52 protein-coding genes and 2 pseudogenes (2 of these 54 cut by a window edge) are annotated in these 56,048 nt (G+C 65.9%); 17 read left to right on the plus strand and 37 right to left on the minus strand.

Features of this window, described 5'->3' with window-relative positions:
* From A9976_RS13340 to A9976_RS13455, 24 genes are all read right to left on the minus strand, one after another.
* A protein-coding gene (locus A9976_RS13340; protein ID WP_047217097.1) for a PIN domain-containing protein crosses the window boundary here: on the minus strand, window positions 1–226 show its 5' portion. Its footprint begins 212 nt before the window's first position; the window shows 226 of its 438 coding nt (coding positions 1–226); its start codon is at window positions 224–226; its stop codon lies beyond the left edge, outside the window.
* A complete protein-coding gene (locus tag A9976_RS13345) occupies window positions 223–471 on the minus strand; it encodes a DUF6364 family protein (RefSeq protein WP_183019404.1) in 249 nt (82 codons plus the stop codon). The genes A9976_RS13340 and A9976_RS13345 overlap by 4 nt, the downstream gene beginning before the upstream one ends.
* Before the next feature lie 134 nt (window positions 472–605).
* On the minus strand, window positions 606–1,922 hold the full coding sequence (gene hisD, locus A9976_RS13350; RefSeq protein WP_183019405.1) for a histidinol dehydrogenase: 1,317 nt from the start codon (window positions 1,920–1,922) through the stop codon (window positions 606–608).
* Between the two features lie 13 nt (window positions 1,923–1,935).
* Window positions 1,936–2,580, minus strand: a complete 645-nt coding sequence (gene hisG, locus A9976_RS13355; RefSeq protein WP_017405470.1) for an ATP phosphoribosyltransferase — start codon at window positions 2,578–2,580, stop codon at window positions 1,936–1,938.
* Window positions 2,577–3,845 (minus strand): UDP-N-acetylglucosamine 1-carboxyvinyltransferase, encoded by a 1,269-nt coding sequence (gene murA / locus A9976_RS13360; protein WP_183019406.1) that lies wholly within the window; start codon window positions 3,843–3,845, stop codon window positions 2,577–2,579. The genes hisG and murA overlap by 4 nt, the downstream gene beginning before the upstream one ends.
* Before the next feature lie 104 nt (window positions 3,846–3,949).
* Window positions 3,950–4,198 carry a BolA family protein gene (locus tag A9976_RS13365; protein ID WP_183019407.1) on the minus strand — a complete coding sequence of 83 codons (249 nt, stop codon included), beginning with the start codon at window positions 4,196–4,198 and terminating at the stop codon, window positions 3,950–3,952.
* A 127-nt stretch (window positions 4,199–4,325) separates the two neighbouring features.
* Entirely contained in the window at window positions 4,326–5,081 is a 756-nt protein-coding gene (locus A9976_RS13370) for an ABC transporter permease (protein WP_012207327.1), read from the minus strand.
* The gene (locus A9976_RS13375; RefSeq protein WP_183019408.1) at window positions 5,078–6,007 is read right to left on the minus strand and encodes an ABC transporter ATP-binding protein; all 930 of its coding nucleotides are present in this window, start codon (window positions 6,005–6,007) and stop codon (window positions 5,078–5,080) included. The genes A9976_RS13370 and A9976_RS13375 overlap by 4 nt, the downstream gene beginning before the upstream one ends.
* Before the next feature lie 76 nt (window positions 6,008–6,083).
* Window positions 6,084–6,371: a lipid asymmetry maintenance protein MlaB gene (locus A9976_RS13380; RefSeq protein ID WP_183019409.1), complete on the minus strand. Its 288-nt coding sequence runs from the start codon at window positions 6,369–6,371 to the stop codon at window positions 6,084–6,086.
* Between the two features lie 21 nt (window positions 6,372–6,392).
* Window positions 6,393–7,034 (minus strand): phospholipid-binding protein MlaC, encoded by a 642-nt coding sequence (locus tag A9976_RS13385; RefSeq protein ID WP_065345575.1) that lies wholly within the window; start codon window positions 7,032–7,034, stop codon window positions 6,393–6,395.
* 116 nt (window positions 7,035–7,150) lie between these two features.
* Window positions 7,151–7,954, minus strand: coding sequence for a VacJ family lipoprotein (locus A9976_RS13390; RefSeq protein ID WP_183019410.1), 804 nt, complete (start codon window positions 7,952–7,954; stop codon window positions 7,151–7,153).
* Window positions 7,951–8,436 carry an outer membrane lipid asymmetry maintenance protein MlaD gene (mlaD, locus tag A9976_RS13395; RefSeq protein WP_183019411.1) on the minus strand — a complete coding sequence of 162 codons (486 nt, stop codon included), beginning with the start codon at window positions 8,434–8,436 and terminating at the stop codon, window positions 7,951–7,953. The genes A9976_RS13390 and mlaD overlap by 4 nt, the downstream gene beginning before the upstream one ends.
* Before the next feature lie 44 nt (window positions 8,437–8,480).
* Window positions 8,481–9,263 (minus strand): lipid asymmetry maintenance ABC transporter permease subunit MlaE, encoded by a 783-nt coding sequence (gene mlaE, locus A9976_RS13400; RefSeq protein WP_183019412.1) that lies wholly within the window; start codon window positions 9,261–9,263, stop codon window positions 8,481–8,483.
* Window positions 9,260–10,099, minus strand: a complete 840-nt coding sequence (locus A9976_RS13405) for an ABC transporter ATP-binding protein (protein ID WP_183019413.1) — start codon at window positions 10,097–10,099, stop codon at window positions 9,260–9,262. The genes mlaE and A9976_RS13405 overlap by 4 nt, the downstream gene beginning before the upstream one ends.
* A gap of 217 nt (window positions 10,100–10,316) precedes the next feature.
* The gene (locus A9976_RS13410; RefSeq protein WP_269670913.1) at window positions 10,317–11,105 is read right to left on the minus strand and encodes an amino acid ABC transporter ATP-binding protein; all 789 of its coding nucleotides are present in this window, start codon (window positions 11,103–11,105) and stop codon (window positions 10,317–10,319) included.
* On the minus strand, window positions 11,086–11,739 hold the full coding sequence (locus A9976_RS13415; RefSeq protein ID WP_012207336.1) for an amino acid ABC transporter permease: 654 nt from the start codon (window positions 11,737–11,739) through the stop codon (window positions 11,086–11,088). The genes A9976_RS13410 and A9976_RS13415 overlap by 20 nt, the downstream gene beginning before the upstream one ends.
* Window positions 11,740–11,870: 131 nt before the next feature.
* Complete coding sequence (locus A9976_RS13420; RefSeq protein WP_183019414.1) at window positions 11,871–12,677, minus strand: amino acid ABC transporter substrate-binding protein; 807 nt, start codon at window positions 12,675–12,677, stop codon at window positions 11,871–11,873.
* Window positions 12,678–12,885: 208 nt separating this feature from the next.
* Window positions 12,886–14,259, minus strand: a complete 1,374-nt coding sequence (gene pelG / locus A9976_RS13425) for an exopolysaccharide Pel transporter PelG (protein ID WP_183019415.1) — start codon at window positions 14,257–14,259, stop codon at window positions 12,886–12,888.
* Entirely contained in the window at window positions 14,259–15,815 is a 1,557-nt protein-coding gene (gene pelF, locus A9976_RS13430; RefSeq protein WP_183019416.1) for a GT4 family glycosyltransferase PelF, read from the minus strand. Before pelF ends, pelG begins: the two co-directional genes overlap by 1 nt.
* Window positions 15,812–16,834, minus strand: a complete 1,023-nt coding sequence (locus A9976_RS13435) for a hypothetical protein (RefSeq protein WP_183019417.1) — start codon at window positions 16,832–16,834, stop codon at window positions 15,812–15,814. Before A9976_RS13435 ends, pelF begins: the two co-directional genes overlap by 4 nt.
* A complete protein-coding gene (locus A9976_RS13440; RefSeq protein WP_183019418.1) occupies window positions 16,827–18,206 on the minus strand; it encodes a PelD GGDEF domain-containing protein in 1,380 nt (459 codons plus the stop codon). Before A9976_RS13440 ends, A9976_RS13435 begins: the two co-directional genes overlap by 8 nt.
* Before the next feature lie 22 nt (window positions 18,207–18,228).
* Complete coding sequence (locus A9976_RS13445) at window positions 18,229–18,780, minus strand: penicillin-binding protein activator LpoB (protein ID WP_183019419.1); 552 nt, start codon at window positions 18,778–18,780, stop codon at window positions 18,229–18,231.
* Window positions 18,781–18,805: 25 nt separating this feature from the next.
* A complete protein-coding gene (locus A9976_RS13450; protein WP_183019420.1) occupies window positions 18,806–22,645 on the minus strand; it encodes a tetratricopeptide repeat protein in 3,840 nt (1,279 codons plus the stop codon).
* Window positions 22,611–25,439 carry a bifunctional glycoside hydrolase 114/ polysaccharide deacetylase family protein gene (locus A9976_RS13455; RefSeq protein WP_183019421.1) on the minus strand — a complete coding sequence of 943 codons (2,829 nt, stop codon included), beginning with the start codon at window positions 25,437–25,439 and terminating at the stop codon, window positions 22,611–22,613. Before A9976_RS13455 ends, A9976_RS13450 begins: the two co-directional genes overlap by 35 nt.
* Before the next feature lie 235 nt (window positions 25,440–25,674).
* On the opposite strand from A9976_RS13455, the gene galE reads away from it, so the two are divergent.
* The 10 genes from galE to tatC all read left to right on the plus strand — a co-directional run bounded on the left by galE (window position 25,675) and on the right by tatC (window position 32,371).
* The gene (gene galE, locus A9976_RS13460) at window positions 25,675–26,685 is read left to right on the plus strand and encodes a UDP-glucose 4-epimerase GalE (RefSeq protein ID WP_183019422.1); all 1,011 of its coding nucleotides are present in this window, start codon (window positions 25,675–25,677) and stop codon (window positions 26,683–26,685) included.
* A gap of 76 nt (window positions 26,686–26,761) precedes the next feature.
* A complete protein-coding gene (gene hisF, locus A9976_RS13465) occupies window positions 26,762–27,562 on the plus strand; it encodes an imidazole glycerol phosphate synthase subunit HisF (RefSeq protein ID WP_183019423.1) in 801 nt (266 codons plus the stop codon).
* Between the two features lie 244 nt (window positions 27,563–27,806).
* Complete coding sequence (gene hisI / locus A9976_RS13470) at window positions 27,807–28,205, plus strand: phosphoribosyl-AMP cyclohydrolase (RefSeq protein WP_183019424.1); 399 nt, start codon at window positions 27,807–27,809, stop codon at window positions 28,203–28,205.
* A gap of 7 nt (window positions 28,206–28,212) precedes the next feature.
* Window positions 28,213–28,626 (plus strand): phosphoribosyl-ATP diphosphatase, encoded by a 414-nt coding sequence (locus tag A9976_RS13475; RefSeq protein WP_012207348.1) that lies wholly within the window; start codon window positions 28,213–28,215, stop codon window positions 28,624–28,626.
* On the plus strand, window positions 28,623–29,015 hold the full coding sequence (locus A9976_RS13480) for a hypothetical protein (protein ID WP_183019425.1): 393 nt from the start codon (window positions 28,623–28,625) through the stop codon (window positions 29,013–29,015). Before A9976_RS13475 ends, A9976_RS13480 begins: the two co-directional genes overlap by 4 nt.
* A gap of 20 nt (window positions 29,016–29,035) precedes the next feature.
* Window positions 29,036–30,067 (plus strand): patatin-like phospholipase family protein, encoded by a 1,032-nt coding sequence (locus A9976_RS13485; protein WP_183019426.1) that lies wholly within the window; start codon window positions 29,036–29,038, stop codon window positions 30,065–30,067.
* A gap of 41 nt (window positions 30,068–30,108) precedes the next feature.
* Complete coding sequence (locus A9976_RS13490; protein ID WP_183019427.1) at window positions 30,109–30,471, plus strand: histidine triad nucleotide-binding protein; 363 nt, start codon at window positions 30,109–30,111, stop codon at window positions 30,469–30,471.
* A 166-nt stretch (window positions 30,472–30,637) separates the two neighbouring features.
* Window positions 30,638–30,877 (plus strand): Sec-independent protein translocase subunit TatA, encoded by a 240-nt coding sequence (gene tatA, locus A9976_RS13495; protein WP_183019428.1) that lies wholly within the window; start codon window positions 30,638–30,640, stop codon window positions 30,875–30,877.
* A gap of 21 nt (window positions 30,878–30,898) precedes the next feature.
* On the plus strand, window positions 30,899–31,396 hold the full coding sequence (tatB, locus tag A9976_RS13500; protein WP_012207353.1) for a Sec-independent protein translocase protein TatB: 498 nt from the start codon (window positions 30,899–30,901) through the stop codon (window positions 31,394–31,396).
* A 150-nt stretch (window positions 31,397–31,546) separates the two neighbouring features.
* Window positions 31,547–32,371, plus strand: a complete 825-nt coding sequence (gene tatC / locus A9976_RS13505; RefSeq protein WP_099750837.1) for a twin-arginine translocase subunit TatC — start codon at window positions 31,547–31,549, stop codon at window positions 32,369–32,371.
* Between the two features lie 218 nt (window positions 32,372–32,589).
* Here tatC and A9976_RS13510 read toward each other — a convergent pair whose 3' ends face one another.
* The 4 genes from A9976_RS13510 to A9976_RS13525 all read right to left on the minus strand — a co-directional run bounded on the left by A9976_RS13510 (window position 32,590) and on the right by A9976_RS13525 (window position 40,778).
* Window positions 32,590–34,065 (minus strand): glutamate synthase subunit beta, encoded by a 1,476-nt coding sequence (locus tag A9976_RS13510; protein ID WP_183019429.1) that lies wholly within the window; start codon window positions 34,063–34,065, stop codon window positions 32,590–32,592.
* Window positions 34,066–34,218: 153 nt separating this feature from the next.
* Window positions 34,219–38,949 carry a glutamate synthase-related protein gene (locus tag A9976_RS13515; protein ID WP_183019430.1) on the minus strand — a complete coding sequence of 1,577 codons (4,731 nt, stop codon included), beginning with the start codon at window positions 38,947–38,949 and terminating at the stop codon, window positions 34,219–34,221.
* Window positions 38,950–39,137: 188 nt separating this feature from the next.
* The gene (locus A9976_RS13520; protein WP_183019431.1) at window positions 39,138–39,848 is read right to left on the minus strand and encodes a transposase; all 711 of its coding nucleotides are present in this window, start codon (window positions 39,846–39,848) and stop codon (window positions 39,138–39,140) included.
* Between the two features lie 90 nt (window positions 39,849–39,938).
* On the minus strand, window positions 39,939–40,778 hold the full coding sequence (locus A9976_RS13525; protein WP_183019432.1) for an IclR family transcriptional regulator C-terminal domain-containing protein: 840 nt from the start codon (window positions 40,776–40,778) through the stop codon (window positions 39,939–39,941).
* An 86-nt stretch (window positions 40,779–40,864) separates the two neighbouring features.
* Here A9976_RS13525 and A9976_RS13530 point away from each other — a divergent pair, with 86 nt between their 5' ends.
* The 5 genes from A9976_RS13530 to A9976_RS13550 all read left to right on the plus strand — a co-directional run bounded on the left by A9976_RS13530 (window position 40,865) and on the right by A9976_RS13550 (window position 45,456).
* Window positions 40,865–41,566, plus strand: coding sequence for a 3-oxoacid CoA-transferase subunit A (locus A9976_RS13530; protein WP_012207359.1), 702 nt, complete (start codon window positions 40,865–40,867; stop codon window positions 41,564–41,566).
* 26 nt (window positions 41,567–41,592) lie between these two features.
* On the plus strand, window positions 41,593–42,252 hold the full coding sequence (locus A9976_RS13535) for a 3-oxoacid CoA-transferase subunit B (protein ID WP_183019692.1): 660 nt from the start codon (window positions 41,593–41,595) through the stop codon (window positions 42,250–42,252).
* A 73-nt stretch (window positions 42,253–42,325) separates the two neighbouring features.
* On the plus strand, window positions 42,326–43,537 hold the full coding sequence (gene pcaF, locus A9976_RS13540; RefSeq protein WP_126310915.1) for a 3-oxoadipyl-CoA thiolase: 1,212 nt from the start codon (window positions 42,326–42,328) through the stop codon (window positions 43,535–43,537).
* 7 nt (window positions 43,538–43,544) lie between these two features.
* Complete coding sequence (locus tag A9976_RS13545) at window positions 43,545–44,285, plus strand: SDR family NAD(P)-dependent oxidoreductase (protein ID WP_016450985.1); 741 nt, start codon at window positions 43,545–43,547, stop codon at window positions 44,283–44,285.
* A 163-nt stretch (window positions 44,286–44,448) separates the two neighbouring features.
* Window positions 44,449–45,456, plus strand: a complete 1,008-nt coding sequence (locus tag A9976_RS13550) for a tripartite tricarboxylate transporter substrate binding protein (protein WP_012207363.1) — start codon at window positions 44,449–44,451, stop codon at window positions 45,454–45,456.
* Between the two features lie 434 nt (window positions 45,457–45,890).
* Here the strand turns inward: A9976_RS13550 and A9976_RS13555 are convergent, their stop codons facing one another.
* The 9 genes and pseudogenes from A9976_RS13555 to A9976_RS13595 all read right to left on the minus strand — a co-directional run bounded on the left by A9976_RS13555 (window position 45,891) and on the right by A9976_RS13595 (window position 53,795).
* Entirely contained in the window at window positions 45,891–46,133 is a 243-nt protein-coding gene (locus A9976_RS13555) for a DUF2274 domain-containing protein (RefSeq protein ID WP_086955850.1), read from the minus strand.
* A complete protein-coding gene (locus tag A9976_RS13560) occupies window positions 46,130–47,398 on the minus strand; it encodes a TrbI/VirB10 family protein (protein ID WP_183019433.1) in 1,269 nt (422 codons plus the stop codon). The genes A9976_RS13555 and A9976_RS13560 overlap by 4 nt, the downstream gene beginning before the upstream one ends.
* 2 nt (window positions 47,399–47,400) lie before the next feature.
* The gene (gene trbG, locus A9976_RS13565; protein WP_183019434.1) at window positions 47,401–48,414 is read right to left on the minus strand and encodes a P-type conjugative transfer protein TrbG; all 1,014 of its coding nucleotides are present in this window, start codon (window positions 48,412–48,414) and stop codon (window positions 47,401–47,403) included.
* Entirely contained in the window at window positions 48,411–49,115 is a 705-nt protein-coding gene (trbF, locus tag A9976_RS13570) for a conjugal transfer protein TrbF (RefSeq protein WP_183019435.1), read from the minus strand. Before trbF ends, trbG begins: the two co-directional genes overlap by 4 nt.
* Window positions 49,116–49,133: 18 nt before the next feature.
* Window positions 49,134–50,510 (minus strand): P-type conjugative transfer protein TrbL, encoded by a 1,377-nt coding sequence (gene trbL, locus A9976_RS13575; protein WP_183019436.1) that lies wholly within the window; start codon window positions 50,508–50,510, stop codon window positions 49,134–49,136.
* The gene (locus A9976_RS13580) at window positions 50,507–50,845 is read right to left on the minus strand and encodes a hypothetical protein (RefSeq protein WP_183019437.1); all 339 of its coding nucleotides are present in this window, start codon (window positions 50,843–50,845) and stop codon (window positions 50,507–50,509) included. Before A9976_RS13580 ends, trbL begins: the two co-directional genes overlap by 4 nt.
* Window positions 50,846–50,857: 12 nt before the next feature.
* A pseudogene (gene trbJ, locus A9976_RS13585) lies at window positions 50,858–51,532 on the minus strand (P-type conjugative transfer protein TrbJ); the annotation flags it as partial.
* Between the two features lie 4 nt (window positions 51,533–51,536).
* A pseudogene (locus A9976_RS13590) lies at window positions 51,537–52,886 on the minus strand (ParB/RepB/Spo0J family partition protein); the annotation flags it as partial.
* Between the two features lie 81 nt (window positions 52,887–52,967).
* Window positions 52,968–53,795, minus strand: a complete 828-nt coding sequence (locus A9976_RS13595; RefSeq protein WP_183019693.1) for a DUF932 domain-containing protein — start codon at window positions 53,793–53,795, stop codon at window positions 52,968–52,970.
* 548 nt (window positions 53,796–54,343) lie between these two features.
* Here A9976_RS13595 and A9976_RS13600 point away from each other — a divergent pair.
* Window positions 54,344–55,588: an ABC-three component system protein gene (locus A9976_RS13600; RefSeq protein WP_183019438.1), complete on the plus strand. Its 1,245-nt coding sequence runs from the start codon at window positions 54,344–54,346 to the stop codon at window positions 55,586–55,588.
* On the plus strand, window positions 55,566–56,048 hold the 5' portion of the coding sequence (locus A9976_RS13605) for an ABC-three component system middle component 1 (RefSeq protein ID WP_183019439.1). Its footprint extends 183 nt past the window's final position; only the first 483 of its 666 coding nucleotides appear in the window; the start codon lies at window positions 55,566–55,568; the stop codon falls past the right edge of the window. Before A9976_RS13600 ends, A9976_RS13605 begins: the two co-directional genes overlap by 23 nt.

Below are 56,048 nucleotides of genomic sequence, written 5' to 3' on the forward strand. Positions count from 1 at the left end.
TCCAGGTCTGGTAGCGGCGGATGGCGGCGCGCGCATCGCCCTGCGGCAGAGGCTGGGCGGCCGTGGTGACCTGTTCATAGAACTCGCACAGAGACTGGCTGCCGGTGCGCCCGCTGCGCGTGCGCCACAGCAGGTCCAGCCACTGCAGCACGGCTGCATGCAAGGCGCCCTGCCCCGTGTCTTCGGCAGCAACCAGCACGGAGGTATCGACGAAGACGGTGTTCATGCCTGGCCCTCGCGACGCAGTGCGGCACTGCGCTGGGCGGGCTGCTCGGATGACGGCTGGCCGCCGTCCCAGCCGCGCTCGTCGGTGCGCCAGGCCAGGTAGGCGCGCTCGTAGGCGTCCTCGCGGCGCTGCATCTCGGCCATGAAGTCGCCCACCATGCGCGAGACGCTGGTGCCGCGCCTGGCAGCCTCGATGCGGGCCCATTCAAGCACGCTGTCTTCAACGGTGATGGTGAGGTTCTTCACAGGATGCAAGTCTACACGAAATTCGTGTCCCACTGATTTCGTGTCAATTCTTGACGCGCTTGCTCTAGCGTTCAGGCAGCAAAAAGCGCCGCCCCTTTCGGTGACGGCGCCTTCATCCCACAGGAAGCGAGCGTCTACTTCAGACGCATTTCGGCAGCGCGCGCATGGCCTTGCAGGCCTTCGCCATGCGCCAGCACCGAGGCGATGCGGCCCAGGCTCTGCGCGCCCTGCTCGCTGACCTCGATGAGGCTGGATCGCTTCTGGAAGTCATAGACCCCCAGCGGCGAGGAAAAGCGCGCCGTGCCGCTGGTGGGCAGCACGTGGTTGGGGCCGGCGCAGTAGTCGCCCAGGCTTTCGCTGGTGTAGGCCCCCAGGAAGATGGCGCCTGCATGGCGCAGCAGCGGCTCCCACTGGTGGGGGTTGCTGCTGGAGACTTCCAGGTGCTCGGGCGCGATGCGGTTGCTGATGGCGCAGGCCTCCTGCATGTCGCGCGTGAGGATGAGGGCACCCCGGTCGCTCAGGCTCTTGGCGATGATGGCGCGCCGCGGCATCTCGGGCAGCAGGCGGTCGATCTCGCGCTGGACGGCGGCGATGTAGTCGGCATCGGGGCACAGCAGGATGCTTTGCGCCAGCTCGTCATGCTCGGCCTGGCTGAACAGGTCCATGGCCACCCAGTCGGGCGGCGTGCTGCCGTCGGCCAGCACCAGGATTTCGCTGGGGCCGGCAATCATGTCGATGCCCACGGTGCCGAACACCCGCTTCTTGGCGCTGGCCACATAGGCATTGCCGGGGCCGGTGATCTTGTCCACCTTGGGGATGGTTGCCGTGCCGTAGGCCAGGGCCGCCACGGCCTGGGCGCCGCCGATGGTGAAACCGCGCGTGACGCCGGCCACATAGGCGGCGGCCAGCACCAGGGCGTTCTTCTCGCCGCGCGGCGTGGGCACGACCATGATGATTTCCTGCACGCCAGCCACGTGGGCGGGAATGGCATTCATCAGCACGCTGGACGGATAGGCCGCCTTGCCGCCGGGCACATAGATGCCAACGCGGTCCAGCGGCGTGACCTTCTGGCCCAGCAGGGTGCCATCGGCGTCGCGGTAGCTCCAGCTCTCGCCGCTGGCGCGCTTTTGTGCCTCGTGGTAGGTGCGCACGCGCTGGGCGGCGGCCGTCAGCGCATCGCGCTGCTCGTCGCCCAGGCTGTCGAAGGCGGCCTTGAGCTCGGCCTGCGTCAGCTCCAGCGCTGTCATGCCGTCCACCTGCAATCCGTCGAAGCGCGCCGTGTACTCCAGCACGGCCGCATCGCCGCGCTTTTGCACATCGGCCAGGATGTCGGCCACGCGCTGCTCGATGGCCGCGTCCGTGTCTGCCGACCAATGCAGGCGCTGCGCAAAATCGTGTTCGAAGTTGGCGTCAAGCGTGGACAGGCGGGCGGGAGCGGCTTGGTATTCCATGGTGGAGAGGACTTCAGTCTTGGGGAATGGCCGATGCGAAGGCATCGATGATCTTGCGCAGAGGGGCCTGCTTGAGCTTGAGCGAGGCCTGGTTGACCACCAGGCGCGAGCTGATCTCCATGATGGGCTCGACCTCGACCAGGTCATTGGCCCTGAGCGTGTTGCCGGTGGACACCAGGTCGACGATGGCGTCGGCCATGCCGGTCAGCGGGGCCAGCTCCATGGAGCCGTAGAGCTTGACCATGTCCACGTGCACGCCCTTGGTGGCGAAGAAGTTGCGCGCGATCTCGGGGTACTTGGTGGCGATGCGCAGGCGGGCGCCCTGCTTGACGGCCAGCGCATAGTCGAAGCCGTTGCGCACGGCCACGCTGACGCGGCAGCGCGCGATCTTCAGGTCCAGGGGCTGGTACAGGCCCTGGGCGCCATGCTCGATCAGCGAGTCCAGGCCGGCCACGCCGAGATCGGCACCGCCGTACTGCACGTAGACCGGAACGTCGGAGGCGCGCACCAGCACCACGCGCACGTGGCTCTGGTTGGTCTCGAAGATCAGCTTGCGCGACTTTTCAATGTCTTCGGTGACCGAGATGCCGGCAGCGGCCAGCAGCGGCACGGTTTCGTCGTAGATGCGGCCCTTGGACAGGGCAATCGTGATGGTCATTGGGAAACTCTTTCGATGTCGGCACCCAGGCCGCGCAGCTTGTCTTCCATGCGATCGTAGCCGCGGTCCAGATGATAGATGCGATCGACCAGGGTCTCGCCCTTGGCCACGAGGCCGGCGATGACCAGGCTGGCCGAGGCGCGCAGGTCGGTGGCCATGACGGCCGCGCCCGACAGCGACTGGCTGCCGGTGATGGTGGCAACGCGCCCGTCGGTGGTGATCTGCGCGCCCAGGCGCAGCATTTCGTCCACGTGCATGAAGCGATTCTCGAAGATGGTCTCGGTGACCATGCTGCAGCCTTCGGCCACCAGGTTCAGCGCCATGAACTGCGCCTGCATGTCGGTGGGAAAGCCCGGGTATTCGGTGGTGCGGAAACTCTGGGCCTTGAGCTTGCCGGCCGCGCGCACGCGGATGCCGCCGTCCTCGGCGGACACCTCGGCGCCCGCATCCTTGAGCTTGTCGATGACGGCGCCCAGATGGTCGGCGCGGCCATTGCGCAGCAGCGCATTGCCGCCCGTGGCGGCCACGGCGCACAGAAAGGTGCCGGCCTCGATGCGGTCGGCCACCACCTGGTGCTCGCAGCCGCTCAGGCGTTCCACGCCCTGGATGACGATGCGCCCGGTGCCATGGCCTTCGATTCTTGCGCCCATCTTGATGAGCATTTCGGCCAGGTCGCCGATCTCGGGCTCCATGGCGGCGTTTTCCAGCAGGGTCTCGCCTTCGGCCAGCACGGCGGCCATCAGGAAGTTCTCGGTGCCCGTGACGGTCACCATGTCGGTGGTGATGCGGGCACCCTGCAGGCGCTTGAGGCTCCCGGGCAGGCGCGCGTTCATGTAGCCGTTCTCGACAACGATCTCGGCGCCCATGGCCTGCAGGCCCTTGATGTGCTGGTCCACGGGGCGCGAGCCGATGGCGCAGCCGCCGGGCAGCGATACGCGGGCCTGGCCGAATCGCGCCAGCAGCGGACCCAGGGCCAGGACCGAGGCGCGCATGGTCTTGACCAGTTCGTAGGGTGCCTCGGGGTTGGACAAAGAGCCGGCGTTGATGCGCACGGTGCCGCTGTCATCGTGCTCGGCGCCGACGCCCATGTTGCGGATGAGCTTGAGCATGGTGGCCACGTCCTGCAGGCGCGGCACGTTGCGCAGGGTGACGGGCTCGGATGACAGCAGCGCGGCGCACAGCTCGGGCAAGGCGGCATTCTTGGCGCCGGAGACCGTCACCTCGCCATGCAGCGCTCGGCCACCGCGAATCAGGAGTTTGTCCATGGCTGACAGACTTGAATCTGGAAATCGGGAAAAAGGAGATGCCGCACGGGCCGTATCGACCAGTTGCAGCAGAAAGTCTGAAGCGTCGTGACCGGGCTGTGCACTCAGGCCTGGCCGGCCTGGACAGCCCACTCGGCGGGCGTATAGGTCTTCATGGACAGGGCATGGACCTCGTCGGTATGCATGCGCTGGCCCAGCGTGGCGTAGACCAGTCGCTGGCGCTGCAGCAGGCGCTGGCCTTCGAACTGTGCCGAGACGATGGTGGCAAACCAGTGCCGTCCGTCGCCTTCCAGCGCAATGTGTTCGCAAGGCAGGCCGGTGGCGATCAGTTCCTTGAGTTGGTCTGCAGTCATGGGGGAAGCTTTCCTGCCATGCATCGTGGCATGGCCTTGGTTGGCGGCGGCGCCGGGCGCCGGCCGCCTGTTCATGGGTGGATTCAACAATGCGGGCACAACGCCCGCCGCAGCCTGTGGAAAAACCTCAGCCGCGGATCTTGTAGCCGATGCGCAGCAGGTGCACGGCCAGGGCGCTCACCGCCAGCCAGGCCGAGCCGACGATGGCCAGGCTGACCCAGGGCGACACGTCGCTCTGGCCGAAGAAGCCGTAGCGGAAGCCATCAATCATGTAGAAAAACGGGTTCAGATGGCTGACTTTTTGCCAAAAAGGCGGCAGCGACTGGATGGAATAGAACACGCCCGACAGGAAGGTCATGGGCATGATCAGGAAGTTCTGGAAGGCCGCCATCTGGTCGAACTTGTCCGCCCACAGGCCGGCGATCACGCCCAGCGTGCCCAGCAGCGCAGCACCCAGCAGGCCGAAGACCAGAATCCACAGCGGTGCCGTGAATTCGGGAATGGCGAAGTACAGCGTGACGATGAACACGCCCACGCCCACCAGCAGCCCGCGCAGCACCGACGCTCCCACGTAGGCGCCGAACCACGCCCAGTGCGACAGCGGCGTGAGCAGCACGAAGACCATGGAGCCCATGATCTTGCTCTGCACCAGGCTGGAGGAGCTGTTGGCAAAGGCGTTCTGCAGCACGCTCATCATCACCAGGCCCGGGATCAGGAAGGCGGTGTAGCTGATGCGGTCGTAGACCAGCACCCGGCCTTCGAGCACATGGCCGAAGATCAGCAGATAGAGCACGGCCGTAAGCACGGGTGCGGCCACGGTCTGGAAGCTGACCTTCCAGAAACGCAGCACTTCCTTCTTGAGCAGGGTCTGCCAGCCGTTCATGCCGAAGCTCCCTGCGAAGTCTGGCCCTGCTCGTTCATCACGTGGATGAAGACATCCTCCAGATCGGCACGGCGGATTTCCACGTCCTCGGGGACGACGGAGCCCTCGCGCAGTGCGGCGAGCAGGCGTTCCACATCGCTGGCGTCGTTGGCGGGTATCTGCACGATGCGGCCGGTCACCCGTGCCCGCGCGGCCAGGGCCGGCGGCAAGGCGGCATCGGTCTTGAACTGCAGCACATTGGACGAGGCAGAACGGAGCAACTCCGACATGGTCGAGAGCTTGACGATGTTGCCCTGCTTGAGCATGGCCACGCGGCTGCACAGCGCCTCGGCCTCTTCCAGGTAATGGGTGGTGAGCAGCACGGTATGGCCTTCGCGGTTCAGGCGCGCGATGAAATGCCACAGCGTCTGGCGCAGCTCCACGTCCACGCCGGCCGTGGGCTCGTCCAGCACGATGATGGGCGGCTTGTGCACCAGGGCCTGGGCCACCAGCACGCGGCGCTTCATGCCGCCGGACAGCTGGCGCATGTTGGAGTTGGCCTTGTCGGTCAGCCCCAGGCTGTGCAGCAGCTCGTCGATCCAGTCGTCATTGTTCCTGACACCGAAATAGCCGGACTGAAAGCGCAGCGCCTCGCGCACGTTGAAGAAGGGATCGAAGACCAGCTCCTGGGGCACGATGCCCAGCTTGCGCCGGGCGGCCGAATAGTCGGCATGCACGTCGCTGCCCTGGACCAGCACGCGGCCGCTGGTGGCGCGCGACAGGCCGGCCAGGATGCTGATCATCGTGGTCTTGCCAGCGCCATTGGGACCGAGCAGGCCGAAGAACTCGCCCTCCTCGATGTCCAGACTCACGTGGTTGAGCGCCTGGAAGGCCCCCTTGGGGGTCTGGTAGGTCTTTGAGATGGATTGGAATGAGACGGCAGACATGCGAGGCGCGATTCTAGGCCCTTGCAGCCAAACCTGCCTTGCAGGGCTCTTTGCAGCGGCGCGCTGCGCAGGCTGCTCAGGAGGGGGAGGATGCGGCAGTGTCGCTGAGCAGCCCGTCGACGCCGTACAGCGCCGCCATGGACTGCAGGCCCTGCGGCAGGCCCACGACCACCAATTGCTTGTCGGCCGCCTTCGCGGTGCGGCGGCAGGCCAGCAGCACGGCCAGGGCAGCCGAGTCGAAGACCTCGACACCGCTGGCATCGACGCGCACCTGGGCGCCATCGAAGGCCTGCACCTGGGGCTGCAGCTGCACAAGGCAGCTGCGCGCCTGGCGGTAGGTCAGTTCACGGGGGAGCTGCAGCATGGCGTGTGCGTCAATGGGCCATCAGCCCTTGGAGGGCGGCGTGGCAGGCATCTTGCTTCGCGTGGCAAGGGTCTCGATCAGGCCGTCGATGCCACGGGCATTGATTTCCTGGCTGAACTGGTTGCGGTAGGTTTCCACCAGCCACACGCCCAGCACGTTCAGGTTGTAGATCTTCCAGCCGTCGCCGGACTTTTCAAGACGGTAGTCCAGCTGCACGGGCTCGCCGCGGCCCAGCACCTCGGTGCGCACCAGTACATCGATGTCGCCGGGCGCAGCGCGCACCGGCTTGACATTGATGGTCTGGTTGCTGACCTGGGTCAGCGCGCCCGAGTAGGTGCGGATCAGCAGGGCCTTGAACTCGGTCTCCAGCTTCTCGCGCTGTGCAGGCGTGGCCTGGCGCCAGGCCGGGCCCACCGAAGCCGAGGTCATGCGGCGGAAATTCACATAGGGCATGACCTTGTCATTGACCAGCGCATTGACCTTGGAGACATCGCCCTCGCGCAGCGAGGGGTCCTTCTTGATGGTTTCCAGCACGTCGGTGGAGACACGCTTGATCAGCGCATCAGGGGTTTCGTCGGCCGCGTGGACGGGCAGCGCAGCGCCCCAGGTTCCCATGGCCAGCACGGCTGCCGCGGCAGCGCTCCAGGCACGTCGATTGATCATCACTCTTCCTTTCCCAGCAGGGCCTCGATGCCCCGGACCGGGTTGATATTGCACATTTTTCCGGCCGCGCCGTGTCAGGCGCGGACCGTTTTTCATCTCGGGATGTTACGAACTGCCTACTTTGCGCCGTCTTCGGGCGGCAGTTTGCCGGCATCGTCGTCGTAGTCCTCGATGCGGCCGTCATCGCCGGACTTGCCACGCCGCAGGTTCAGGTAGACGTCACGCGTCAGGCTGTAGCGGTCGAGGGCGACGGAGTCCAGCGTGTCCGAGGCATTGAGCAGGCGCGCACGCGTATCCACCAGTCGCAGCACATACAGGCTGTTGCGCACCGGGATGTCGTTGATCGCCGTCAGGGGGTTGCCCCAGGCATCCACAGGCAGCGCCGCCGTGTCACGCACCGTGGACGGGCCGAGCAGCGGCAGCACCAGGTACGGACCCGTGGGTACGCCCCAGCGGCCCAGCGTCTGGCCGAAGTCCTGCTTGTGACGTTCGATGCCTGCTTCGCTGGCGATGTCGAGCAGCCCGCCCAGACCGAAGACCGTGTTCACCGAAAAGCGCACCATGGAGTTGTAGGCTCCCTCGGCCTGGCCCTGCAGCGCGTTGTTCACGAACGACCAGGCATCGCTCAGGTTGGAGAAGAAGTTGCTCACCCCATCGCGCGCCAGGCGCGGCGTGACATCGCGGTAGGCCGTGGCCACCGGCTTCAGGACGGCGCGGTCCAGCCCGTCATTGAACGAGTACATGCTGCGGTTGAACGGCTCGAACGGATCCTGCGGGTTGCGTGCCTCGCCCGGAGCGGTGGCACAGCCGGCGAGCAGCGAAGCGGCGGCCAGCGTGCCGAACATGGCTGCGCGCTGCCAGGAGGCTGCCTGGGCTGCAGGGCGACCCGCAGTCGCCTGTTCATGGTGGTTGGTAGTCATTCTTTGCCTCCTGCACCGGAGCTGCCACCCTGCTCGGCCTTGCCGTAGAGGAACTGTCCGATCAGATTTTCCAGCACAACGGCCGACTGGGTCGCGACGACGCGGTCGCCATCCTTGAGATTGTGGTCATCTGCACCGGCTTCGATGCCGATGTACTGGTCGCCGAGCAGGCCGCTGGTCAGAATCTTCAGGGAGCTGTCCTTGGGAAAGGCGTAGCGGTTTTCCAGGGCCATGGTCACGCTGGCCTGAAAGACCTGATCGTCGAACGTGATGGATTCCACGCGGCCGACGACGACGCCCGCACTGCGCACGGCTGCCTTGGGCTTGAGTCCGCCGATGTTGTCGAAGCGCGCGGTCAGCGTATAGGTCTTCTGGAAGTTCAGGCTCAGCAGGTTGGCCGACTGCAGCGCCAGGAACACCAGCGCCGCGGCGCCGATCAGCACGAACAGTCCGACCCAGACATCACTCTTGGATTGCTGCATGGTTTGTTTTTCCTTGATTTGCGAGAGGTGGCACCGGTGCCGGGTCAAAGGCTGAACATCGTGGCCGTGAGCAGGAAGTCCAGCCCCAGCACGGCCAGCGAGGCCATCACCACCGTGCGCGTGGTCGCGCGGGACACGCCTTCGGGCGTGGGCTTGGCTGCATAGCCCTGCAGCAGCGCGATGAAGGTCACCGCCACGCCGAACACCAGGCTCTTGAGAACGCCGTTGCCCAGGTCATACCACCAGTCCACGCCGTTTTGCATCTGGCCCCAGAAGGCGCCGCCATCGACGCCGATCATGACCACGCCCACCAGCCAGCCGCCGATCACGCCGACGGCGCTGAAAACGGCCGCCAGCAGCGGCATGGCGATAAGGCCCGCCACGAAGCGCGGCGCCAGGATGCGGCGCACCGGGTCCACGGCCATCATCTCCATGGCCGACAACTGCTCGCCGGCCTTCATCAGGCCGATCTCGGCCGTCAGCGCCGTGCCGGCACGGCCGGCAAACAGCAGCGCCGTGACGACGGGGCCGAGCTCGCGCACCAGCGACAGCGCCACCAGCAGGCCCAGCGCCTCGGCCGAGCCATAGCGCTGCAGCGTGTAGTAGCCCTGCAGGCCCAGCACGAAACCGACGAACAGGCCGGACACGCCAATGATGGCCAGCGAATAGTTGCCCAGGAAATGGACCTGATCGCCGATCAGCCGCGGGCGGCCCAGCGCAGGCCCCATGAGGGCAAGCAGGCGGCCGAACAGGCGCGTGCCCATGCCCAGCTGCGTCAGCTGTTGGCGTACCGCCGCGCCAATGCGTGCAGGATGCAGCCGGTTCATGCGCGCCTCCTGCCGTCGGCCTTGCCGGAGCTTGCGGGGTTGCCGAAATCTTCCTCGGCGCTCACGCCGGGGTAGTGGAAAGGCACGGGGCCGGTGGCCCGTGCGTGGATGAACTGCTGCACCAGCGGGTCGGGATTGGCCCGCACCTCGTCAGGCGAGCCCTGGGCGGCGACGCCGCCGTTGCCCAGGATGACCACATGGTCGGCCACGTGGAAGGTCTCCTCCACGTCATGGGACACCAGGATGGAGGTCAGCCCCATGGCATCGTTGAGCTCGCGGATCAGCTGGGCGGCCGTGCCCAGGGAGATGGGGTCCAGCCCGGCGAAGGGCTCGTCGTACATGATCAGTTCCGGGTCCAGCGCAATGGCCCGCGCCAGCGCCACGCGGCGCGCCATGCCGCCCGAGATCTCGCTGGGCATGAGATCGCGCGCGCCGCGCAGGCCCACGGCATGCAGCTTCATGAGCACGATGTCGCGGACCAGTTCGTCAGGAAGATCGGTGTGTTCGCGCAGCGGGAAGGCCACGTTGTCGAACACGCTCATGTCGGTGAACAGCGCACCGAACTGGAACAGCATGCCCATGCGCCGGCGCGCGGCGTACAGGCCTGCTGCGTCCATGGTGGTGACGTCCTTGCCATCGAACAGCACCTGCCCCTGCTGGGCATGCTGCTGGCCGCCGATCAGGCGCAGCACCGTGGTCTTGCCTCCGCCCGATGCCCCCATCAGGGCCGTGACCTTGCCGCGCGGCACCTGCAGCGACAGGTCGCGCAGGATCACGCGCTCGCCATAGCCGAAGGTGACGTTGCGCAGCTCCACGAAAGAGGCAGTTGGGATCATGCTGTGATGCGGTCGATAAATGTTCGCAGGCAAGCCCGCTATTGTGCAGACAGGCGCCGCAGCCTGCTCATCCCGTCCGAGATAAACATACATCCGTGTATGTTTCTCAAAAAGTCATGGCAAGAAATGCCATAAAAAAAAGAGCATGCTTCGCTTGCTGCACAAGCGTCGCACGCTCTCTGGACCTGGGGAAAATCCGGACTGGATAGATGTTTTTTTACAACATGTTATGCAGAAATGCCTGGGTCCGGGCGTGCTGCGGCGCTGCAAAGAACGCTTCCGCCGGGCCTTGCTCGACGATCTCGCCCTTGTCCATGAAGATCACGCGATTGGCCACTTCGCGGGCAAAGCCCATCTCGTGGGTCACGACCAGCATGGTCATGTGCTCCTGGGCCAGCTCGCGCATGGTGCGCAGCACTTCGCCGGTCAGCTCCGGGTCCAGCGCGGAGGTGGGCTCGTCGAACAGCAGGATATCGGGCTCCATGGCCAGAGCCCGGGCGATGGCCACGCGCTGCTTTTGCCCGCCCGACAGGCGGTTGGGATAGGCATCGCGCTTTTCCAGCAGACCCACCTTGTGCAGCAGCGCCTCGGCCTTGGGCACGATCTGCTCGCGCTTGAGGCCCTTGACGACGATCGGCGCCTCGATGATGTTCTCCAGCACCGTGAGGTGCGGGAACAGGTTGAAGGACTGGAACACCATGCCCATCTTGCGGCCGATCTGGCGGATCTGCGCCTCGGGCACGTAGTGCGCCTTGCCGTCGGCGCCGCTGTCCACCAGCACCTCGCCCTCGACGGCGACACGGCCGCTGTCAATGGTTTCCAGGTGGTTGAGGCAGCGCAGAAACGTGCTCTTGCCCGATCCCGAGGGGCCGATGACGGCCACCACCTCGCCGCGCGCCAGCTCCAGCGAAACGCCGCGCAGCACCGGCACACCGCCAAAGCCCTTGCAGATGTTCTGCGCCGAGATCATGGTCTCGGGCGCGTTATCACGCGTCGTATTTGGCATGGCGTTTTTCTAGGTATTGGAAGATCCAGGTCAGCACCAGCGTCATGACCAGATAGAAGCCTGCGGCCACCACGAAGGGCGTGATGGTGAAGTCGCGCTGCACGATGCCGCGCGCGGCGCGCAGCAGGTCGTTCAGGGCCAGCACGTAGATGAGCGAGGTGTCCTTGACCAGGGTGATGGTCTCGTTGCTCACGGGCGGGATGATGCGCGCCCACATCTGCGGCAGGATGATGCGGCGCATGGTCTGGCCGTAGCTCATGCCCAGCACCTTGGCACCCTCGTACTGGCCGCGGTCCACGGACTGGATGCCCGCGCGGAAGATTTCGGCGAAGTAGGCGGCGTAGTTCAGCGCGAAGGCGACGACGGCGGCGGGGAAATCGGGCAGGCGCACGCCGATCACGGGTACGAAGGGCAGCGCGAAGTAGATGAACAGCATCTGCAGCATCAGCGGCGTGCCGCGCATCAGCCAGATGTAGCCGCCGACCAGCCGGCTCAGGGCGGGAAAGCGGGAGATGCGCATCAGCGCCAGCGACAGTCCCAGGGGAATGGACAGCGCCAGGGTGATGACGAAGAGCTTGAGGGTGACCAGGGCGCCGGCGGACAGCGGCCCCATGAGCGAGATTACATATTCCATCGAATGGCCTCAGTGCGGTGCGCGGCCCCGCCGGCATCGGCAGGATCCGGGCAGCCACGGGCGCGTGCGTCCCAGAACGCAAAAGACCGGCAATGCCAGGCTGGCCTTGCCGGTCGCATGGCGTGCCGGATTTACTTGATGATGTCCTTGCCGAACCACTTGGAGGCGATTTCGGCGGCCTTGCCGTCCTTCTTCATCTCGGCCAGCGCGGCTTCGAGCTTGCCCAGAACTTCGGTGTCTTCCTTGCGCAGGCCCACGCCGTAGTCCTCGGTGCCGAAGTTGTCTTCGAGCACCAGGTACTCGCCGGACTTCTTGGCCACGTGGAAACGGCCCACGACCTCGTCGACCACGACGGCATCCAGGCGGCCGGCCGACAGGTCCATCAGCGCGGTGATGTTGTCGCCGAAGGTCTTCAGGTCCTTGAAGCTCGCGGCCACGGCGGCGTCCTTCTTGATGGCGTCCACGGCCGAGCTGCCATCCTGCGCACCCACGACCTTGCCGGCCAGGCCCGCCTTGTCCTTGATGTCGGAGTTGGCGCGCACGATGATGATCTGGTGGTTCTCCATGTAGGGCGCGGTGAAGGCGATGTTCTTCTTGCGCTCTTCGGTGATGGTCAGGCCGTTCCACAGCGCATCGACGCGCTTGCCGACCAGCTCGGCCTCCTTGGCGCTCCAGTCGATGGGCTTGAAGTCCACTTCCACGTTCATGCGCTTGGCGGCTTCACGCGCCATGTCGATGTCGAAGCCGACGATCTCGTTCTTGTCGTCACGAAAGCCCATGGGCGGAAAGTTGTCGTCCAGGCCGATCACCAACTTGGTCATGGCTGCCGGCACGGGGGCGGCAACCGGCGCGGCGGCGGTCGATGCGGACTCGTTCTTGCCGCAGGCTGCCAGCAGTGCAGACAGGGCCACCATGGCCAAGAGGGTGCGTTTTTTCATGGCTTAAAGCTTTGGAGTGGAAAAAGCGAAAGGCGGCGGCCACTGCACGCAAGGTGCGCAATCGTTGTAATGAATGGTTCCTTGGCGGAACCTTTGTCTCGGTTGGGTGCCGGCGCCGAATCCCGTATTGTCGCGCAGACCGGCTCCCCCCGCCAACACGCTGGATCAAGACCGTGCAAATCGGCAAACGGCGACAGATGCCAGCCGGTCACTGCAGCATGAAGGTCTTGTATTCGAGCCGGTTGAGCTCGCGCGAGAGCAGGTACAGCCCCACGCACAGGGTCACCAGCATGGCCAGGCAAAAGCCGTAGCCATAGAACGCGGCACCCAGCGCCAGCGAGATGCCCGTGAAGGCAATGTTGAGCACCACCAGCAGCAGGCAGAGCATGAACACGATGCGCCGCTCGTCCAGGTAGAAGAACACGTTGAGCACGGCCATCACACCCACCTGCAAGCCGGCACCCACCACCTGCACGTGCAGCAGCGGCAGGTACAGCTGGGAGATGCCCAGCAACTGCAGGATGGCCGGCCCGGCCACGAGGGTGACGAGAACGGCCAGCGTCTGCACCTTGGCGATCTCGCCCAGGCCCGCCTGGATGGCGTAGACCATCTCGTTGCGCATGGACTCGATGTATTCCAGCGATCCGCCGCCGCGCACGGCGTCGAAGAACTTGTCGTAGTACTCGACGAAGTCGGTCTCGATGCGCACCAGGAAGACCGCCATGCCCGGAATGATGGACAGGTACGACAGGAACACCGGCAGGTCGTAGATCAGCGAGGCCCGGAGGCCGCCGATGATCTGCTGCGAGGTCGGCGGGTAGTACCAGAACATGAACTTGTCGATCCAGATGCCCAGGTTGTAGAGCACGCCGATGCCGATCAGCGCCGGAAAGATCAGCGAGCGCTGCGTGAAGTCGAAGGCGATCCAGCGCTGCTGCAGCGGAAAGCTGCGCAGCACGATCAGCCACATGCCGGCCAGCAGCAGCACGTGGCCGATCACGAAGCTGGCCAGCAGCCCCTCCAGCCCCCAGTAGCGCAGCGGCAGCGCCAGCAGCACGATGAGCAGGTAGGTGGCGCCGAACAGCCCGGCAATGGCCCGGTAGTGCTTGAGGCCCGACAGCAGCACGGTCATGACCCAGACCACGCACATCAGCGTGAAGCCGGCCAGCATCAGCACGCGGTACAGCAGGCCCTGGCCCGGCAGCACCACGAACAGCGCCAGCGTGCCCAGCGCGCTGGCAGTGGCCACGACCACCAGCAGCAGGCCATGCAGGTTGGGCAGGATGCTCTCGTCCTTCTTGAGGAACAGCTGGTCCGACACAAAGCGCGTGAAGGCCAGTTGCGCCGCCCCGGTCAGGATCAGGCTGCTGGCCACCAGGTAGGTCACCGAGGTCTGGAACTGCGTGACCAGCAGCGGCGGCGCCACCACGCTGACACTGAACACTCCCACCAGCAGGATGCCGATGATGGAGAACACCCAGGGCCCCGAGCCGATGACGCCCGCATAGGCGTAGGCCTGGAGCACGCTGGTCAGCGTGTTCTTGCGCAGCAGGTGGCGCAGTTCGAATCCAATGCCGGCCATCAGTGTTTTTCCTCGGACTGTTGCAGCGCCCTGTCATAGACCTGCCTGTAGCGCTCGAACAGCAGCCGGTCGGAGTAGTAGCGCTCCACGCGCGCAATCCCGGCCGCGCTGGCGGCCTGCCACTGCGCGGGCGAGCTCAGCAGTTCCAGGCAGGCGTCGGCCAGCGCCTCGGGGTTGGCAATGCCGACCACGCGACCGCAGGAGCCCAGGGCCTGGTCTTCCGGCTCCAGCCCGTCGATGAGCTGTCGGCATGAGCCCACGTCGGTGCTGACCACGGGCACGCCTGCGGCCTGGGCTTCGAGGATCACCAGGGGCAGCGCCTCGCTGATGGACGACAGCACGACCACGCCCACCTTGGGCAACAATTCATCCACCTTCTGCATGCCCAGAAAGCGCACATGGGCCTGCAGGCCCAGGCTGTCCACGAGGTTCTGGCATTCCTCGGCATAGGCCGGGTCCTCGGCCGTGGGGCCGGCCACCCAGGCCTGGGCCCGGGGCATCCGGTTGACCACGCGGCGCATGGCGCGGATGAAGGTCTTGATGTCCTTGATGGGCACCACGCGGCCGATCAGGCACAGTACGGGCGGCACCTCGGCGGGCCGCTGGATGCGCAGCGGCGCAAAGCGTTCTATGCGGATGCCGTTGGGGATGCTGACCGTGCGCTCGGCCGCCGCGCCATCGGCCACCTGGCGCAGGCGGTTGTTCTCGTACAGCGCAATGATGGGGTCGGCCGCGCCGTAGCAAAAGCGCCCCATCCAGTCGAAAAACCGTATCCACATCTGCCGGAAGAACGACACCTCCATGGGATCGCGCTGGAAGATGTTGCGGTTGTCGCGGATCCAGGCGCTTTGCAGCAGGTCGATCTGGCGCTCTTTCGTGTAGATGCCATGCTCGGACAGCACCAGCGGCAGGCCGCGCGCATGGTGCAGCAGTCCGCCCAGAAAGCCCGCGTAGCCCGTGGAGACCGTATGCAGCACGCGCACCGGGATCAGCCCGTGGGCGATGCGCGCCATCAGCCACAGCGGCTGCAGCATGATGCGCACGGTCCAGAAGAAGTCCACGAAGGATGGATCGGTGCAATGGCGCCGGTAGCTGTCGCGGATCAGGTCCCAGGCGAATTCGCTGTGCAGGAAATCCTCCAGCGGCAGGCTGCCGCCGGGCTGCAGCTCCAGCGCAATGGAGCGCATGGCCGCCAGCACCTTGGCGCGGCTTTCGGCGCTGCCGTCATGCGCCTCCAGCGCGCCCAGAAACTCCTGGGCCTTGGCCAGGGCTTCGGGATGGCCGCGCGAAGGGGCGGGCTGGATATTGGAGTGCAGCGCGTCAAAGAGGTAGTGCTGCTCGAAGTGCACCACGTTGGGCGGCAGCGCGTAGCGGAAATCGCCATAGTCCTCGCGCCGGCTGCCCAGGAAGACGATGGCAAAGCGGTGCCCGGGATAGGCCTGCAGGATCTGGTTGACCCAGCTGGACACACCACCGCTGACATAGGGAAAAGTGCCCTCCAGCAGCAGCGCGATGTCCGCATTGGCCGCCGTGGGGAACTGGCTCTTACGGCTCATGAGGCACTCCAGTAGCGGATGCTGGGCTTCAGGCGCGGCAGGGCATGCTCCATGTCCAGCGAACGCATCAGGGCCTGCGCCTTGGCGAACTCGCGCCGATCGAACAGCAGCTCGGCCTGGTAGGGCACGACGCGTGCCGGCTCCATGCCCAGCGCCAGCGAGCGCTCATAGCAGGCCAGCGACTCCAGACCCCTGCCCTGCATGTGCAGCAGCCGGCCACGGCGCAGCAGCAGCAAGGCGTTGTCGGGCCGCTGGGCGAGCACCAGGTCGCAATAGTGCAGGGATTGCTTGATGGCGTGATCGCGCACATCGCCCTGCGCCACGCCCTGGTAGACCAGCTCCGCGTACAGGTCGGTCAGCGCCCGCGCCGCCTGCAGGCCGCGCGGGCCAGGAGGCTGCGTCCCCTCGCTCTGGCTGGCCTGCTCGAACAGCTGCAGCTCCTGGTGGATGGTCTTGCTGATCTCACGCTCCTTGGCGTCCAGCATGCTGTAGGCCAGCAGGCGCAGGTCCTCGCTGGAATCGCCCAGCGCCGTGCGCAGCATGGGCGAGGCAATGCGCCCCGGCACGCTGCCCAGCGCCACCATGGCCCGCATGCGCGAGGCCACGGGCACATTGGGATTGGCCAGGAAGGACTGCAGGCCCGCCTGGCGGCGGCTGGTGCCGGCCTGCTGGTGCGGGTCGAAATCGGGCAGCGGCATCACCGGGAAGCGCGGGCCGCCACGCGGGCCGCGCTGGGTGTGCAGCGCAATGGTGGCGACCACGGCGCCCAGAATGCCGGCCACCGGCACGGCATAGGAAAACAACCCCATCAGCACCACCAGCGACAGCCGCTGGCGCACCGACTTGGCCGAGGTGGCCAGGAACGGCGTCAGGCACAGCGCCAGCAGGCCGCTGGCCAGCCCGTGGGCCGTGAGATAGCCCAGCAGGGCCGCGTCCGACTGGCTGCGCAGCAGCCACAGGCTGCTCCAGGAGGCGATTTCCGCGGCCAGCGCGCCCAGTGCCAGCTTGAGGTTAAGCATGGCCCTGCCCCATCTGATGCAGCCGCTCCAGCACGCTGATGGCCGAGCAGCGGTCCAGCAAGATGGTGCGAGGGAAGATGCCCGCATCGGCCAGCGAGGCCACGCCGCGCTGGGCCAGCCAGCCCTCGATGCGGTTCAGATAGCCCTCGGCCGTGGCATTGGTGCCCAGCGGCATGAAGATGGCCAGCAGCTGCCGGCCATCGCTTTCCTGCAGCCAGGAGCGGTCCAGCATGCGCTCCAGTCGCATGATCTGCTGGGCCATCTGGGCCTGCACAGCCGAGGGCGACAGCTCCAGCGCCACCACCACGCTGCTCAGGCGCGCGCTGCGGTTGACATGCTCCATGCGCTGCAGCTCGAACGCGAAATGCGGCGGGCAATCGGGATAGGCCTGCAGCAGCGGCTCAGCCAGGCTGTTGGCGGCCACGCTGTCCGTGTAGTAGCCCAGCAGCAGGTTGATGGTCTGCAGCGCCTCCTCCTGCAGTGCGAAGAAGGGCATTTCCTCGACCAGCAGCAGGCCGTAGATCTCGCCCTCCAGGTCCAGCATGGGCGCCACGACGACGTACTGCGTCTGCTGGCCCTCGGCCATGCTTTGCGAGACATGGCACAGCACATGGCTGTCCAGCGCCTGGCGCACCAGCGGATCGTGGACATGGATGGGCCGCTCGCCGCCCAGCCGGGCAATGGGCATGGGATCCAGCACCCCATTGCGCACGGGCACCAGGCTGGCCACGCTGATCTGGCTGAAGCGCGACAGCAGGTTGAGCAGGCTTTGCGCATCGCCCTCGGTGCCGCTGAGGCCGCTGAGCACGTTGATGGCATCGCGCATGGACACGGGGCGGCCTATCAGCTCCTGCTCCAGCCGGTCATGCGACAGGCGCAGCAGGTAATGCTGGCGGATCAGCTGCTCGGTGCGCTGGTCCATGTAGTTCTGCGCCGTGCGGGCGCGGCGTATGCGGGCGCGCCAGAGGCTGGAGATCTCGCCCACGACCATGACCAGGATCAGGCCACCCAGAAAGTACTGCTCCGGGAACAGCGACAGATCGCGCTGGTTGACGCCCAGCCAGGCCAGCAGCAGCACGCCGGCCGCCGACAGGCCGGCCACCGGCCCGTAGCGCAGGGCCACCACCACGGGCGCCAGCCAGGCCCAGGGGAACTCGGACTCCACCCACAGGGGATTGCCCGGGTTGGCCCACATGCCGATCAAAAGGGCCAGCACCGGCAGCAGCAGCGTCTCGCCCACCACCACCCAGGGCTTGGCGCTCGTCTGCACGAGCAGGCCCAGCGGCGAGCCTCTGAATTCCGCGGCAATGCCGGCGCGGCGCGGTGCTGCGGAATGCGGTGCCGCCTTGGGCGTGCTGGCTTGGTCTGGCATGAAGAGTGGTTCCTGGATGCGCTTATCGGGCGTTGGCCAGGCCCGTGCCCAGCAGGTTGCGGATCAGCTTCTGGCCCACGGCGGCCAGGGCCTCGCGGCTCCAGCCGCTTTGCGCGCCCGCACCGCTCCACACGGTGGCGCCGGTGCCCACGTCCACGATCTCCAAGGTAACGCCCACGGCCGGCTCGCCGTCCACGCCCACCTTGTAGCGCCATTCGTCCACCGCGCCCGTCAGCGCATAGCGCACGCCTTCGCCGCGCGCCCAGGCCAGGGCGTCGTCGCGGCGCTTGGCTTCGCGGCCGTCGAACAGGGTTTCCTGCAGTGCATCGCCCGTGTAGCGCTTGACCTGGCCCACGCCACGCGCATTGATCAGCGCCGTGGCAATGGCGGCGGCGCGGTTGCCGGCCATGGGCGTTTCGGTGTGGTTCTCGAAGGGCAGTACGGCCCAGCTGGCGTTCGTCTCCAGCGCGGGCGCCGTGCCCCGGTCGATGGTGGAGCAGGCAGACAGCAGGCCGACAAGGGCAATACTCGTGAGCACGCGAAGGCGGGAGGCGAAAGTGTTGCGGTGTGTCATGGAGAGGCTCCTTGAAGTCTTCGGATCAGTAATGGAGGCGGTAGGTCAGCAACAGCTCGCGGGTATTGCCCACGGTGTTGATGCCCGACTTGGACAGGTTCAGGCCCAGCGCGAGGTGGTCCGCGCCGAACAGGCTGGTGGCCAGGCCCATGCCCAGCTCGTAGCCCGCGCCGTTGACGCTGTGGTGCGTCAGGGCCAGGCTGGCATAGGGCCGCAGCGCGCGCGTGTACTGCTGCTCGTAGCCCGTGTTGAACATCATCTGCAGGCCCGAGAAGCGGAAACTGCGCGGCAGCAGATAGTCGATGGTGGGATCGTTGAACGGCGGCAGGTAGCCCAGGATGGCCGCATCCCGGCCCTGCAGCAGCGCCGGGTCGTTGCGGCTGTAGCGGTGCCAGGAGGTGAAGGCGCCGAGCTGCAGGGTGGGCGCCTCGCTGCGGTAGGTGTGCAGGTACTGCAGCGTCGCATGGTTGCCGGAGCCCACGCGCGCGCCGCTTTGCACGCGGTAGCGCTCCGATGCCAGCTCCAGCGTGATCTGGTCCAGGCGCGAGAGCTGGTAGCTGCTGCCCAGCGACACGCGGTCCTTCATGCCGCCCATGCGCATGGCCAGCGTTTCCTGCGTGGCCAGGTGCCGGCCCAGCGATGCCTGCAGGCTCCAGCGGCTGTCCACGTTGTAGGTCTGCGTGAACTGCATGGGCGTGTAGCCCTGCAGGCTTTCGCGCCGGCCCAGCATGAACCCGCTGGAGGCCGACTGCGTCCTGCGCGTCAGGCGCAGGCCGATGCCCCGCTCCTGCGAGGGACCGTTCACCAGGGTGCTTTTATTGACCGTGCGGCGCACGTCCTCGGCATCCAGGTCCAGCGCCCAGCGGGGGTTCAGGCCCACATGCCAGCGCAGCCGGGAGACCTGCTCGTCGATGGCGTCCATGCGGCGGTTGCGCAGTTGCAGGCCGCCGTAGTCGCTGAAGGCCAGCAGCTGCTCGGTCAGCGCCAGGTGCAGGGGATCGTCGTCGGGCTGGTCGGCCATGTTCTCGAAGGCCGCCGTCTGCGCCAGCCGCACATCGCCCACCATGGCCGCCGCGTTGATGCGGTCATAGCGCGGCAGCGCCTCGTCATGGCGCTGCAGCAGTTGCCCGGCCTGGGCCACATCCTTTTCCGCCAGGGCCACCGTGATCTCGGCCCACAGCGGCGAGTTGGTGCTCTTGCTGCGGCTGCGCGCGTACTGCTGCCACAGGTAGCCACGCTCGGCCTGGTACTCGCCGCGCTCCTGCAGCCAGGCAATGGCCAGCTCGGCCGCAGCGGCGGAATGCTCGCGGCGCCCGCCTTCCAGGTCCATGCGCAGCAGCTCGCGCATCAGGGCGAATTCGGCATCGCCCTGGGTATGAAAGAGCATGAGCCGGCTGCGGGCCTGGCGCTGGACCTCGTCCAGCCCCTCGGCCGTCAGCCATTTGCGGGCGGCCAGGGCCGCGGCGCCGTCCTGGGCGCGTGCCCGCACCTTCTCGCGCGTCCACAGCTGCTGCCTCAGGCTCCAGGCCCGATCGGCCTGCTGGTTCTGCTCCAGCGCGTCGGCGTACTGCATCATCCACAGGAAGTCGTCGGCATGCTCGGCGCGGTGCGGCTTCAGATAGCGCTCCAGCGCAACGGCCGGGCGCGACAGCGTCATATAGGCCGCCGCCAGGGCGCCGTGCATGTCGGCATCGCGCGCCCAGACAGGCTCGGCCGCAGCCAGCAGCAGCTTGAGGGCCGCCGCATTCTGCGTGTCGATCAGCAGCCACATCAGGCCCTGGCGCAGCGGCGTGGAGCCGGGGTCCAGCGCCAGGCCCTGCTCGAAAGCCTCCATGGCCTTTTTCGATTGCGCCGTGCGCTGGTAGTAGGCGCCCAGTATCTGGAAGAAGGTGGGCTGGCCCTGCAGGCGTTTGACCAGGGCCGGGTCGGCCAAGATGCGTTCGACCTGGCTGCCGATCTGGGTCCAGTCCTCCAGGTCCTCCAGCAGGTAGAAGGCCTGCGTCAGATGGCGCACGTCATGGAACTGCTCCCAGGCGTGCAGGGACATCCGGGCCGCCTCGCGCCGGTCCGCGCGCTGCAGCAGGCGTATCACCTCGTCGTAGTCGCTGATGCCGGCGTGCGGCGTCTGCAGCAGGCGGCGGTAGGCCTTCAGCGTCAGCGCTTCCTGGCGCTGGTCCTGGGCCAGGTCGCCCAGCAGGCGCCAGTACTCGCCCTCGTCCTGCATGCCGGCGGGAATGCGCGTCTGCGCATCCTCCAGCCAGCGCAGGCCCAGGGCCGGCTCGCCCTGCAGCAGCGCGAGCACGGCGGCGGGCATGGCATGGGCCGGCGTGCGCTGCTCGGGATCGGCAAGCACACGCTTCCAGGCCTGCAGCGCCAGCTGCGACCGGCCTGCGCGTTCGGCCAGCTGGGCCAGCAGGATCTGCGACTGCGGCGTGCTGCCGTGCTGTTGCAGATAGTCGATGGCCTCGCCGGGCTCGGCCTGGCGCTCGTAGGCCTGGACCAGCGCCTGCTGCAGCGCGGCATCCTGGGGACGGCGGCTCAACTGGTGGCGCAGGCCGGCAATCAGGGCGCGGTCGTCGAACAGGCCCGGCGCCAGGCGCATCACCGTCTTCCAGGCATCCTCGCGCCCTGTGTTCTGCGCAATGACCAGCCAGCTGTCCAGGGCCTGCTGCTGCTGCCCCATCCATTCGGACACCTGGGCCAGGCGTTCGCGCCAGGCCATGTCCTGCGGCGCCTGGCGCACGGCGGCCGTGGCCACGCGCCAGGCATCTTCCAGGTTGCGGTTTTCGAGGAACACCTCGTAGCCCAGCAGGTAGGTCTTGTCGTCAAAGGGCAGGCCCGGCGGCGGCTTGCGCACGGGATCGGCCGTGCGCAGCATGCGCCAGCCCGGCGCGGTCCAGGCCACGGGCTGCAGCGCCCAGGCGCCGTCGTCGGCAACCGGGGCCGGACCGGCACCCGAAGCCCCGGCCACCTGCGTCTGCCACTGCTGCAGCAGGGACAGCTGCAGCAGCCGCTTGGCATAGCGCTCGGCCTCGGCCCGGTTGCCGGCCGCGCGCGCCAGGCCGATGAGCTTTCGCAGCGTCTCGGGGTCGCTGCCCAGCAGTTCTTCCTGCTGGCGCGCCAGCGCCAGCGCTTCGTTGGCACGGTTGCCGGACTGCAGCACCTGCAGGGCCTGCCAGAGGTAGGCGCGCGACTGCCGGACGTCTTCGGTCGTGGCGCTGGCCTGGCGCAGCAGCCGGGCCGATTCCTCGTACAGGGACATGCCCAGCGCCTGCCGCGCTGCGGATTCATAGACCTGCGCCTTGCGCGCGGGATCGGGCTGGCGCTCTGCCACGTCGTCGTAGATGCCCAGGGCCAGCGGTGCGTCCTTGAGCACCAGCGCCGACGAGGCCAGGTACAGCGCCTGCTCCTGGGTCAGCCCCTGCAGCGGCACGTCCTTCAACGCCTGCATCACCTGCGGCGCCAGCGCCTCGGCCTGGCCGCCCGCGCGGTGGTCCTGTTTTTGCGCCTCCAGATAGCCCTGGTAGGCGGCCTGCCAGTGGTCCCAGGCCTGGACGGCTGCGCTGGGCAGTGCCTGCCTGGCCGCCTCTTCCCGCGCCAGCTTGATGGCCTGCAGGCGCTCTTCCTTGGCCTTGAGCAGGGCGCGCAGGTTCTCGTTGCCGGGATCGCTCTTGAGCAGGTTGCTCAGGTAGTTGTAGGACAGCTCGGAGTCATCTCCGGTGACGGAGAGCCGGCGCTCCAGATCCTGCTTGGGAAACAGCATCCACAGGGCGCCACCGATCAGTACCGCCAGCAGCGCGATCAGCCAGAAGGGAACCGTGATGGGGCGCTCAGAGCCCCCGGCATTGCGCTTGGAGTTCGACACTGTTTTGGGTACTTCTGAAGGAACGGAGGTTGGCGTTGCCGGTATCGGCACCCGCCACGGCAAGGAGGGGCGTGGCGGCGTTCGCGGAACTCAGCGAACAGCCGGCCGGCAGGTACATGCGCAGCTCCAGCGGCACATGGCCCTGCAGGGCGAAGCGCACGCCGCCGTCGGCCTGGGGCTGCCATTGCGTGAGCCGGGCATTGGCATCCACCAGATAGGGGCGCGACGCGTGGGCGGCCGCGCCTGCGGCGTCCTGTTGCGTCTGTTGCACCAAGTATCCGGCGCTGCCGGCCAGGTGCAGGTAGCTGCCGTCCGCCCCCTTGGCATAGCCGGCAATGCCGCTGCTGGCAGCCATGGAAGGCAGGGCCATGCCGGGCGGCATGCGCAGCGTGCGCAGCTGGCCCGGGCCCCGCAGGCGCCAGCCCTGCGCGTCGCGGCCGATGGCGAATTCGTAGAAATCCTGCACCTTGCGGATGTACTCGGAGCTGTAGACCGGGTTCAGCCGCTGCGCCAGCGCCCACTGGTAGATCCTGTGCAGGGCCTTGATACTGGCCTGCTTGCTGGCGGAGTAGGAGTGGTAGTAGATGTCCACGGCCTTCAGGCGCCGGGGAGCCTCGGTCATCTCGAAGGTCTCGATGACGCGCTCGAAGCCGTAGAACGGCCCGTGCCAGAGGTTGGTGTAGATGTTCTCGTTGGTGACGGGCGCATAGATCTGCAGGTGGCCGCCCTTGCGCAGGCCCCAGCTGCGTACCTCGGTCAGCGAGGGATTGCTGCGCGTGATGGCCGTGTCGCCACCATTCATGTTGAGCAGGCCGGCGGCATCGGAGATGGCCAGGGCCTCGGCGCTGGGCGCCGTGTTGCCGGTCCACAGGAACACGTCCACCGGCTTGCCGGGCGGCGCCAGGCGCTTGCGGATGTAGTCCACCGAGCCGTTGATCTCCCGGTTCATGTCCATCTGGTAGCCGGGGATGTGGAGGTTGAGATTCACCTCCTTGCTGTCGTCCTCGTTGGGCGCCGCCCCGGGCTCCCAGAAGAAGGGGTGCGAGTAGGAATGGCTGGCGATCTCGACATGGGGCATGGCGAAGATGCGCTTGGCAATGCCCTCCAGCTGCTCGGCCCACTGCGGATACAGGCCCTGCGGCGAGACCTCGGCCTCGATGACCGAGATGGTGTGCGGGATCCTGTAGCGCTCCAGGATCTCGCGGCGCAGCACTTCACCGGCGAACGGCGTGCCCGGCAGCTCGGCCCTGGAGGGAAAGCCGTCGCCATCCACATGGGCCAGCAACAGGCGGCGGCCGTTCTCCGTGGAGACATCGGGCGCGGGGAAATCCTTCAGGCGCAGCGCCTCGCGCAGCAGCGCGAAGGGATCGATCACCCAGCGCGACTGGTCGGTGCCCGGCATGCTCACCACCACATAGGGCATGAGCGCAAAGCCACCCCAGGGCGTGATGGCGGCCGACACGAAGCGGCGCCCCCGCTTGTCGTCGAAGGACAGCAACTCGCGGCTGCCCTTGGCCATCTGCGGCGTGAACTCCCAGCCTTCGTAGTCGTGCGCGGGCTCGGCCGGCGGTATCTCGAAACCCATGAGCGGGGCCTGCTCGGCGCGCCGCAGCGGGAACACGGGTGCCGCTTCCGTGCTGCGCGTGCCCAGGGCGGCCGACATGGTGCGGTCCTGGGACAGGCCCAGCGTATTGAGCACCAGCAGCGGCATGCCCTGCTGCACCTGGTTGGCCAGCCACTGCCGCACGCCTTTGGCCCGCATATCGGGCACGGCGCCGCCGAACCAGCTCACCACACCGGCATAGCGGTCGCGCGACACGCCTTCGGGCAGGGGCTCGCGCACATCGGCGTAGTCGGCGACGTAGCCCATGTAGTTGATGGGCATTTCCAGAAAGCGGTGCGCCGATGCGCCGTTGATGGACGGATAGTCGGCACCGTTGTAGAGAATCAACACCCTGCGCGCCACCGCCTCCACCTGGCCTATGCCCAGGGTCTGCAGGCCGGCATCCGACACCCAGGGGATGATGCCCAGCTGCGCAATGCGGCGGGCCGTCTCGCGCGTGGCATCGCGGTCGTGCGGGGCCACGTAGTCGATGGACAGCACCGGCAGGCGGTCACGCTCACGGATGGTCTGCAGTTGCTGCAGAAGCCATTCACGGTCCTTCTCGGGCACGTTCACATAGCGCTTGAGACTGGCATCCCAGCCCCGCAGCAGCGACTCCGCCGCCACCATCTGCACCTTGTCGCGCACGCGCGGCACGATCTCGAAGCCCCGGTTCAGGATCAGCCGGATGCCGGGGTAGCGCTGGTGCAGCGTCTCGATGACGCGCACCAGGCCGTCCTGCTGGGCCTTTTCGTCGAAATTCGCCGCCAGGCGGTAGGAGTCCAGCGTGTCCAGGAAGAAGCCGCGAAAGCCCTGCTTCCACAGCGGTGCGATCACCTCGTCGGCGAAGAAGGCAGGCCACTGGGCAGGCGTCTGGTCCAGGACGATGGACTGCCAGGCGCCGTTGCGCGCCATCTTCCAGGCCTCGGGAATCTTGCTGAAGTAGGCGCGCTCGGGCAGCACCTCGGCCACGGAGGCGTATGCGTAGAGTTCGCTGCCCGGAGCCTGCTTGCGGAATTGAACGGGGTCGTAGCCGTGGCCCGGCTCCACGACGGCGATGTCGTAGAGGCTCAGTTCACTGAGCGAGGCCTTGTTACCGTAATAGACGGCAACCGCCGGCTCGACGGCCTGTGCTGCCCAGCCGCACAACAGCCCCCAGCAGAACAGGCAGGTTCGCAGGAAAGCGTTCACGGCCTTCTCCTCGGGGCATGGCCACGCATTGCCAATTCATAGTTTTTGTACATCAAATTTCTTGTCGATTTGATAAAAGCTATCGTCAGTCCGACGAAATGCGGGCGCGAGCATACCGGTTTTTGTCTGCAAACAGGTCTTCTCCCTACTTTTGTGCTCGGCGCTCTTGAAGCCTGGGGGGAAGCTGGGTTATGGCGATACTAGGCAGGCAGAAAATCACCAATGAAAGGTATTCATGATTCTGGTCACAGGCGGCGCCGGCTTCATCGGCTCGCATACCTGCGTGGAACTCGCCGCTGCGGGCGAGCCCTACCTGATCTACGACAACTTCAGCAACAGCAGCCCCGATGTGCTCGAACGCATGGAACGCATCACGGGCCGGCGCCCGCCGTGCGTCGAAGGCGACGTGCGCGACCGCGCCGCGCTGGACCGGCTGTTTGCCGAGCACTCCATCCGCGAGGTGATCCACTTCGCCGCGCTCAAGGCCGTGGGCGAGTCCGTGGCCCAGCCGCTGCGCTACTACGAACACAACGTGGGCGGCACGGTGGCCCTGCTGCAGGCCATGCGGACGGCGGGCGTGCGCAGCCTGGTGTTCTCCTCCTCGGCCACGGTCTACGGCGATCCGGCCAGCCTGCCGATCCGCGAAGACTTTCCGCTGTCCGCCACCAACCCCTACGGCCGCAGCAAGCTGTGGATCGAGGAAATGCTGGCCGACCTGGACCGCGCCGAGCCCGGCCAGTGGAGCCTGGCAAGGCTGCGCTACTTCAACCCCGTGGGCGCCCATGAAAGCGGCCTGATCGGCGAGGACCCGCGCGACATCCCCAACAACCTCATGCCCTACGTCTCGCAGGTCGCCATCGGCCAGCGCCAACAGCTCAGTGTCTATGGCGATGACTATGCGACGCCGGACGGCACGGGTGTGCGCGACTACATCCACGTCACCGACCTGGCGCGCGGCCACCTGGCGGCGCTGCGCCATCTGCGCGAGCAGCAGGGCCTGCTGACCGTGAACCTGGGCACGGGGCGCCCGGTCTCGGTGCTGGAGATGGTCAAGGCCTTCGAGCGCGCCAGCGGCCGCCCCGTGCCCTACCAGATCGTGGCGCGCCGTCCCGGCGACGTGGCCCAGTGCTGGGCCGACCCCGCCGAGGCCGAGCGCCTGCTGGGCTGGAAGGCCATGCTGGACCTGGACCGCATGTGCGAGGACGCATGGCGCTGGCAAAGCCAGGCCGCAGGCCTCAAGCGCTGAACCCCGCAGCGCCTGCGGGCGCCGAGGGCGTGGTATCTTTTCGCCCTTGTTTCACGCCCTAGCCACGAGTCTGCCCATGCTTGCCAAACGCATCATCCCCTGTCTTGACGTCACGGGAGGGCGCGTCGTCAAAGGCGTGAACTTCGTGGAACTGCGCGATGCGGGCGACCCGGTGGAGATCGCCGCGCGCTACAACGCCCAGGGCGCGGACGAGCTGACCTTCCTGGACATCACGGCCACCAGCGACGGGCGCGACCTGATCCTGCCCATCATCGAATCGGTGGCCAGCCAGGTCTTCATTCCGCTGACCGTGGGCGGTGGCGTGCGCACCGTCGAGGACGTGCGCCGCCTGCTCAACGCGGGCGCCGACAAGACCAGCTTCAACTCGGCCGCTATCGCCAATCCCGATGTGATCAATGCAGCCTCGGACAAGTACGGCGCGCAATGCATCGTCGTGGCCATCGACGCCAAGCGGCGCACGGCCGAGGACGAGCAGCGCATCGGCGCCGATGGCCGCGCCGCCGGCCCCGGCTGGGACGTGTACAGCCACGGCGGACGCAAGAACACCGGCCTGGATGCCGTGCAGTGGGCCACCGAAATGGCGCGCCGCGGCGCGGGCGAGATCCTGCTGACCAGCATGGACCGCGACGGCACCAAGTCCGGCTTCGACCTGAAGCTCACGCGCGCCGTCAGCGACGCCGTGCCCGTGCCCGTGATCGCCTCGGGCGGCGTAGGCTCGCTGGACGACCTGGCCGATGGCGTGACCCTGGGCGGCGCCGACGCCGTGCTGGCCGCCAGCATCTTCCACTACGGTGAATTCACCGTGGGCCAGGCCAAGCAGCGCATGGCCGAGCGCGGCGTGCCCGTGCGCCTCTGATACGGCGCGTCGGCAGACTCCTTCATTTCAGTTTTCCATGGCGCTCGCGCCGCCCACAACCCATGAAACCGGCGCGGCCCAAGGGACCAGGGACAGCGAGCAAGGGCCGCCCCGCAGCAAGGCTGTCGTCTCCCTCCCGCGCAGCGAGAGAGGGGGAAGGCGCGAAGCGACTCAGGGGGTGTATTTTCAATCCAGGCAATTCCTGACAATCCTGTCACAGGGATGCCCACCCAGGATATTCACAATGCAGGCAATGAACTGGCTAGATCAAGTCAAATGGGATGCGCAGGGCCTGGTGCCCGTGATCGCGCAGGAAAAGGACACGGGCGACGTGCTGATGTTCGCCTGGATGAACCGCGAGGCCCTGGCCAAGACGGCCGAGCTGGGCCGCGCCGTCTACTTCAGCCGCTCGCGCAACAAGCTGTGGTTCAAGGGCGAGGAATCGGGCCACGTGCAGACCGTGCACGAGGTGCGCATCGACTGCGACAACGACGTGGTCCTGCTCAAGATCACCCAGACCGGCCACGAGCCCGGCATTGCCTGCCACACGGGGCGCCACAGCTGCTTTTACAGCGTGCTGCAGAACGGCCAGTGGCAGGCCGTCGATCCGGTCTTGAAAGACCCCGAATCGATCTACAAATGAATTCCAAATGAATTCCACGACCATGAACGACACCGCAAACACTTCCTCGCAGGACGCGCTGGCGCGCCTGGCCGCCGTCATCGAAAGCCGCAAGCCCGCCAACGGCGGCGACCCCGACAAGAGCTACGTCGCCCGCCTGCTTCACAAGGGCCCCGATGCCTTTTTGAAGAAGATCGGCGAAGAGGCCACCGAGGTGGTCATGGCCGCCAAGGACGCAGACCATGGCGGAGACGCCGGCAAAATCCTCTACGAAGTGGCCGATCTGTGGTTCCATAGCATGATCGCCCTGGCCCACTATGGCCTGACGCCCGCCCAGGTCGTTGCCGAGCTGGAACGCCGCGAAGGCACCAGCGGCATCGAGGAAAAGGCGCTGCGCAAGGCCCAGGAACGTGATGTGAACGAGAAAGGACCGCTGCCATGAATGACGATTACATCGAAGTCCGTGCCCTGGACCAGTCCCGCATCGAAGGCCTCAAGGCCTGGGGCTGGGTCAGCTACCTGCTGCACCTGGTGGTGGCCGTGGCCGCCGTCGTGCCGGGCGCACAGCCCAGCATTGCGCTGCTGGTGATCGCCCTGATCATCGACCTGATCAAGCGCGGCGACGCCGAAGGCAGCTGGATGGCGAACCACTTCTCGTGGCGCATCCGCAGCGTGATCTGGGCCGGCATCCTGTACCTGGTCACGGCGCCGCTGTGGCTGCTGTTCTTCGTGCCCGGCTGGATCGCCTGGACCGTCATCTCCATCTGGTTCCTCTACCGCATCGTGCGCGGCATGGTCGCCATGAACCGCAACCAGGCCGTGGACCGCTGAAGGCCCCCGGGCAAACCGCCATGACTCCGACCCCGACCTGCAAGATCAACCTCGCCCTGCAGGGCGGGGGCTCGCACGGTGCCCTGACCTGGGGCGTGCTCGATGCGCTGCTGGAAGACGGCAGCCTTGTCTTCGACGGCATCAGCGGCACCAGCGCCGGCGCCATGAATGCCGTGGCCCTGGCCCAGGGCTTTGCCAAGGCTGCACGCCAGGAAAGCGATCCGGTGGACGCCCAGGCGCTGGGGGCCGAGCTGGCCCGCGCCACGCTGACCGAACTCTGGGAAGGCGTGGGCACCATGGGCAGCCTGATGTGGGGCGCGCCCCTGCCGGGCAGCCCCTTCATGGGCGTGCTCAACCAGTTCTTCTCGCCCTACCAGACCAACCCGCTGGACATCAACCCGCTGCGCAAGCTACTTGAACGGGTCGTGGATTTCGAGGCGCTGACGCATCCGCCCGTGGAAGGCGTCGTGCCCAAGGTCTTTGTCTGCGCCACCAATGTGCGCACGGGCCGGGGCTGCATCTTTTCGGGCAGAAAACTCAGTGCCGACGCGGTCATGGCCTCGGCCTGCCTGCCGCAGCTGTTCAAGGCCGTGGAAATCGACGGCGAGCCCTACTGGGATGGCGGCTTTTCGGGCAACCCGGCGCTATACCCGCTGATCTACGGCACGGCGTCCAGCGACATCCTGCTGGTACAGATCAACCCCATCGAGCACACCGATCTGCCCAACACGGCGGCCGACATCATGGACCGCATGAACGAGGTCACCTTCAACGCCGGCCTGCTGGCCGAGCTGCGCGCCATCGAGTTCGTCAAGCGCCTGCTCGAGCAGGGCAAGCTGGACCCGACACGCTACAAAAAGGTGCTGCTGCACCGCGTGGACGGCGGCTCCGTGCTCAAGGGCTATGGCGCCTCGACCAAGACGCGCTCCGACATGCGCTTCGTGCGCGAGCTGTTCGAGCTCGGACGCGAGCAGGGCCAGCAGTGGCTCCAGCAGCACCGCAGCGACATCGGCGTGCGCCAGACGCTGCGCATCAACGACAATCCGGCCTGATTTCCAACCTACCGCCAGCCTCCCAGGATTCCTGTAGCGCCATGCACGACCACGACCCGAACTGCCTGTTTTGCCGCATCACCAAAGGCGAGATCCCTTCCCGCAAGGTCTATGAGGACGAAGACGTCTTCGCCTTCCACGACATCCATCCCGGCGCGCCCATCCACTTCCTGATGGTGCCCAAGAAGCACATCCCCTCCATGGCCCAGGTCCGGGCCGAGGACGCCCCGCTGCTGGGCCGCCTGATGGCGCTGGCGCCCCGCCTGGCCGCCGAGCAAGGCTGCAACCCGTACCCCGACGGCGGCTTTCGCCTGGTGGTCAACACGGGCACCGAAGGCGGCCAGGAAGTCCACCACCTGCATATCCACGTCATGGGCGGCCCCCGCCCCTGGCTCAAGGGCTGAAACACGCCGCCTGCGGCAGGCGGCTGCCGCCCGGCACAAGATGGCCCGTCTCTTGCTTGAGACACTCCCTGTTTCTTGCGTCGGCCAAACGGCTTTTGTGGGGCCTTGCGAACTGCCGCCACGGCCCGGCGTCTAAAATGACCTGCAATTCTTAGGAGAGATTCTCATGGGCTCGTTTTCCATCTGGCATTGGCTGATCGTCCTGGCCATCGTGGTTCTGGTGTTCGGAACCAAGAAGCTGAAGAACATCGGTTCCGACCTTGGCGGTGCAGTCAAGGGCTTCAAGGACGGCGTGAAGGACGGCTCGACCTCCACCGACACTCCCGCAGCCGCTCCCGGCCAGGTCGCCGGCCAGACAGCCACCGACAAGACCACCATCGACGTCGAAGCCAAGCAAAAGAGCTGATGGTCCGCAAGCCAAGCCTCCATGTTTGATATCGGTCTGTCCAAGATGGCGCTCATCGGCGCCGTGGCTCTCGTGGTCATCGGCCCCGAGAAGCTGCCGCGCGTGGCGCGCACCGTCGGCACCCTGCTGGGCAAGGCCCAGCGCTATGTCTCCGATGTGAAGGCCGAGGTCAACCGTTCGATGGAACTCGACGAGTTGCGCAAGATGAAGGACACCGTGGAGGGCGCGGCGCGAGACGTCGAGCAGTCCATCCACACTTCGGCCGCCAACTTCGAGAAGGACTGGAACGAGTCCACGGCATCGCTCAACGGCACGTCTTCCTCGTACGACTCCTCTTCCTACGGCTCCGACAGCGATACGTACAGCGCCGTGGCGCCGGCCTACCGTCACCCGGGCAAGAACTGGCGCCTCAAGCGTGCCGCCGTGCCCCAGTGGTACAAGGCCCGCGCCGGTGTGCGCACCAAGGCGCAGTCGGGCGCGGCGCGCGTGGCGCGCTTTCGCCCCCAGAAGTCCCGCTGAAGATGCCGGCGCGCCGCGGGCCACGAGGCAACCAGCCCAGCCTCTGCCACCCGGGCACCCGCCATTGCCGAATCCTGCCCGATCCGTCGGGCTTTCTGCTTTTCACCCCAGGTCCGTGGATGCCCTTGCGGCCCGCCGCGGTTTCGCACCATGTCCGACATTCCACCTAAAGACGACGAGCTGGCAGGCACCGAGCAGCCTTTCGTCCAGCACCTGATGGAGCTGCGCGACCGCCTGCTCTATTGCATCTACGGCATCGGTCTGGCGATCGCCGTGCTGGCCGTGTGGCCCGGCCCCAACGGGCTGATCGACTTCATCGCCCACCCGATCAAGGCGCACATGCCGCCCGATGCCAAGCTCATCGCGGTGGGCGTGTTCACGCCCTTCTTCGTACCGCTCAAGGTGCTGATGATGGTGGGCGTGCTGGCCGTGCTGCCCTGGATCATGTACCAGATGTGGGCCTTCGTGGCGCCCGGCCTGTACAGCCATGAAAAGCGCTTTGCGCTGCCGCTGATCATCTTCGGCAGCCTGCTGGCCTATATCGGCATCGCCTTCGTGCAGTTCTTCGTGCTCGACAAGATGTTCGCCTTCATCCAGGGCTTCACCCCGGACAGCGTGGCGGCCACGCCGGACATCGCCTCCTATGTGGAGGCCATCCTGTCGCTGTACCTGGCCTTTGGCCTGGCCTTCCAGGTGCCCATCGTGGTCATGCTGCTGGTGCGCTTCGGCCTGGTGGACATTGCCAAGCTCAAGTCCTTCCGTGGCTACTTCATCGTGGTGGCCTTCATCATCGCCGCCGTGGTCACGCCGCCCGACGTGATCTCCCAACTGGCCCTGGCCGTGCCCATGTGCATTCTTTACGAGATCGGCATCCTGGGCGCCGGCTGGTTCAGCCGCGTCTCCAAGGCGCCGGAAGAAGAAGCCGAGCCCGGCACCGCAGTGGACAAGCCCGCAGACGACAAGCCCGCGCAATAGTCCCCGCAGCACGAAAAGCAAAAAGCCCTTGGTTCATCACCAAGGGCTTTTTCTTTAGCCACCGTACTCTCTCATATCAGTCCGGAGCATTCGAAACTGGCGCACTTCAAACCCAGGGACAGCGAGCAAGGGCCGCCCCGCAGCAAGGCTGTCGTCCCCCTCCCTCGCGCAGCGAGTAGAGAGGGGGAAGGCGCGAAGCGACTCAGGGGGAGCCTACCTCAACGCGGCAGGTCGGACGCGCCCATCAAGAATTCATCGATGGAGCGAGCGGCCTGGCGGCCTTCGCGGATGGCCCAGACCACCAGGGACTGGCCGCGGCGCACGTCGCCGGCGGCGAACAGCTTGGGCACGCTGGTGGCGTAGCCGCCCGTGAAGTCAGTGGTGGCCTTGGCGTTGCCGCGTGCATCCTTGTCCACGCCAAAGGCATCGAGCACGGCCTGCACGGGGCTGACAAAGCCCATGGCCAGCAGCACCAGGTCGGCCTTGAGCACCTGCTCGCTGCCGGGCACCTCGACCATCTTGCCGTCCTTCATTTCGATGCGCACGGTCTTGACGGCCGTGACCTGGCCCTTCTCGCCGATGAACTCCTTGGTGGCGATGGCGAACTCGCGCTCGCAGCCTTCCTCGTGGCTGGAGCTGGTGCGCAGCTTGATCGGCCAGTAGGGCCAGACCAGGGGCTTGTTCTCCTGCTCGGGCGGCATGGGCATCAGCTCGAACTGGGTCACGCTGACGGCGCCGTGGCGGTTGCTGGTGCCCACGCAGTCGGAGCCCGTGTCGCCGCCACCGATGACGATGACGTGCTTGCCATCGGCCCGCAGCTGGCCCTTGAGCTTGTCGCCGGCGTTGACCTTGTTTTGCTGCGGCAGGAACTCCATGGCGAAATGGATGCCCTTGAGTTCCCGGCCGGGTACGGGCAGGTCGCGCGACTGCTCGGCACCGCCGGTCAGCAGCACGGCGTCGAACTCGGCCATGAGCTGCTCGGGGCTGACGGTTTCCTTGGCCCAGTTGGTGACCTTGGAGTCTTCGCCCAGGCCGTCCTTGCCCGCCACCAGCACGCCGGTGCGGATCTTGACGCCTTCGGCCACGAGCTGCTCCACGCGGCGGTCGATGTGCGACTTCTCCATCTTGAAGTCGGGAATGCCGTAGCGCAGCAGGCCGCCGACGCGGTCGTTCTTCTCGAACAGCGTGACATCGTGGCCGGCGCGCGCCAGTTGCTGCGATGCGGCCAGGCCTGCGGGGCCTGCGCCGACCACGGCGACCTTCTTGCCGGTCTTGCGGCTGCTGGGCAGGGGCTTGACCCAGCCTTCGGCCCAGGCACGGTCGATGATGGCGTGCTCGATGGACTTGATGCCCACGGCGTCGTCGTTGATGTTCAGGGTGCAGGCGGCCTCGCAGGGCGCGGGGCAGATGCGGCCCGTGAACTCGGGGAAGTTGTTGGTGCTGTGCAGCACGGCGCTGGCGCTCTTCCAGCCGCCGTGGAAGACCAGATCGTTGAAGTCCGGAATGATGTTGTTGACCGGGCAGCCGTTGTTGCAGAACGGCGTGCCGCAGTCCATGCAGCGCGCGCCCTGGATCTTGGCCTGGCTGTCATCGAGGCCGATGACGAATTCCTTGTAGTGCTTCACGCGCTCGACGACGGGCGCGTAGCCCTCCTCGAGGCGTTCATATTCCATGAAGCCGGTGGTCTTTCCCATGATTCGTTGTCCTGATGTGTGGGGTGCAGGGATGGATGCGGGCCGCTGCCTGCATCCTTCGCTTCCTTTGACGACCTGCGCAAGAAGGAATCTGGCGGGCGGCCTGCCAAAAGGCACGGTGCCGGGTCTCATCCTGTTTGCGCAAGTCCTGCTTTATTTGGCGGCCACCGCCTCCTTGGCGTGTTCCTCGACCTCGGGCGTGGCGGGCTCTTCCATCACCTGGCGCTCGTACATCTCGGACAGGGCGCGCTTGTACTCGCTGGGGAAGACCTTGACGAACTTGGAGCGGGCCGCAGCCCAGTTGTCCAGCAGGTCGCGGGCGCGCTTGGAGCCCGTCCAGCGGCTGTGCGCCTCGATCAGTGCACGCAGCTGGCGTTCGTCGGTTTCGCGGCGGTGCCAGACGGCGGGCGAGACCTGGGCCAGGTGCTCGTCGTGGGGCAGCACCTGGTCCAGCGAGACGGACGCCTTGTTGCAGCGCTCGGCGAAGCGGCCATCCTCGTCATAGACATAGGCCACGCCGCCGCTCATGCCGGCCGCGAAGTTGCGGCCCGTCTTGCCCAGCACCACCACCGTGCCGCCGGTCATGTATTCGCAGCCGTGGTCGCCCACGCCTTCGACCACGGCCGTGGCGCCCGACAGGCGCACCGCGAAACGCTCGCCGGCCACGCCGCCGAAGAAGGCCTCGCCGCTGGTGGCGCCGAACATCACGGTGTTGCCGACGATGGTGTTGGTCGTCGTGTCGCCGCGGAATTCATGGCTGGCATGCACCACCACGCGGCCGCCGGACAGGCCCTTGCCCGTGTAGTCGTTGGCATCGCCGCGCAGGTTCAGCGTGATGCCGTTGCACAGGAAGGCGCCGAAGGACTGGCCGCCGGTTCCCTCGAAGTGGATGCGGATGGTGTCATCCGGCAGGCCTTCGGGATGCACGCGCGTCACGGCACCGGAGAGCATGGCGCCCACGGAGCGGTTCACGTTGCGCGCCACTTCCATGATGCGCACGCGCTCGCCGTTCTCGATGGCCGGCTTGCAGCGCTCGATCAGCTTCACGTCCAGCGCCTTGTCCAGCAGGTGGTCCTGGCGTTCGACATGGAAGCGCGCCACGTCGGCGGGCACTTCGGGCTGGGCGAACAGGCGCGAGAAGTCCAGGCCCTGGGCCTTCCAGTGCTGCAGGCCCTTGCGGGTGTCCAGCAGGTCGGCACGGCCGATCAGGTCGTCGAACTTGGCAACGCCCAGCTGGGCCATGATCTGGCGCACTTCCTCGGCGATGAAGAAGAAGTAGTTCACCACATGCTCGGGCTTGCCCGAGAACTTGGCGCGCAGCACCGGGTCCTGCGTGGCCACGCCCACGGGGCAGGTGTTCAGGTGGCACTTGCGCATCATGATGCAGCCCTCGACGACCAGGGGCGCGGTGGCGAAGCCGAACTCGTCGGCGCCCAGCAGCGCGCCGATGACGACGTCGCGGCCGGTCTTCATCTGGCCGTCGGCCTGCACGCGGATACGGCCGCGCAGGCGGTTGAGCACCAGGGTCTGCTGGGTCTCGGCCAGGCCGATTTCCCAGGGCGAGCCCGCATGCTTGATGGACGACCAGGGCGATGCGCCCGTGCCGCCGTCATGGCCTGCGATGACCACGTGGTCGCTCTTGCACTTGGCCACGCCGGCCGCGATGGTGCCCACGCCCACTTCGGACACGAGCTTGACCGAGATGTCGGCGTGCGGTGCCACGTTCTTCAGGTCGTGGATCAGCTGGGCCAGATCCTCGATGGAGTAGATGTCGTGGTGGGGCGGGGGCGAGATCAGGCCGACGCCGGGCACGGAGTGGCGCAGCTTGCCGATGTAGTCGGACACCTTGCCGCCGGGCAGCTGGCCGCCTTCGCCGGGCTTGGCGCCCTGAGCCATCTTGATCTGCACCTGGTCCGAGGAGGACAGGTACTCGGCCGTGACGCCGAAGCGGCCCGATGCCACCTGCTTGATCCTGGAGCGCAGCGAGTCGCCGTCCTGCAGCTCGATGTCGGCCTCGACCTTGTCGGCGCCGATGATGGAGCCCAGGGTCTCGCCCTTCCTGATCGGGATGCCCTTGAGCTCGTTGCGGTAGCGCTGGGGATCTTCCCCGCCTTCGCCGGTGTTGCTCTTGCCGCCGATGCGGTTCATGGCCACGGCCAGCGTGGCATGGGCCTCGGTGCTGATCGAGCCCAGGGACATGGCGCCCGTGGCAAAGCGCTTGACGATGTCCTTGGCCGACTCGACCTGGTCCAGCGCAATGGCCTTGGCCGGGTCGAACTTGAACTCGAACAGGCCGCGCAGCGTCATGTGGCGCTTGCTCTGGTCGTTGATCAGCTGGGCGTATTCCTTGTACGTGCTCCAGTTGTTGGAGCGCGTGGAATGCTGCAGCTTGGCGATGGCGTCGGGCGACCACATGTGCTCTTCGCCACGGGCGCGCCAGGCGTATTCGCCGCCGGCGTCCAGCATGGTCTCCAGCACGGGATCGTCACCGAAGGCCGCGCGGTGGTTGCGGATGGTTTCCTCGGCGATCTCGAAGACGCCGATGCCCTCGACGCGGCTGGCCGTGCCGGTGAAGTACTTGTCCACGGTGTCGCTGTTCAGGCCGATCACCTCGAACAGCTGGGCGCCGCAATAGGACATGTAGGTGGACACGCCCATCTTGGACATGATCTTGGACAGGCCCTTGCCGATGGCCTTGACGTAGTTGTAGATGGCCTTGTCGGCCGACAGGTCGCCGCCCAGCTCCTTGTGCATGTCGGCCAGGGTTTCCATGGCCAGGTAGGGATGCACGGCCTCGGCGCCGTAGCCTGCCAGCACGGCGAAGTGGTGCACTTCGCGCACCGTGCCCGTTTCCACGACCAGGCCGGCCGTGGTGCGCAGGCCCTCGCGCACCAGGTGCTGGTGGATGGCCGACAGCGCCAGCAGCGCGGGGATGGCCACCTGGGTGGCGCTCACATGGCGGTCGCTGATGATCAGGATGTTGGCGCCGCCCTTGATGGCGTCCACGGCCTGCGCGCACAGCGATGCCAGCTTGGCTTCCACGCCCTGCTTGCCCCAGGACAGCGGGTAGGTGATGTCGATCGTTGCGCTCTTGAACTTGCCCTGCGTGTGGCGTTCGATGTCGCGCAGCTTGGCCATGTCGGCGAAGTCCAGCACCGGCTGGTGCACTTCCAGGCGCATGGGCGGGTTGACCTGGTTGATGTCCAGCAGGTTGGGCTTGGGTCCGATGAAGGACACCAGCGACATCACGATGGCTTCGCGGATGGGGTCGATCGGCGGGTTGGTCACCTGCGCGAACATCTGGCGGAAGTAGTTGTACAGCGGCTTGTTCTTGTCCGACAGCACGGCCAGCGGGCTGTCGTTGCCCATGGAGCCTATGCCTTCCTCGCCGTTCTTCGCCATGGGGGCCAGCAGGAACTTGATGTCTTCCTGCGTGAAGCCGAAGGCCTGCTGGCGCTCGAGCAGCGGCAGGCTGGCGGCCTCGGGGCCGGCATGGGTGTCACTGCCCACGCTGCCCAGCTTGATGCGCAGGTTCTCGATCCACTGCTTGTAGGGCTTGGTGTTGACGATGTTGGCCTTGAGCTCGTCGTCCTCGATCAGGCGGCCCTGCTCCAGGTCGATCAGCAGCATCTTGCCGGGCTGCAGGCGCCACTTGCGCACGATGGAGCTGTCGGGCACGGGCAGCACGCCGGCTTCCGAAGCCAGGATGACCAGGTCGTCATCGGTGATCACGTAGCGCGAGGGGCGCAGGCCGTTGCGGTCCAGCGTGGCGCCGATCTGGCGGCCATCGGTGAACACGATGGAGGCCGGGCCGTCCCAGGGCTCCATCATGGCGGCGTGGTATTCATAGAAGGCGCGGCGGCGCTCGTCCATGGACTCGTGCTGCTCCCAGGGCTCGGGGATCATCATCATCACGGCCTGGCTGATGGGGTAGCCGGCCATGGTCAGCAGTTCCAGGCAGTTGTCGAACGTTGCCGTGTCGGACTGGCCAGCGAAGCTGATGGGATAGAGCTTCTTGAGGTCCTCGGCCAGCACGGGCGAGGCCATCACGCCCTCGCGCGCCAGCATCCAGTTGTAGTTGCCGCGCACGGTGTTGATTTCACCGTTGTGGGCCACGTAGCGGTAGGGGTGGGCCAGCGGCCACTCGGGGAAGGTGTTGGTCGAGAAGCGCTGGTGCACCAGGCCGATGGCCGAGACGCAGCGCTCGTCGGACAGGTCGTTGTAGTACACGCCCACCTGGTCGGCCAGCAGCAGGCCCTTGTAGACCACGGTGCGGCTGCTCATGCTGGGAACGTAGTATTCCTTGCTGTGCTTGAGCTTGAGGTTCTGGATGGCGGCGCTGGCCGTCTTGCGGATCACGTACAGCTTGCGCTCCAGCGCATCCTGCACGATCACGTCGGCGCCGCGGCCGATGAAGACCTGGCGCAGGATGGGTTCCTTTTCCTGGACCGTGGGCGACATGGGCATGTCGCGGTTCACGGGCACATCGCGCCAGCCCAGCAGGACCTGGCCTTCGGCCTTGATGGCGCGTTCCATCTCCTGCTCGCAGGCCAGGCGCGAGGCATGTTCCTTGGGCAGGAAGATCATGCCCACGCCGTACTCGCCCGCGGGCGGCAGGGCCACGCCCTGCTTGGCCATCTCTTCGCGGTAGAGCTGGTCGGGAATCTGGATCAGAATGCCCGCGCCATCGCCCATGAGCTTGTCGGCACCCACGGCGCCGCGATGGTCGATGTTTTCGAGGATCTTGAGCGCGCCGGTGACGATGTCATGGCGCTTGACGCCCTTGATATGTGCAACAAAGCCGAGGCCGCAGGCGTCGTGCTCGTTGCTCTTGGAGTACAGACCGTGGTCTTGGAGATGCTTGATCTCGGCAGCCGTCGTCATGGCGGAATCCTCAAATTTTTCGCAGGGAACGCAAGATTAAGGCAAGGCATCACCTCATGCAATAAATTTATATAAGGGTCAGATCCCAATTAATTCCAGAACAAAAAAATCGGAAATTAATGAGGGACATATTTATTTCACAAAGACCTGCAGTGAGGAATCAAGCACTTGCAAGCCATCAGTGGGTACTAACGCACTGTTGTGGTGCGCTCATTGGTCCGTCCGGGCGGACGACCGGCACGTTGGCGCGTCACGCGGCGCTCGGTGCGCTGTTGTAAATCGGCAATGAATTGCTCATCGCCCAGCGCCCAGCCCCGCAGCGCCGACTGGCTGATTCGCTCGGCATCGTCGGCGCCGACCCCCTCCTCCACGGCCTCCACATAGGCCGCGTCACGCGCAAACGGGGTGTTGCCCAGCCCCCAGAACACGGCATGCGGCTGGATCAGCGCGTCGCTGCGCAGGCCGGCGTTGTGCGCGTAGCTGGACCAGGGCCAGTCGGCCGGCCGCTGGACCAGGCCGGCGCGCACGGGGCTGTCGTCCATGAAGACCATGGTGGGCAGCAGCCAGCTGGGCTGCAGCACCGTGCCGCGATAGCGGCCTTCCCACAGCGTGCCGCTGCGGCCGTGGCGGTCGTTGAAGTAGCGCACATAGCGCCGGCCCACGGCCTGCATGAACCTGGGCAGGCCATCGTCGGTGCGCGGCGTGGCCAGCAGGTGGAACTGGCTGGGCAGCAGCACGTAGGCATGCACGGCCAGCTCGCAGCTGCGCGCCATCTCGCGCAGCAGCCCCAGCATGGTCTCCCGGTCCTGGGCATCGATGAAGATGTCCGCGCCGTTGTTGCCGAGCTGGATGATGTGGTGCGGCAGATCCGCAATGGTGAGTCTGGGCAGGCGGGCCATGGTGCTGAGTGCAGGCAAGCGGGTGCAGGGCGTGGAGCGGCAATTATGGAGCGCCCTGCCCCGCGCCGTCCCGCACTGCCGCACTCCGCTCTACAGGGAAAGACGCGCCGAGGCCCGCAGCAGCTGGCTCACCAGCTGCGTGGCGGCCAGCAGCCGGGGCAGGAGTTGCCCGCGCATCATCTCGGCGCTGTTGCGGTTGGCCTGGCCGCTGATGTTGAGCGCGGCCACGGTACGCCCGGCCGCGTTCTTCACGGGAGCGGCGATGGAGATCAGGCCTTCGGCCAGTTCCTGGTCCACCAGGGCCCAGCCCTGGGCGCGCACCTCCAGAATGCGCTGGCGCAGGCGGTCATCATCCTGCTCGGTCAGCGCCGTGAACTGCCGGCGCTCGCGCGCGTCCAGCAGGACCTGCAGGGATTCATCGCTCTCGCCGGCCAGCAGCACGCGCCCCATCGAAGTCCAGCAGGCCGGCAGGCGTGAGCCCACGCCGAGGTTGGTGCTCATGATCTTGTGGGTGTGCACACGCAGCACATAGACGATGTCGCCGCCATCGAGCACGGCGGCCGAGCAGGACTCCTTGACCTCGTCGACCAGGTTTTCCATCACGGGCTCGGCCAGGTTCCAGACCGGGGTGGAGCTGAGGTAGGCAAAACCCAGCTCCATGATGCGCGGCGTGAGCTGGAACAGCTTGCCGTCGCTTTTCACATAGCCCAGCGTCTGCAGCGTCAGCAGGATGCGTCGGGCCCCGGCACGCGTGAGCCCCGTGCGCGCGGCCACCTCGCTGAGCGTCTGCGCAGGCGCTTCGGCGCTGAACGAGCGGATCACGCCCAGGCCGCGCGCAAAGGACTGCACATAGCTGTCGCCCGGGCGCGGCGTGCCGCCCTCTTCTTCGGCCCCACCTGTGGAAATTACGGAAGCGGCTTTTTTTTCCATGGCTCTATAATTCTTTCTGCGAACTTTTGTTCTACATACGAACATTTTAGCGCAGCGCCAGCGGCCTGCATACCGGAGACAAGCAAGTGATCAACAAAATCACCGACACCATCGCCGAGGCGTTGTCGGGCGTCCAGGACGGCTCCACCGTGCTGATCGGGGGCTTCGGCACCTCGGGCAATCCCACCGAACTCATCGACGGCCTGATCGCCCAGGGCGCACGCGAGCTGACCGTGGTCAACAACAACGCGGGCAATGGCGACCAGGGGCTGGCCGCCCTGCTCAAGAGCGGCCAGGTGCGCAAGATCATCTGCAGCTTCCCCCGCCAGGTGGACAGCTGGGTGTTCGACGACCTGTACCGCAGCGGCAAGATCGAGCTGGAACTCGTGCCCCAGGGCAACCTGGCCGAGCGCCTGCGCGCCGCCGGCGCCGGCATCGGCGGCTTCTTCTGCCCCACGGCCTATGGCACGGAGCTGGCCAACGGCAAGGAAACGCGCGAGATCAATGGCAAGCACTATGTGCTGGAGCACCCCATCCACGGCGACGTGGCACTGGTCAAGGCCGAGAAGGGCGACCGCTGGGGCAATCTCACCTACCGCATGTCGGCGCGCAACTTCGGCCCCGTGATGGCCACGGCAGCCAAGCACACGATCGCCACCGTGCACGAGATCGTGGAGCTGGGCGCGCTGGACCCCGAGGCCGTGGTGACCCCCGGCATCTATGTGAGCCAGATCGTCAAAATCGACCGCGTCGCCACCCAGGCCGGCGGTTTCAAGAAAACCGCATGAGCGCCCCAACCGCCGAAAGCAAGAGCATGAGCAGCTACCAGAAACGCAGCAAGCAAGAGCTGGCCCGGCGCGTGGCCGAAGACATCTTCGACGGCGCCTATGTCAACCTGGGCATCGGCATGCCCACCCAGGTGGCCAACCACATCCCGGCCGGCCGCGAGGTCATCCTGCAAAGCGAGAACGGCATCCTGGGCATGGGCCCGGCGCCCGCCGAAGGCCAGGAAGACTATGACCTGACCAATGCCGGCAAGCAGCCCGTCACCCTGCTGCCGGGCGGCAGCTATTTCCACCATGCCGACAGCTTTGCCATGATGCGCGGCGGCCACCTGGACATCTGCGTGCTGGGCGCCTTCCAGGTCTCGGCCACGGGCGACCTGGCCAACTGGAGCACAGGCGAGGCCGGTGCGATTCCGGCCGTGGGCGGCGCCATGGACCTGGCCGTGGGTGCACGCCAGACCTGGGTGATGATGGACCTGCTGACCAAGACCGGCGAATGCAAGGTCGTCGAGGCCTGCAGCTACCCGCTCACGGGCCTGTCCTGCGTCAAGCGCATCTACACCGACCTGTGCACGCTGGAATGCACGCCCCAGGGCCTGCGCCTGATCGACACCGTGCCCGGCCTCTCGCACGCCGAGCTGCAGTCCATCGTGGGCCTGTCCATCGAGGACGCGGCGGCCACGGCCTGATCCCTCAGCTCCCCCCCAGTGGGTGCGCTGCCGCGCACCCCGGCACCTCTTCATTCTTTTCCCAGGAGACACCATGAGCCAGTCCAACCAGGCCTTCATCTGCGACGCCATCCGCACCCCCTTCGGCCGCTACGGCGGCGCCCTGTCCCCGGTGCGTGCCGATGACCTCGGCGCCGTGCCGATCAAGGCGCTGATGGAGCGCAACCCCGGCGTGGACTGGACGGCCGTGGCCGACGTGCTCTACGGCTGCGCCAACCAGGCGGGCGAAGACAACCGCAACGTGGCGCGCATGTCCGCCCTGCTGGCCGGCCTGCCCATCGATGTGCCGGGCGCCACCATCAACCGCCTGTGCGGTTCGGGCCTGGACGCCGTGGGCACGGCCGCTCGCGCCATCAAGGCGGGCGAGGCCCGCCTGATGATCGCGGGCGGCGTGGAAAGCATGAGCCGCGCACCCTTCGTCATGCCCAAGGCAGAAAGCGCCTTCAGCCGCAGCAACGCCGTCTACGACACCACCATCGGCTGGCGCTTCGTCAACAAGCTGATGAAGCAGCAGTACGGCGTGGACTCCATGCCCGAGACGGCCGAGAACGTGGCCGACGACTTCAGGATCGAGCGCGAAGCCCAGGACCGCATGGCCCTGGCCAGCCAGCAAAAGGCGGCCGCCGCCATCGCGGCCGGCTACCTGGCCAAGGAAATCGTGTCCGTGTCCATTGCCCAGAAGAAGGGCGACGCCATCGTGGTGAGCCAGGACGAGCATCCGCGCGCCACCACCATCGAGGCGCTGGCCAAGCTCAAGGGCGTGGTGCGCCCGGATGGCACGGTGACGGCCGGCAATGCCAGCGGCGTGAACGACGGCGCCTGCGCCCTGCTGCTGGCCAACGAGGAGGCCGCCAGGCAATACAACCTGGTGCCGCGCGCCCGCGTGGTCGGCATGGCCGTGGCCGGCGTGGCCCCGCGCATCATGGGTTTCGGCCCCGCGCCCGCCGTGCGCAAGGTACTGGCCCTGACCGGCCTGACGCTGGAGCAGATGGACGTGATCGAGCTCAACGAAGCCTTCGCCGCCCAGGGCCTGGCCGTGCTGCGCGATCTGGGCATTGCCGACGATGACCGCCGCGTCAACCAATGGGGCGGCGCCATTGCGCTGGGCCATCCGCTGGGTGCCTCCGGTGCCCGCCTGGCCACCACGGCCGTGAACCAGCTGCACACGCTGGGCGGCCGCTACGCGCTGTGCACCATGTGCATCGGCGTGGGCCAGGGCATTGCCGTGATCCTGGAAAAGGTCTGAGACTGCGATGAGCACCGTGGACAACAAGACACCCGTCACCGTGGTCAGCGGCGCCAGCAACGGCATCGGCCGCGCCATCGCCGAGGCCCTGCTGGCCCAGGGCCGCGCCGTGGTCAACCTCGACTACGTGCTGCCCGACTGGAGCCATCCGCTGCTGGTGAGCTACCAGGCCGACCTGACCAGCGAGCAGGCCACCGCCGAGGCGGCGGCCCGCATTGCCGCCGCGCACAACGTGGTGGCCCTGGTCAACAACGCGGGCGCCACGCGCCCCGGCACCATCGACAACGCCAGCACCCAGCATCTCGACGACGTGGTGGGACTGCACCTGCGCGCACCCATGCTGCTGGTGCAGGCCTTCCTGCCCACGCTGCGCGCCTGCGGAGAGGGGCGCATCGTGAACATGTCCTCGCGCGCCGCGCTGGGCAAGCCCGACCGCATCGTCTACTCGGCGACCAAGGCCGGCCTGATCGGCCTGACGCGCACCCTGGCCATGGAGCTGGGCCGCGACCGCATCACGGTCAACGCCCTGGGCCCCGGCCCCATCGCCACCGAGCTGTTCACCAAGAGCAACCCCGAGGGCGCGCCGCAGACCCAGCGCATCCTCAACAGCATTGCCGTGGGCCGCATGGGCACACCGGAAGACGTGGCCCGTGCCGCGCTGTTCTTCCTGTCGCCCGACAACGGCTTCGTCACCGGCCAGGTGCTCTACATCTGCGGCGGCACCACGCTGGGCGTGGCGCCCGTCTGACCACCCGTCTGACCGAACGCCTTTCCAGGCACAACACCCTTCAAGAAGAACCACTGGAAGCGCCCGCCTGCACAGGCGGGCGCCACACAGGGCCTTGCCCTGGCCCAGCCCGGCGTTGCCGGGCCCGGCCATCCACCTTATTGCCGAATCAGGAGACCTCTCGATGTCCGATCAAACCACCCACTTCACCCGCCGCCGTGGCCTGCAGGCGCTGGCCGCCGCATCCCTGACCGCGCTCGGCGCCTTGTCCGGCACCGCCGCCCTGGCCCAGGACGGCTTCCCCAGCAAGCCCATCACCATCCTCGTGCCCTTCGCCGCTGGCGGCACCACCGACATCCTGGCGCGCATCGTCGCCCAGGCGCTGCAGCAGGAGCTGGGCCAGACCGTGATCGTGGACAACAAGCCCGGCGCGGGCGGCAACATCGGCGCCGTGGCCGCCGCGCGTGCGCCGGCCGACGGCTACACCCTGTTCATGGGCACCGTGGGCACGCATGCCATCAATGCCGCGCTCTACGCCAAGCCCGGCTTCGACCCCATCAAGGACTTCTCGCCCCTGACGCGCGTGGCCAACGTGCCCAACCTGCTGGTGGCCCACCCCAGCCAGCCGTTCAAGACCGTCAAGGAAATGATCGCCTACGCGCGCGCCAATCCCGGCAAGCTGAACTACGGCTCCTCGGGCAGCGGCAGCTCCATCCACCTGTCGGGCGAGCTGTTCCGCTCCATGACGGGCCTGGACATGGTGCACGTGCCCTACAAGGGCAGCGCCCCGGCCATCACCGACCTGCTGGGCAACCAGATCGCCATCATGTTCGACAACATGCCCTCGGCCATCCAGCACGTGCGTTCGGGCAAGCTGCGCCCCATCGCCGTGACCACGGCCAAGCGCTCGCCCGAACTGCCCGATGTGCCCACCGTGGCCGAAGCCGGCGTGCCCGGCTACGAGGCCACTTCGTGGTTCGGCCTCTGGACCCAGGCCAAGACGCCCGCCGCCGTGCAGCAGCGCCTGTACACGGCCATTGCCAAGGTGCTCAAGGACCCGGCCGTGGTCAAGAAGATCAACGACCAGGGTGGCGACGTCGTGATCGACACGCCGGCCGAGTTCCTCGCCTATATCAAGGCCGAATCGACGAAGTGGAGCAAGGTCGTAAAAGACTCCGGAGCACAGGTGTAACTGGCCTCCCCCTGAGCCGCTTTGCGGCTTCCCCCTGAAGGGGGACGGCGCCATCGCCGCGAGGCGGCTCTTGCTCGGCGCCCCTGGTGTCAGGCTGCGCCGGTTTCCAGCGCCATGCGTTTGAGCATTGAAATGGGGAATAAAAAATGTCCGACGTCAAGCAGTTATTGAAATAGTCCTGATGCCCGGAAGTCTATATAGGGCGCGGATTTAGCTCTACTTGTGGTTGCTTTGCGAGGCTACTGCGTTGCAGGCCAGGAGCCACATAAGAGCGTCGCGGTGGAAAGCCGAGGCGTGCTGTATCGGAGACGATTGCCAGCAGTGGTGGTCGCAGTTCTTCTGCGTAGCCCAATCGACCGACGCTCTCCAGAATGAAGAAAGCGCAGCCTTAGGCTGCGCTTTCGAGCGACGGACGCCAGCGGAAGCAGACTGCGTCAGCTTGGCTTCAGCGGCGCGGCCTTGCCCGCGCCTCCCTTCCTGAATCCCCGATCCCCGGCCATGAAGGCTTCCAGCATGTGCGGAATCAGCGTCGCCGCATCAACCGCTTCGCCGTAGGTCTGCGCGTGCAGCGCGGCGTAACGGTCGAGGTCGGCTTTCAGGCTGGCCGGGCAGGCAAAGGTCAGCTTCGTGGATTCGGTTTTCGGTAGCGGCCCGAGCCGCAGCTTGCGCGTCGTCATCGTGAAGTCCCCCTGTTGAAGAAAAGCGGCTGGTACGGCCGCAGCACCAGATCGCGGTTGACGATGATGCGTACCGGCAAGCCGGGGCGCTCCGTCAAGGTGGGTTGGATGTTGAGGTTGCGCCGGGTCATCTCCTGGCCGACCTGGTTGATGCTGTCCTGCGCGCTGTCGCGCCCGGCGATGACGATGCGGTCGCCGTCCTGCCGATTCTCTGGCGCGGCCAGCTCGGCACCGACACCCAGCAGCGTCGTCAGCGCCGCCCCGGCGAAGATGCGGCCCCAATGCCAATCCACATCATCTTCCAACCCGGCATAACCGGCCGGGTCGGTGCCGGCCAGGTTGTCGAGCGTGAGCGAAGACGTATCCGGCAAGATGATCCGGTTCCACACCACCTGCACGCGGCTCTGCCCGTAGCTGACCTGGCTGTTGTATTTGCCCAGGATGCGCGAACCCTGTGGGATCAGCAGGAACTTGCCGGTGGCCGTGTCATAGACCGGCTCCGTCACAGTGGCGATCACGTCGCCCGGCAAGTCCGACTTGATACCCGTCACCAAGGCACCTGCGACCACCGTTCCGGCCATGACCTGATACGGCGAAGCCGGCAGGGTCAGATTGCCGGAATTACGGGTTTCCGTGGTTCCGGCTTTCTGGAACGCCTCTTTCTGATCTTGCCGGTTCTGCACGGCGGTCGGGTCGGCGGGCTGGGCCGCCGTCGAGGCAGGCCCGGCTGCCAGCGGGTCGAAGGCCGCATTGGCGGCGAAGCCCGGCGCGGCGGCGGCTTGCGTCTGCGCCACCGGCGCGACCTTCTGCGAACCCGAGCGAAAGAACACTGATGAGGCCGCCGCCGATTCGGCTTCCTTGCGCAGCGCGTCGTTCGGGTCGTGGCCGGGGGCCGCGTAGGCGGCCATCACCGGCTGCTGCGACTTCACGAAGGCCGGGCCAAGATCGCCAGGCAGCGGCGGCCCCAGTTCCGGCACCTTCGGCGGCAGCTTCGAGTAGTCCGCCGGCAGCGCGTCCAGCCCTTCCGACTTCGAGACGCGATCGACGTTGTAAAGCTCGGTCTGCTCGCCTGCGCCGCGCCGCTGCGGTTGCAGCGACCACATCAGCGCGCCGAGCACGGCGACCGACAGGGTGCCTGCGAGGATGGCCAGCGTGCGCCGGTTCAGGCGCGTGACCGGGCGAGGTTGGGCGCGCAGCGCCACCGCCTCGGGGGCTACCTTGCCCGCCTGCGGCGTGGCGAGGTCGGGAGTGTCGTCCTGGCTCATGGTCAGTTCCTCCCACTCCTTGATACGACGCCATTCGTGCGTTCGATCCGCACCACGTCGCCGCCATCACCGCCCAGGCGCAGTTCGGCCGCGCCGAACAGCCGGTCCACGATGTAGTACGGCGAGCGGAACCGGTAGTTCACCAGTTGCCCGTCGCCCTGCGCGCCGATGACGAACAAGGGCGGCAACTCGCCTTGGGCGATACCCGGTGGGAACTGGATATAGACCTTCTCGCCATCATCGAAGGCGCGCAGCGGCTTCCACGGTGGATTACTGCCCGACACCGCGTAGCGGAAACGGATTTTCTCCAGCGACAGGCCGGTATCGACCGGCGCGGCGGCGCTGGCCGCCTGCGACTGACGCTGCAAGGCCAGCATCCGGTCTTTCGGGTAGTCCCAGGACACCGAAGCCATCCATGCCTTTTCCGTCGAGGTCAGTTCCAGCAGGTATGTCCTGCGGCTGGTGGTGATGACCAGATTGGTTTTCAGGCCCGAGCGGATCGGCTTCACCAGCACATTGACGCGCAGCGCGTCTCCGCTGCCGCTGGACGTGTCGCCCACGATCCAGCGCACCGTGTCGCCAGCGGCCACGGTGCCAAGTTCCTCGCCTGGCTGGAGCGAAACCACGGTCACGCGCCCCGGCGCGGTATAGACCTGATACAGCGCGCCGTCGGTGAAAGGCCACACCTGAATCGCATTGACGTAGCCCTCGCGCGTGGGCGCGATGCGCGCCTCGGCATTCGCACGCGAGACACGCACCTTCTCGTCGGCCGGCTCCGGGGCGGCCGGGGCCGAGTCCACTTCGAGCAGCGGCTTCAACTGCGCAGGCAGCGCCAGGGGTTCGGGCACGGCGACCACTTCCACCGGCGTGGGCGGTTCCGGCAGCGGCTGCGCCTGCACCGGCTCATCGAGCGAGATGGACGGCGGCGGCTTGCCCTGCGAGGCGCAGCCCGAGAACAGGACAGACGATGCCAGCAGGATCGACGGCAAAGCGTAAAAGCGAAAAGGCAGGTTCATGGCTTGGCTCCTTCGGAAGAATCCAGTTCGCGGCTCCACGACAGGCCATTGACATAGATACCCAGCGGGTTCTTGCGCAGGCGCTGTTCGGTGCGCGGGGTTTGCAGGACGGTGGAAAGCACGGCGTTCCACCGCTCGGTGCCAGCGGGCGCACCGTTGACGAATCGCTGTTCCGTCCAGCGCAAGTTGAAAGACGTGTCGCTGGCGCGGACAACGCTGGTGATCTGCACCGTCACCGACTCCTTGCCGATGCGGGCGAATGGGTCGTTCTTGCTGGCGTAATCATTGAGCACCGCCGCGCTCTTGTCGGTGGTGTAGTCGTAGGCATCCAGCCAGTTCTGCCGCACCACGATGGGGTCGATGGACAGCGAGCGCACCAGCGTCACGAAGCGCGCCAGGTGGTGCGCGATCTGCGCATCGGCGGGCCGGTACGGCGTGGCCGCCTCGCCCACGGCGCGCACCTGCCCGGACTGATCGACCTCGATGACGTAAGGCGTGACGATGGACTGCGCAGAGCGCCACACCAGGCCGCCAGCCATCAGCAGCGCGAGTGTGAGGCAGCCGAAGGCCATGAATCGCCAGTTCTTGGCCTGCACGCGGGCCGAGCCGATACGGTCGTCCCACACCTGCGCGGCGGACTGGTACGGGGTTGCAGGCTGCGGCGTATCGGCATAGCGCACGTGCGGTCGCTTGAATCGCATGGGTGTTCTCCTTGGTGGTCAGGTATCGCGTTGTTCATCGGGGCGCAGGCTCGGGCCTTGCCCCGAGCCGCCACCGTCGCCACCGCGCAGCGTGTGGGCGGCGGTGGTCGCGGCATGGGTGATCTGCTGTCGGCGGTGCATCCGCTTGGCCCAGGCGGGTTGCTCCTGCTTCGGTGCGCTGGCGGCGCCGTCTGCGCCTTCGCCTGCGGCGGCCTGGCCGGAACCGGCTGCGCCGGCATCCGTGCCGTTCCATCCGGCCCGGAAGGAATCCGCTACCTTTTGCCCAGCAGAGGCGGCGCCGGACGCGGCACGGCGACCTGCGGCCTGCGCGCCGGTCTTTGCGACGTTGCCCAGGCCAGCCGCCGCACCCTTGGCCCCGCCGCCCGCAGCGGCGGAACCGGCCTGGAACGCGGACTTGGCGCTGCTGGCCGCCGACGTGGCAGCGCGTGCGCCGCTGCCGGCCAGCTTGGCGGCGGCCGGGGCCATGCGTGCGCCCGCCATGACGGCGCCGCCCACGCCGGTCGCGGCGGCACCGATGGCAACGCCGGTGCCGACCGCAGCCCCGGCCATCGCGCCCGCGCCGAGCTGTGGCGCACCGGACACCAGACCCGTGGCGATCCCGGGGCCGAAGATGCCCAGCGCCAGCAACGCGAGCGAGGCCAGCATCACGACCAGCGCATGGTCGATGGAAGGCTCGTCGGGATGCACCTGGAACTCCGCGAACAGACCCGAGCCGATGCCGACGATGACGGCCAGCACCAAGACCTTGATGCCCGACGACACCACGTTGCCGAGCACCTTTTCCGCCAGGAAACTCGTCTTGTTCCAGAGCGCGAACGGAATCAACACGAAGCCGGCGAGCGTGGTCAGCTTGAACTCGATCAACGTAATGAAAAGCTGTACCGCCAGCACGAAGAAGCAGAGGATCACCACCAGCCAGGCCAGGAACAGCACCACGATGGGATCAAGGTTGGTGAACACCTCGGGGAAGCCGGCCATGTCCCCGATTTGTTCCAAGATCGGTGCGCCAGCGTCGATGCCCGTCTTCGCCAGCCGTCCCGGCTGGAGAAAGTTATCCATGCTCAACGTCGAGCCGGTGGCCGTCAGACCCAGGCCGGCGAACGACCGGAACACGATGCGGGCCAGCCAGTTGAAGTTATTGATGATGTAGGCGAAGGCACCGACGTAGAGCACCTTGCGCAGCAGCTTGGCAATCACGTCCTCGCCCTGGCCGGTGGCGTGGCTCATGGCCCAATACAGGCCGGCGATGGTCATGTCGATGACGATCAGCGTGGCCGTCAGGAACGCCACTTCGCTTTGCAGCAGTCCGAAACCCGAGTCGATGTAGCGCGAGAAGGTATCGAGGAATCTGTCGATGATGGTCACGTCGTTCATGGCGCGTCCTCCGCAGCGGCGAGCGGTGCATCGCCTTCCGGCGCATCGTCGGTGGGCGTGTCGAAGCTCGCCGGGATCGGCGGCAGTTCGGCCAGCGTCCGGTATTCGTCCGGCCCGGTCTGGCCGGCGAAGAAGCGCCGCCGGAAGGCTTCGGCGGCGGCCCGGCAGGTGTCTTCGCCTGCGGCTTGCCGGTCGGCTGCGCATTGGACGCGCAGCGCCTTGAGCCGCACGGGATCGGCGGTCAAGGTCGCGGCCAGGTCTTCGGCCCTTTGCTGATCGGACGACTGGCCGCAAGCGGTCAGCAGCACGGCCAGCAGGACAGGAACGCATCGCATGGCCGCCCCCTGTCAGTTGTTGTAGAAGTTGACGGACTGCGGCGTGTACGGCGTGCCGGTGCCGAGGAAGCGCCGCCGCACTTCACGGGCGCGCTCGGTCGCCGCCGCCTGCCGGGCCAGTTCCAGCGAGGCCGCCCGGTCTTGCGTGATCTGGAGCTGCTGGGCCTGGATGGACTGCTTCGCCTGCAAGGCGAGAAGCTGGTTCGTCGCCTGCATGGCCTGCAAGGCACCCGTGGCCGATTGGCTCTGGCTCACGAGGTCGGACAGCGCGCTTTCGTCTTGCGCCAGGTTCTGCGACACCTGCGCCTGCATCCGCATCGCCGTGTGCAGGCCGTCGAGGGTGTTCTTCCACCGCTCGCGGGCATCACGCAGCATCTGGTCGCCGCTGACGGTGGCCGCATACTGCTCCGGGTACAGGCGGGCAAATTCCCGATCCATGTTCTGCACGTCGTAGGCCAGTCCCTGCGCCTCGGCAATCAGGCGTTCGGTCGTGGCGAGCGTCGAGCGCAGGCGGTTGACGATGTTGAAGTCGAGATTCGCCAGGTTGCGCGCCTGGTTCATCAACATCTGCGCTTCGTTCTGAAGCTGGTTGATCTGGTTGTTGATCTGCTCCAGCGTGCGGATGGCAGTCAGCGTGTTCTGCACCAGGTTGACGGGATCAACGAAGGTGAGTGCCGCCGCCGGCTGGGCGAGCGGCGGGTTTGGAGGCGTCGTCGGTTTCCTCGCTGGTGTCGTCGTTCCCGGCTTTGCCCTCGCTGCCGAAACCTTGCCGCAGCCGTTCCAGCGTGCGCAGTGCCTTGGCCTCGGCTTCGCGCAGCAGGCCACGATGAATCACGGCCTCGCCGTTGCGGTCGATCGTGACGATGGCACCGGCGGCAGCTTTGACGGCTTCCCCGTAGTCCTGCAAGCCATCTTCCAGCGCCTGCAACTGTTCGCCCAGGTGTTCGCCTTCCTCCTGCAAGGCGTCGGCCTTTTCTTCGTCGTCGGCGTCCAGAGCGGCATCCGTGGCCTCGGCCAGCGCCTGCATCTTGGTTTGCAGCTTCTCGATGCGTTGGGCTTCGCGCTTGTTCGGGCTGCGGCGCTGTCTCGGGGCGCGCTGGAAGGCTTGCAGGTCGGCATGGGTCGAGCCGGGGGTGGCATCCACCCATGCCCAGCCTTCGGCCTTCACCTCGGCGGCAAGGCTGGCCAGCTTGTCCTGCGCCAGTCGTTCCAGCAGCGTCGCATCGGTTAGATACACGCCGCTATCGGCTTCCGCGAACAGATCGCGGCGGGTGCCACCGCCTGCGGCCTCGTAAGCATCCAGCCCAACGAAGCGCACCAGCGGATGCCGGTGGGCATCAATCTCGCGCTCGGTCAGGCGGTCGCGCAGGTTATGCGGGCTACGCTGCCATGTGGGCGCATCGTAGAACGCGGCTTCCTGCGCGGTGTGATCGTCGGTGATGGCAAGGGCCATCAACTGGTCAAGGCTCACGGCCTCGGCCCGGTAGTCGGCCAGCAGGCGCGGCGACACGTTGGCGAGTTTCAGGCGACGCTGCACCACCAGCGCCGTGACGCTGAAATCTGCGGCTATGTCCTCGATGGGGCGGCCTTCGGCCACTAGAGCGGCGAATGCCTCGAACTGGTCGGCGGGGTGCATGGCTTCGCGCTGTACGTTCTCGGTCAGGCTGGCGGTGCGGGCGGTGCCATCGGCCACCAACAGGCAAGGCACCTCCCATTCCCTGCTGATACGGCGCTTCTTCGCCAGCAGCTTGAGGGCGGCATGGCGACGGCCTCCGGCCACGACTTCGTAACGCTCACCGTCAGCGGTCGCGGTCACGATCAGGTTTTGCAACAGGCCGACACGCTGGATGCTGGCGGCGAGTTCAGGAATCGACATGCGCGGGGTCTTGCGCACGTTGCGGCCTGTGGGGCGCGACACCAGCCGCGACAGCGGCACCAGAATCAGATTCTTGCTCGGGTCGGCGGCTTCCAGCAGCACGGCAGGCGCGGCGCTGGCCGTGGCGTGGATGGCTTGGGCTTCGGTGTGGTTGATGGTGTTCATGGTGAAAACTCCTTGCGATGATGGAATGCAGCAGCGAATGACGCGGCAAGGGTTGCTGCCTGCCCCTGCCGCGCAGGGGAATCAGGCTTTCAACTGGCGCAGGCCGTCGGCCAGCATCCAGAGGGCGCGATTGAGGCGCACATCGGAATCAATGCCCTGCACCGGGCGGGTCTGCTGGCGGCGTCCGTTGGCGCTGCGCCCATGCAAACCGCCTTTGGTCAGGTTCTCTTGGGTGCGGTTGAACACGCTCCACAAGTCCGGGCGGCGGTCGTCGAACCTACGCGGCATCAGGATTTGCGATTCGGTGATGGGTGCGGGCTTGTCCGGGTCGTCGTACTTGAGCGACAGCGCGGCGCGGGCGAACACTTCGGCCTCGCCTTCGTCCAGCGTGATGGCCTGCATGGATTCGCGGGATTCCAGCGCACGGTCAAAACCGTGCAGTACCTGATAGGCACCTTCGATCACTTGCCCGGCCACGTCGCCCTTATGCGGCACGCGCACATCGGCCACGGTATCGCCGCAAACAAGGCCATTGCTGCACACGAAACGGAACATTCCGGCCAGCATCTGGTAGCTGCTGGTGCCGTCGTGCGAGTTCAGCAGGATGATTTCGTTGGCTTCGCCTCGGGCGTTGATCTGGCTGGCGTGGCGCAGCCGGATCATGTGCTTGGTGTAGTCGCGCCGGTCTTCGTGGCGGGTGCGGGTCTGCGTCACCATGAAGGGCTGAAACCCTTCCTTGCGCAGTTCGGTCAGCACCGTGGCGGTGGGGATATAGGCGTACCGCTGGGAACGGCTTTCGTGGGGCGCTTCCGCAAAGATGGATGGGGCCACGCGGTAAATCTGGTCATCGGAAAGCGGGGAATCGCTGCGCAGTACCGGGGAACGGGAAGCGAAACGGGATGCAAGCATGGTCTTTCTCCTGACGAAAAGGGTTTGCTGTTCAAACCGCACACCGGATTCCTAGATTCGGAGCCCAGCCTTTCGGCTGTTCGGTGCGGTTGGCACGAGGAACCCGGTTGGCCCTGTTGCCACCGTCTTTCCTGAGTTCATCGCCCGCGACGGTCAGGAGCCCACGGACGTGGGCCATCAAGGAGAAAAGCGGCAGGTAGGTGCGGCCCGCAGGCGCAGCCGAGGACACGGCCTGACGCGCCTTGATGGCACGCGGCCACGGGCTACAGTCGCGAGCAAGGTGATGGAGTCAGGAGAGACGGCTGGACATGGCAACGGCCGCCGCGATGTGCAGACCGCACGCAAGCGAAGCGCGCAGGCCCGAAGCTGGAAGCCGGGCCGTAGGCGTCAAGGATGTGGAAGGCTGGCGAACGCCAGTCCCGTCAGGGATGAGCGAATAGCGAACCTGGAGCAGCGCGGTCCGCGAAGCGGAGACGCAATTCGCTTATTATCTAATTGTGACAATGGAAGCTTTGCGTAACTGAACGATTAGCTATTGGAGGGCTCAGGTGACTGATGATATGGATGAAGAATATCCAGCGACCGCCGCGTCAACGTGGAGCGGATACGTCTATCAAGGAAAAATTGCGCTCTATCACTGTCTCAGCCTAATCAATCAAGGCGATGTGGACTTCGAACTCCAGCTAGACAGCAGTGACGATTTTGCAGTCTACAAAAACAACATTTTGGTAAGCGCTCACCAAGTAAAAGCCAAGATCGGGAAATACCGCAGCGGATACATCGAGGCTCTGGAGAAATCGTCAACCATTGAATTTGATCGAGCCAAGGGAGTTGCACGTTACTTCCACGTTTCCATTAAATTAGATGATGCTAGCGCGTACAAAGGAAAAAATGGAGAGGTCGTTCAGTTCTACTGCTATGGAAATAATAAGCATTGCGGCTTGGGCGAAATCGAAGGTTTAACGAAAGACGTTATTAGGCAGATATGCGATAGTAGATCTATTGCGCTTAGCGATGACCTCTTGAACTACAATTACTGCCTTCTTTCCGAAAAGATAAGCGCCAGGGCTGTAGAAATACATCGTTTAGTGCAAAACGATCGAATAAAAGCCAACAAGGCAGCCTATGAAAGCCGGATTACTGCACAAAGCCTCCTGGATGAAATACTCCTAAAGAATCCATATGACAGTACGGAGTACTTCGCTGTTGACCTTAAGGCGAGGCTCTGTAGCCATTTGGAAGACCGACTAGACCAAGCCTTGCCAAGCATAAGTGATGCATCCTATGCCAGGGCTCGCCGCCTCTTTGAGCATATTCGCACAACAGATGCTTGCGAGTTAAAGTCACTCTGCCAGTTAATGAAACCATCCGAGCGGTTTTCATCCATTCAGAAAGTGGATATAAGAAGATATTCAGGACTGATTGAGGCTATGAGCATTGATCCAATCCTAAGGCAGTTTCCTCACTACTTGGATGTTGACAACAAGTTTTATCTGCCGACCGCCCTTGATCTGCCATCACCCGAAGATAACGAAGGTTGCACTTCAGATTTATTGAGTGAAATGGAGAGCAACGAGAATCTCCTCAAACTTCTTTTTGAGTACAACCATCTCATTGCAAGTAGATCCACTTCGACCTTTACCATTAATACAAAATATACGAATTCTGATGACCTGACCGACCTAACAGTTAAGGATCACATTGATAGCAATATCACAAAGGCATTATGCCTGAGCATAATTACCAAGGAAGATGCGGAGGCTCGAATTAATGATAAATGGCATAATCAATGAGGCATTGCTCGCTCACGGATTCAAACAGGAGAGCGAGAATGATCTGACGGGATTCTATGTGCGCGAATCAGGCGCTGCAATCAGATTTGCAATTTTGCATAAATTGAATGAACTCCCCACTCCTTCCGAGTTAAATGCGGCAGTCAATCAATCTGTGCCAGCCTCCTTTCTCGCACATCCTGCTTTTAAAAAAAATTGCGATCTCATCTGCATACATCATCTAAATAAATTGGCAGAATTCAAAAGCCACGAGGAGCAAATATTTGCAATCGAAGAAGACCCTCATTTCTTCAAAAAGTATATTCTTTATTATAGCGACACTGAAGAAGCTGCGATTCAAAAATATTCATACGCCGACCTTGTTAAAACCATCTCAGACAAGAGTCAATTTAGTAACTATAAAAATGATCCACTAGCAGCTACGCAGTACAGCGTGGCGGCAAAAATTTTCATAAAGCTT

It is taken from the genome of Delftia sp. UME58 (assembly GCF_014170385.1).
Taxonomy (GTDB): Bacteria; Pseudomonadota; Gammaproteobacteria; order Burkholderiales; family Burkholderiaceae_C; genus Comamonas; species Comamonas acidovorans.

What these genes read in the sequence shown, in the direction of transcription:
- trbF (WP_183019435.1), bottom strand. Translation starts at nt 49,115, where the DNA reads ATGCGATTCAAGCGACCGCACGTGCGCTATGCCGATACGCCGCAGCCT.
- trbL (WP_183019436.1), bottom strand. Translation starts at nt 50,510, where the DNA reads ATGAACGACGTGACCATCATCGACAGATTCCTCGATACCTTCTCGCGC.
- A9976_RS13370 (WP_012207327.1), bottom strand. Translation starts at nt 5,081, where the DNA reads ATGAACGGCTGGCAGACCCTGCTCAAGAAGGAAGTGCTGCGTTTCTGG.
- A9976_RS13405 (WP_183019413.1), bottom strand. Translation starts at nt 10,099, where the DNA reads ATGATCCCAACTGCCTCTTTCGTGGAGCTGCGCAACGTCACCTTCGGC.
- pcaF (WP_126310915.1), top strand. Translation starts at nt 42,326, where the DNA reads ATGAGCCAGTCCAACCAGGCCTTCATCTGCGACGCCATCCGCACCCCC.
- A9976_RS13520 (WP_183019431.1), bottom strand. Translation starts at nt 39,848, where the DNA reads ATGGCCCGCCTGCCCAGACTCACCATTGCGGATCTGCCGCACCACATC.
- tatC (WP_099750837.1), top strand. Translation starts at nt 31,547, where the DNA reads ATGTCCGACATTCCACCTAAAGACGACGAGCTGGCAGGCACCGAGCAG.
- hisI (WP_183019424.1), top strand. Translation starts at nt 27,807, where the DNA reads ATGCAGGCAATGAACTGGCTAGATCAAGTCAAATGGGATGCGCAGGGC.
- A9976_RS13490 (WP_183019427.1), top strand. Translation starts at nt 30,109, where the DNA reads ATGCACGACCACGACCCGAACTGCCTGTTTTGCCGCATCACCAAAGGC.
- hisG (WP_017405470.1), bottom strand. Translation starts at nt 2,580, where the DNA reads ATGACCATCACGATTGCCCTGTCCAAGGGCCGCATCTACGACGAAACC.
- A9976_RS13595 (WP_183019693.1), bottom strand. Translation starts at nt 53,795, where the DNA reads ATGCTTGCATCCCGTTTCGCTTCCCGTTCCCCGGTACTGCGCAGCGAT.
- A9976_RS13385 (WP_065345575.1), bottom strand. Translation starts at nt 7,034, where the DNA reads ATGATCAATCGACGTGCCTGGAGCGCTGCCGCGGCAGCCGTGCTGGCC.
- murA (WP_183019406.1), bottom strand. Translation starts at nt 3,845, where the DNA reads ATGGACAAACTCCTGATTCGCGGTGGCCGAGCGCTGCATGGCGAGGTG.
- A9976_RS13525 (WP_183019432.1), bottom strand. Translation starts at nt 40,778, where the DNA reads ATGGAAAAAAAAGCCGCTTCCGTAATTTCCACAGGTGGGGCCGAAGAA.
- pelF (WP_183019416.1), bottom strand. Translation starts at nt 15,815, where the DNA reads ATGAGCCGTAAGAGCCAGTTCCCCACGGCGGCCAATGCGGACATCGCG.
- tatB (WP_012207353.1), top strand. Translation starts at nt 30,899, where the DNA reads ATGTTTGATATCGGTCTGTCCAAGATGGCGCTCATCGGCGCCGTGGCT.
- A9976_RS13475 (WP_012207348.1), top strand. Translation starts at nt 28,213, where the DNA reads ATGAATTCCACGACCATGAACGACACCGCAAACACTTCCTCGCAGGAC.
- A9976_RS13560 (WP_183019433.1), bottom strand. Translation starts at nt 47,398, where the DNA reads ATGAGCCAGGACGACACTCCCGACCTCGCCACGCCGCAGGCGGGCAAG.
- A9976_RS13420 (WP_183019414.1), bottom strand. Translation starts at nt 12,677, where the DNA reads ATGAAAAAACGCACCCTCTTGGCCATGGTGGCCCTGTCTGCACTGCTG.
- A9976_RS13435 (WP_183019417.1), bottom strand. Translation starts at nt 16,834, where the DNA reads ATGCTTAACCTCAAGCTGGCACTGGGCGCGCTGGCCGCGGAAATCGCC.
- A9976_RS13580 (WP_183019437.1), bottom strand. Translation starts at nt 50,845, where the DNA reads ATGCGATGCGTTCCTGTCCTGCTGGCCGTGCTGCTGACCGCTTGCGGC.
- A9976_RS13365 (WP_183019407.1), bottom strand. Translation starts at nt 4,198, where the DNA reads ATGACTGCAGACCAACTCAAGGAACTGATCGCCACCGGCCTGCCTTGC.
- A9976_RS13410 (WP_269670913.1), bottom strand. Translation starts at nt 11,105, where the DNA reads ATGCCAAATACGACGCGTGATAACGCGCCCGAGACCATGATCTCGGCG.
- A9976_RS13515 (WP_183019430.1), bottom strand. Translation starts at nt 38,949, where the DNA reads ATGACGACGGCTGCCGAGATCAAGCATCTCCAAGACCACGGTCTGTAC.
- A9976_RS13555 (WP_086955850.1), bottom strand. Translation starts at nt 46,133, where the DNA reads ATGACGACGCGCAAGCTGCGGCTCGGGCCGCTACCGAAAACCGAATCC.
- mlaD (WP_183019411.1), bottom strand. Translation starts at nt 8,436, where the DNA reads ATGCAGCAATCCAAGAGTGATGTCTGGGTCGGACTGTTCGTGCTGATC.
- pelG (WP_183019415.1), bottom strand. Translation starts at nt 14,259, where the DNA reads ATGGCCGGCATTGGATTCGAACTGCGCCACCTGCTGCGCAAGAACACG.
- A9976_RS13550 (WP_012207363.1), top strand. Translation starts at nt 44,449, where the DNA reads ATGTCCGATCAAACCACCCACTTCACCCGCCGCCGTGGCCTGCAGGCG.
- mlaE (WP_183019412.1), bottom strand. Translation starts at nt 9,263, where the DNA reads ATGAACCGGCTGCATCCTGCACGCATTGGCGCGGCGGTACGCCAACAG.
- A9976_RS13440 (WP_183019418.1), bottom strand. Translation starts at nt 18,206, where the DNA reads ATGCCAGACCAAGCCAGCACGCCCAAGGCGGCACCGCATTCCGCAGCA.
- A9976_RS13535 (WP_183019692.1), top strand. Translation starts at nt 41,593, where the DNA reads ATGAGCAGCTACCAGAAACGCAGCAAGCAAGAGCTGGCCCGGCGCGTG.
- hisD (WP_183019405.1), bottom strand. Translation starts at nt 1,922, where the DNA reads ATGGAATACCAAGCCGCTCCCGCCCGCCTGTCCACGCTTGACGCCAAC.
- A9976_RS13415 (WP_012207336.1), bottom strand. Translation starts at nt 11,739, where the DNA reads ATGGAATATGTAATCTCGCTCATGGGGCCGCTGTCCGCCGGCGCCCTG.
- hisF (WP_183019423.1), top strand. Translation starts at nt 26,762, where the DNA reads ATGCTTGCCAAACGCATCATCCCCTGTCTTGACGTCACGGGAGGGCGC.
- A9976_RS13485 (WP_183019426.1), top strand. Translation starts at nt 29,036, where the DNA reads ATGACTCCGACCCCGACCTGCAAGATCAACCTCGCCCTGCAGGGCGGG.
- A9976_RS13510 (WP_183019429.1), bottom strand. Translation starts at nt 34,065, where the DNA reads ATGGGAAAGACCACCGGCTTCATGGAATATGAACGCCTCGAGGAGGGC.
- A9976_RS13480 (WP_183019425.1), top strand. Translation starts at nt 28,623, where the DNA reads ATGAATGACGATTACATCGAAGTCCGTGCCCTGGACCAGTCCCGCATC.
- A9976_RS13390 (WP_183019410.1), bottom strand. Translation starts at nt 7,954, where the DNA reads ATGACTACCAACCACCATGAACAGGCGACTGCGGGTCGCCCTGCAGCC.
- galE (WP_183019422.1), top strand. Translation starts at nt 25,675, where the DNA reads ATGATTCTGGTCACAGGCGGCGCCGGCTTCATCGGCTCGCATACCTGC.
- tatA (WP_183019428.1), top strand. Translation starts at nt 30,638, where the DNA reads ATGGGCTCGTTTTCCATCTGGCATTGGCTGATCGTCCTGGCCATCGTG.
- A9976_RS13445 (WP_183019419.1), bottom strand. Translation starts at nt 18,780, where the DNA reads ATGACACACCGCAACACTTTCGCCTCCCGCCTTCGCGTGCTCACGAGT.
- A9976_RS13380 (WP_183019409.1), bottom strand. Translation starts at nt 6,371, where the DNA reads ATGCTGCAGCTCCCCCGTGAACTGACCTACCGCCAGGCGCGCAGCTGC.
- trbG (WP_183019434.1), bottom strand. Translation starts at nt 48,414, where the DNA reads ATGAACCTGCCTTTTCGCTTTTACGCTTTGCCGTCGATCCTGCTGGCA.
- A9976_RS13545 (WP_016450985.1), top strand. Translation starts at nt 43,545, where the DNA reads ATGAGCACCGTGGACAACAAGACACCCGTCACCGTGGTCAGCGGCGCC.
- A9976_RS13375 (WP_183019408.1), bottom strand. Translation starts at nt 6,007, where the DNA reads ATGTCTGCCGTCTCATTCCAATCCATCTCAAAGACCTACCAGACCCCC.